The 57,671-nt window shown below is 40.9% G+C and carries 45 protein-coding genes (1 of these 45 running past the window's edge); 23 read left to right on the forward strand and 22 right to left on the reverse strand.

From position 1 onward, the window contains the following. Positions 1-143: 143 nt before the first annotated feature. Both G3O08_RS03595 and G3O08_RS03600 read left to right on the forward strand, forming a co-directional pair. Entirely contained in the window at positions 144-704 is a 561-nt protein-coding gene (locus G3O08_RS03595) for a hypothetical protein (protein WP_163283315.1), read from the forward strand. Between the two features lie 341 nt (positions 705-1,045). Next, positions 1,046-1,813 carry a hypothetical protein gene (locus tag G3O08_RS03600; protein WP_163283316.1) on the forward strand — a complete coding sequence of 256 codons (768 nt, stop codon included), beginning with the start codon at positions 1,046-1,048 and terminating at the stop codon, positions 1,811-1,813. A gap of 425 nt (positions 1,814-2,238) precedes the next feature. Here G3O08_RS03600 and G3O08_RS03605 read toward each other — a convergent pair whose 3' ends face one another. The 4 genes from G3O08_RS03605 to G3O08_RS03620 all read right to left on the reverse strand — a co-directional run bounded on the left by G3O08_RS03605 (position 2,239) and on the right by G3O08_RS03620 (position 6,936). Then, complete coding sequence (locus G3O08_RS03605; RefSeq protein WP_163283317.1) at positions 2,239-2,958, reverse strand: SAM-dependent methyltransferase; 720 nt, start codon at positions 2,956-2,958, stop codon at positions 2,239-2,241. Beyond that, positions 2,948-3,409 (reverse strand): low molecular weight protein-tyrosine-phosphatase, encoded by a 462-nt coding sequence (locus tag G3O08_RS03610; RefSeq protein WP_163283318.1) that lies wholly within the window; start codon positions 3,407-3,409, stop codon positions 2,948-2,950. The genes G3O08_RS03605 and G3O08_RS03610 overlap by 11 nt, the downstream gene beginning before the upstream one ends. Before the next feature lie 152 nt (positions 3,410-3,561). Then, positions 3,562-5,451 carry a mucoidy inhibitor MuiA family protein gene (locus G3O08_RS03615; RefSeq protein WP_163283319.1) on the reverse strand — a complete coding sequence of 630 codons (1,890 nt, stop codon included), beginning with the start codon at positions 5,449-5,451 and terminating at the stop codon, positions 3,562-3,564. A gap of 216 nt (positions 5,452-5,667) precedes the next feature. Then, positions 5,668-6,936, reverse strand: a complete 1,269-nt coding sequence (locus tag G3O08_RS03620; protein ID WP_163283320.1) for a paraquat-inducible protein A — start codon at positions 6,934-6,936, stop codon at positions 5,668-5,670. A 278-nt stretch (positions 6,937-7,214) separates the two neighbouring features. Here G3O08_RS03620 and G3O08_RS03625 point away from each other — a divergent pair, with 278 nt between their 5' ends. Both G3O08_RS03625 and acnA read left to right on the forward strand, forming a co-directional pair. Continuing rightward, the gene (locus G3O08_RS03625; RefSeq protein WP_204336766.1) at positions 7,215-7,805 is read left to right on the forward strand and encodes a hypothetical protein; all 591 of its coding nucleotides are present in this window, start codon (positions 7,215-7,217) and stop codon (positions 7,803-7,805) included. A gap of 304 nt (positions 7,806-8,109) precedes the next feature. Next, positions 8,110-10,893 carry an aconitate hydratase AcnA gene (gene acnA, locus G3O08_RS03630; RefSeq protein WP_163283322.1) on the forward strand — a complete coding sequence of 928 codons (2,784 nt, stop codon included), beginning with the start codon at positions 8,110-8,112 and terminating at the stop codon, positions 10,891-10,893. A gap of 93 nt (positions 10,894-10,986) precedes the next feature. On the opposite strand, the gene G3O08_RS03635 is transcribed toward acnA, so the two are convergent. Together G3O08_RS03635 and G3O08_RS03640 are read right to left on the reverse strand one after the other, a co-directional pair. Beyond that, a complete protein-coding gene (locus tag G3O08_RS03635; RefSeq protein ID WP_163283323.1) occupies positions 10,987-12,297 on the reverse strand; it encodes a hypothetical protein in 1,311 nt (436 codons plus the stop codon). 209 nt (positions 12,298-12,506) lie between these two features. Next, the gene (locus G3O08_RS03640) at positions 12,507-12,764 is read right to left on the reverse strand and encodes a hypothetical protein (protein WP_163283324.1); all 258 of its coding nucleotides are present in this window, start codon (positions 12,762-12,764) and stop codon (positions 12,507-12,509) included. A gap of 1,055 nt (positions 12,765-13,819) precedes the next feature. On the opposite strand from G3O08_RS03640, the gene G3O08_RS03645 reads away from it, so the two are divergent. Continuing rightward, a complete protein-coding gene (locus G3O08_RS03645; RefSeq protein WP_163283325.1) occupies positions 13,820-14,446 on the forward strand; it encodes a porin family protein in 627 nt (208 codons plus the stop codon). A gap of 601 nt (positions 14,447-15,047) precedes the next feature. Here G3O08_RS03645 and G3O08_RS21085 read toward each other — a convergent pair. Both G3O08_RS21085 and G3O08_RS03655 read right to left on the reverse strand, forming a co-directional pair. Continuing rightward, entirely contained in the window at positions 15,048-17,843 is a 2,796-nt protein-coding gene (locus tag G3O08_RS21085; RefSeq protein ID WP_239540920.1) for an OmpA family protein, read from the reverse strand. A gap of 40 nt (positions 17,844-17,883) precedes the next feature. Next, on the reverse strand, positions 17,884-19,050 hold the full coding sequence (locus G3O08_RS03655; protein WP_163283326.1) for a hypothetical protein: 1,167 nt from the start codon (positions 19,048-19,050) through the stop codon (positions 17,884-17,886). Positions 19,051-19,329: 279 nt separating this feature from the next. Here G3O08_RS03655 and G3O08_RS03660 point away from each other — a divergent pair, with 279 nt between their 5' ends. After that, entirely contained in the window at positions 19,330-20,997 is a 1,668-nt protein-coding gene (locus G3O08_RS03660) for a formate--tetrahydrofolate ligase (RefSeq protein ID WP_163283327.1), read from the forward strand. A gap of 536 nt (positions 20,998-21,533) precedes the next feature. On the opposite strand, the gene G3O08_RS03665 is transcribed toward G3O08_RS03660, so the two are convergent. The 8 genes from G3O08_RS03665 to G3O08_RS03700 all read right to left on the reverse strand — a co-directional run bounded on the left by G3O08_RS03665 (position 21,534) and on the right by G3O08_RS03700 (position 27,024). Further along, complete coding sequence (locus G3O08_RS03665; RefSeq protein WP_163283328.1) at positions 21,534-22,814, reverse strand: Glu/Leu/Phe/Val family dehydrogenase; 1,281 nt, start codon at positions 22,812-22,814, stop codon at positions 21,534-21,536. A gap of 491 nt (positions 22,815-23,305) precedes the next feature. Continuing rightward, complete coding sequence (ric, locus tag G3O08_RS03670; RefSeq protein ID WP_163283329.1) at positions 23,306-24,040, reverse strand: iron-sulfur cluster repair di-iron protein; 735 nt, start codon at positions 24,038-24,040, stop codon at positions 23,306-23,308. A 62-nt stretch (positions 24,041-24,102) separates the two neighbouring features. Next, positions 24,103-24,546 (reverse strand): hypothetical protein, encoded by a 444-nt coding sequence (locus G3O08_RS03675; RefSeq protein WP_163283330.1) that lies wholly within the window; start codon positions 24,544-24,546, stop codon positions 24,103-24,105. Then, positions 24,546-24,980, reverse strand: coding sequence for a group III truncated hemoglobin (locus tag G3O08_RS03680; RefSeq protein WP_239540923.1), 435 nt, complete (start codon positions 24,978-24,980; stop codon positions 24,546-24,548). Before G3O08_RS03680 ends, G3O08_RS03675 begins: the two co-directional genes overlap by 1 nt. Continuing rightward, positions 24,973-25,284, reverse strand: a complete 312-nt coding sequence (locus tag G3O08_RS03685; protein WP_163283331.1) for a hypothetical protein — start codon at positions 25,282-25,284, stop codon at positions 24,973-24,975. Before G3O08_RS03685 ends, G3O08_RS03680 begins: the two co-directional genes overlap by 8 nt. 86 nt (positions 25,285-25,370) lie before the next feature. Beyond that, positions 25,371-25,805, reverse strand: coding sequence for an RrF2 family transcriptional regulator (locus G3O08_RS03690; protein ID WP_163283434.1), 435 nt, complete (start codon positions 25,803-25,805; stop codon positions 25,371-25,373). A gap of 183 nt (positions 25,806-25,988) precedes the next feature. Then, on the reverse strand, positions 25,989-26,180 hold the full coding sequence (locus tag G3O08_RS03695; RefSeq protein ID WP_163283332.1) for a cold-shock protein: 192 nt from the start codon (positions 26,178-26,180) through the stop codon (positions 25,989-25,991). A 631-nt stretch (positions 26,181-26,811) separates the two neighbouring features. Then, complete coding sequence (locus tag G3O08_RS03700) at positions 26,812-27,024, reverse strand: hypothetical protein (RefSeq protein ID WP_163283333.1); 213 nt, start codon at positions 27,022-27,024, stop codon at positions 26,812-26,814. Positions 27,025-27,132: 108 nt separating this feature from the next. Here G3O08_RS03700 and G3O08_RS03705 point away from each other — a divergent pair, with 108 nt between their 5' ends. The 3 genes from G3O08_RS03705 (at position 27,133) to G3O08_RS03715 (ending at position 30,553) form a co-directional block, all read left to right on the forward strand. Next, positions 27,133-27,504 (forward strand): hypothetical protein, encoded by a 372-nt coding sequence (locus G3O08_RS03705; protein WP_163283334.1) that lies wholly within the window; start codon positions 27,133-27,135, stop codon positions 27,502-27,504. 162 nt (positions 27,505-27,666) lie between these two features. Continuing rightward, positions 27,667-28,494: a FixH family protein gene (locus G3O08_RS03710; RefSeq protein ID WP_163283335.1), complete on the forward strand. Its 828-nt coding sequence runs from the start codon at positions 27,667-27,669 to the stop codon at positions 28,492-28,494. Between the two features lie 4 nt (positions 28,495-28,498). After that, positions 28,499-30,553: a TonB-dependent receptor gene (locus G3O08_RS03715; RefSeq protein ID WP_163283336.1), complete on the forward strand. Its 2,055-nt coding sequence runs from the start codon at positions 28,499-28,501 to the stop codon at positions 30,551-30,553. A 160-nt stretch (positions 30,554-30,713) separates the two neighbouring features. Here the strand turns inward: G3O08_RS03715 and G3O08_RS03720 are convergent, their stop codons facing one another. Beyond that, the gene (locus G3O08_RS03720) at positions 30,714-31,244 is read right to left on the reverse strand and encodes a methylated-DNA--[protein]-cysteine S-methyltransferase (RefSeq protein ID WP_163283337.1); all 531 of its coding nucleotides are present in this window, start codon (positions 31,242-31,244) and stop codon (positions 30,714-30,716) included. Between the two features lie 185 nt (positions 31,245-31,429). Here G3O08_RS03720 and G3O08_RS03725 point away from each other — a divergent pair, with 185 nt between their 5' ends. Further along, entirely contained in the window at positions 31,430-34,681 is a 3,252-nt protein-coding gene (locus G3O08_RS03725; RefSeq protein WP_163283338.1) for a S41 family peptidase, read from the forward strand. Positions 34,682-35,278: 597 nt separating this feature from the next. Here G3O08_RS03725 and G3O08_RS21650 read toward each other — a convergent pair. After that, complete coding sequence (locus G3O08_RS21650; protein ID WP_317164024.1) at positions 35,279-35,725, reverse strand: YqaE/Pmp3 family membrane protein; 447 nt, start codon at positions 35,723-35,725, stop codon at positions 35,279-35,281. Positions 35,726-36,043: 318 nt separating this feature from the next. Between G3O08_RS21650 and G3O08_RS03735 the strand changes: the two genes are divergently transcribed. The 8 genes from G3O08_RS03735 (at position 36,044) to G3O08_RS03770 (ending at position 46,795) form a co-directional block, all read left to right on the forward strand. Continuing rightward, positions 36,044-36,271, forward strand: a complete 228-nt coding sequence (locus tag G3O08_RS03735) for a DUF3820 family protein (protein ID WP_163283339.1) — start codon at positions 36,044-36,046, stop codon at positions 36,269-36,271. A gap of 64 nt (positions 36,272-36,335) precedes the next feature. Further along, positions 36,336-37,256, forward strand: coding sequence for an oxidoreductase (locus G3O08_RS03740; RefSeq protein ID WP_163283340.1), 921 nt, complete (start codon positions 36,336-36,338; stop codon positions 37,254-37,256). A gap of 90 nt (positions 37,257-37,346) precedes the next feature. After that, entirely contained in the window at positions 37,347-37,646 is a 300-nt protein-coding gene (locus G3O08_RS03745; protein WP_163283341.1) for a hypothetical protein, read from the forward strand. Positions 37,647-37,714: 68 nt separating this feature from the next. Then, positions 37,715-42,067, forward strand: coding sequence for a CusA/CzcA family heavy metal efflux RND transporter (locus tag G3O08_RS03750; RefSeq protein ID WP_163283342.1), 4,353 nt, complete (start codon positions 37,715-37,717; stop codon positions 42,065-42,067). Between the two features lie 17 nt (positions 42,068-42,084). Next, positions 42,085-43,293 (forward strand): efflux RND transporter periplasmic adaptor subunit, encoded by a 1,209-nt coding sequence (locus tag G3O08_RS03755; protein ID WP_163283343.1) that lies wholly within the window; start codon positions 42,085-42,087, stop codon positions 43,291-43,293. A gap of 29 nt (positions 43,294-43,322) precedes the next feature. Then, positions 43,323-43,685: a DUF3703 domain-containing protein gene (locus tag G3O08_RS03760; RefSeq protein ID WP_163283344.1), complete on the forward strand. Its 363-nt coding sequence runs from the start codon at positions 43,323-43,325 to the stop codon at positions 43,683-43,685. Beyond that, positions 43,682-46,174 carry a heavy metal translocating P-type ATPase gene (locus G3O08_RS03765; protein WP_163283345.1) on the forward strand — a complete coding sequence of 831 codons (2,493 nt, stop codon included), beginning with the start codon at positions 43,682-43,684 and terminating at the stop codon, positions 46,172-46,174. Before G3O08_RS03760 ends, G3O08_RS03765 begins: the two co-directional genes overlap by 4 nt. Positions 46,175-46,282: 108 nt before the next feature. Then, entirely contained in the window at positions 46,283-46,795 is a 513-nt protein-coding gene (locus G3O08_RS03770; RefSeq protein WP_163283346.1) for a DUF3347 domain-containing protein, read from the forward strand. Between the two features lie 896 nt (positions 46,796-47,691). Here G3O08_RS03770 and G3O08_RS03775 read toward each other — a convergent pair. Then, entirely contained in the window at positions 47,692-48,150 is a 459-nt protein-coding gene (locus G3O08_RS03775; RefSeq protein WP_163283347.1) for a hypothetical protein, read from the reverse strand. 64 nt (positions 48,151-48,214) lie between these two features. Further along, on the reverse strand, positions 48,215-50,515 hold the full coding sequence (locus tag G3O08_RS03780) for a hypothetical protein (RefSeq protein WP_163283348.1): 2,301 nt from the start codon (positions 50,513-50,515) through the stop codon (positions 48,215-48,217). A gap of 165 nt (positions 50,516-50,680) precedes the next feature. Between G3O08_RS03780 and G3O08_RS03785 the strand changes: the two genes are divergently transcribed. The 4 genes from G3O08_RS03785 to G3O08_RS03800 all read left to right on the forward strand — a co-directional run bounded on the left by G3O08_RS03785 (position 50,681) and on the right by G3O08_RS03800 (position 54,802). Further along, positions 50,681-51,271, forward strand: coding sequence for a YdeI/OmpD-associated family protein (locus G3O08_RS03785; protein ID WP_163283349.1), 591 nt, complete (start codon positions 50,681-50,683; stop codon positions 51,269-51,271). 122 nt (positions 51,272-51,393) lie between these two features. Beyond that, positions 51,394-52,170 carry an alpha/beta hydrolase gene (locus G3O08_RS03790; RefSeq protein ID WP_163283350.1) on the forward strand — a complete coding sequence of 259 codons (777 nt, stop codon included), beginning with the start codon at positions 51,394-51,396 and terminating at the stop codon, positions 52,168-52,170. 15 nt (positions 52,171-52,185) lie between these two features. Further along, on the forward strand, positions 52,186-53,580 hold the full coding sequence (locus G3O08_RS03795) for a leucyl aminopeptidase family protein (RefSeq protein WP_163283351.1): 1,395 nt from the start codon (positions 52,186-52,188) through the stop codon (positions 53,578-53,580). Between the two features lie 10 nt (positions 53,581-53,590). Continuing rightward, positions 53,591-54,802: an ATP-grasp domain-containing protein gene (locus G3O08_RS03800; protein WP_163283352.1), complete on the forward strand. Its 1,212-nt coding sequence runs from the start codon at positions 53,591-53,593 to the stop codon at positions 54,800-54,802. A 506-nt stretch (positions 54,803-55,308) separates the two neighbouring features. Here the strand turns inward: G3O08_RS03800 and G3O08_RS03805 are convergent. Next, on the reverse strand, positions 55,309-55,767 hold the full coding sequence (locus tag G3O08_RS03805) for a CBS domain-containing protein (RefSeq protein WP_163283353.1): 459 nt from the start codon (positions 55,765-55,767) through the stop codon (positions 55,309-55,311). Positions 55,768-56,227: 460 nt separating this feature from the next. On the opposite strand from G3O08_RS03805, the gene G3O08_RS03810 reads away from it, so the two are divergent. Next, positions 56,228-56,659 carry a DUF2147 domain-containing protein gene (locus tag G3O08_RS03810; protein ID WP_163283354.1) on the forward strand — a complete coding sequence of 144 codons (432 nt, stop codon included), beginning with the start codon at positions 56,228-56,230 and terminating at the stop codon, positions 56,657-56,659. A gap of 167 nt (positions 56,660-56,826) precedes the next feature. On the opposite strand, the gene G3O08_RS03815 is transcribed toward G3O08_RS03810, so the two are convergent. Next, positions 56,827-57,671, reverse strand: partial view of a T9SS-dependent M36 family metallopeptidase gene (locus G3O08_RS03815; RefSeq protein WP_163283355.1) — the final stretch only. The gene runs 2,851 nt beyond the window's last position; 845 of the gene's 3,696 nt are visible here — the last part of the coding sequence; its start codon lies off the right edge, out of view; the stop codon is at positions 56,827-56,829.

Consider the following 57,671-nt stretch of genomic DNA (forward strand, 5'->3'; position numbering starts at 1 on the left):
AATGTAACGATCCACCGCAAAATCAAAAGTATCAGGGGGTCCTTTTTTGAAAAACGCGAATATTGGACCGGGAAGTCAGTAGAAGCCGCTATTTTTATGCAAATTGAAATCGTTTAGGACAGTATTGGTTTTATTCTTATAAAATGAAAGCAAAGGTTGTATTACTTTTTTTGGCATATTTTCTATTGGGAATCATCCCAGTATGTGTAACAGGTTGCGGCTGGCTAAGAAAAGAAGTCTATATATGTGATATCGATTTTTTCCCTATTACTACCGTAAACATAGATAGCATCCCTAAGTTTACAAATGAAATTGGTTTCCAGATCTGGACAGCAGAAAGGAAGCCGACGTGTTATAATATACAGGTGCAGATTTTTAATACCGCCTTAGCCACCAGTATAAGTTATGAATATCAAAATAAACTAATTATTTCTTCCTATGAGCTTTATCTTGATCACGCTATCGTGCTAGAAGGAGATACAATCGCGCCAAACACAGATTTGTTGATGAATGAAACGATAAATTCTAAAACAGTTTTTGATTATGTAGATGACTATGATCTTGTAACAAGCACGATTAAATTCAATTCTGAACTGGTTGATAGTCTACAGTTTGAATTAGGCGTTTATCAAGTAATTTTCAAATGTGCCACGGACGATGGGAAAGAATTTGAAAAAATCACGCAAGTTATTTTTAAGGAATAGAATGAATAGCTAGCTTTAAAAACACAAATAGAAATCTAGCTCAACCTATCACCTCAATCCTATGCTTGTATATAAATTATCAATCTCTGCTATTCGCCGTGGGCGCACATTTTGCCGTACGGTCTTCCTTCTGTCGTCAGGCTCCTTGCGGTCATATAAAAGACTCTTCTCAGCTTAGCTGCATCAGACCTTCGCCCGCAGGGAGTCCGTATGGATTCGCCCACAGCAGTTAAAATGCGAAACACCATTCCAAAGCCTTGATTTCCAAATCCCCAAATAATACCTCTGTTCACCATTCATTTCCAAATCGATAAAAAGAAGAAAAAACAAAAAACCTTCTCATGAAATCTCTATCTATTTTTATTACAGCTTCAATAATTATTTGCGGAATCTCCACAGCTTCGGCCCAAAACGAAAATAGCAGCGGCGAAAAAATAATAATGCACCCCATTCCCAAAACAGAGCAGAACTCAATAGGAATGCAAATGCCATTGCCTCATGCCTGGACACTAAACAACAACGCTCCTGATGGGCAGCCTATTATTACAGCTCCCGGCGAAATAGAAGTTTATGCCTATCCGCAGCCGCAGGAATTTCTCTACGCAAACGATTCCGTTACGCTTAAATATTATCACGACGCTATGGGCACCCCAACCCGTGAGGCAAAAGGGATTGACAATATTATTGAAAACGATATAAAGCCCCTTGCTGAAAAAAACGGATATAAATTCCTGAAACAATATCCTTTAAAAGACATTGCCATGAATATTGCCACTTTTACGGCCACTCTTTACAATCCATTAAATATGAACAACCTGGTTCAGGCATCAGGAACCGAATGGACTGATAAAAATGGTAATATGCTTTTAATCGTGCTTCAATACACCGAAACAGGCTCTGCAACAGACATTTTAAGCTGGGGATACAGTGCGCATTCTTTGCAAGCTCCCCCTAATGAATTCGAAGCCGCACGAGATCACTTTATTTATGGATTGATAAATCTTCAATACAATCCTGATGACATTAGCGCATATAATAAAGCGCAGAGTGCGGAATGGAATAAAAGCCAGGGAAGCTATGACGAACCCTATAATCAGGATAAAAATTGAGATATAATTAATTACGAATTACGAAGGGTTAATTACGAAGGACGAATTACGAATTACGAATTACGAATTACAAATTATGTATGGCGAATTACGAAGGACGAATATTCTCGCCTATTGCATGCCTATTACCTTAAATGAATTTTGTGGGAAAGTAACTCCTACGCAATAGCTCGTGTCTCACGAGGGAGATATTTTCGGGCGTTTCGGCCGGTTTTAGAAATACAACTTTATTTATTAATACCCGATAGCATTGTAACCTGGTGAGACGCTAGCCTGCACGCAACTTTAACTGCGGCACATGGCTAATTTGTTCATGTAAATACCTATTGAGTATTGTCAATTGCAAATTGCCTATTGCTTATTGCCTATTGCAAATTGCTTATTGCAAATTGCCTATTGCCTATTGGAAAATTGCCTATTGCAAATTAACAACTAACCCCCATCAAAAACATACAAGGCCGTTTGTCAATCTTTGGCGGATGTTTTATCCACTCATCTACAGTATGGGTTGTTATGACTTCGGTTTGCAGAGTGATATCAGTTGCAACACAGATTTCGGTACCGGGCGAGCAGTGGTTCATCATATCCTCAAATAGCGACTCATTGCGAAACGGAGTTTCCATAAAAATCTGGGTAGCTCCGGTCTTGCGCACTTCATTCTCGAGAATTCTCAACTTGTGCAATCTGTCTTTTTTGTTCATAGGCAAATAGCCGTGAAAGGAAAATTCCTGACCATTAAATCCCGAGGCAATCAAGCCCAAAACAATAGATGAAGGCCCTGTTCCAGGCACTACTTTTATTTTGTTTTGATGACAAGCAGCTACAGCCAAACCACCCGGATCGGCAATAGCCGGTAGGCCTGCTTCAGAGATCAAACCCATGTCAACTCCCTGCAATAAGGGTGCGATCAATCGCGGCACATCAATGGCTTTTGATCGTTTATCGAGAATGTAAAACTGCAAATCGTCAAGCGGATGTTCTGTGCCGATGGCTTTGAGATAACGACGTGCAGATCGCTCATTTTCAGCAATAAAATGCTTTAAACGACGAGAGGTTGCCAAAACACCTGCGGGTATTACCCAATCTGGTTTGCTCTCGCCCAGCGTAGTGGGAATAAGATAAAGCGTTCCTTTCTTAGCGGCCATTTAATTTTGATATAAGTACATCTGCCGATTGCGACAGCATTTCATAAACCTTTTGAAAGCCGGATTCTCCCCCAAAATACGGATCGGGAACATCGATATTCTCTCCCGGATGAGAGAGATTCATAAAAAGGTCGACCTTTTTCTTATCGGAATCGTTTCGTGCCAAAGCGATTACATTTTCGTAATTCGATTCATCCATTACATAGATTTCATCATACGTGTCGAAATCGCTCACCGTAAATTGTCTTGCGCGAAGTTTTGAAATATCATGACCGTTTTTATCCATATTGGCAACAGCCCGTTTATCAGGCCCCTCACCAATATGAAAATCGCCGGTGCCGGCAGAGTCTATATCCACATCAACTCCGGCCTCTTCAAACTTATGACGCAAAACACCCTCGGCCATTGGGCTTCGGCAAATATTCCCTAAACAAACTACTAATATTTTCATGGGGCAAAGTTAATCAATTTACGGGGCTTGACAGTTTCTATTTAGCTTTAAGCTATAAGCTTTAAGCCGCAAGATATTGCCATCGGCTTGGATGGAACTAAAAGTCAACTCCATTTAGCGAAGTACAAAACCAAGAACTAAAAATCAAAGAATCACTTATAAACAGGTACATCAACCGGATATTTCAATTCATAATCAAACAAGATCTTTTCAGTATTAGCAGCAGGTATCGTTTTAATCCAGGTCAACTTTCCGGTTTTATCATCCAGACTTGCGCCACCGTAGTTTCCGCGGTTTACTTCAATAGTTTTTATTTCTGAAAGCGGAAACTGATCTATTATTTCAATTTTGATCGGCACCGGCTTATTGTTTCTAACCTTTAATTCCCAGGCCACAGTTTCTTTCACAGTATTTCCAAAAATTCGTTTGTCGTTTAGCTCTTTATTGCCTTCACGGCTAATGGTGATGTTTCTATCCCGACCAAGCGAAAGCTGCAAAGTGTCACCAGTAAAATCGGCATCTACAAAAGCATCGCCGGTATAAGCTCCCTGATAGTAAATACTCGAATTTCCTGAAAGTAGATTGAGATTAGACCAGTTTGGAATACGCGCAATTAAATACACATCGGTGTCGTACTTTGGAATAGTCTGATAGATATAATCAGCTGTAACTTCTTCCTGTTTAATGGCCATTAAATAATCCTGACCGTTTGAAGGAATGGTATACGAAGTTGGAATTTTGTATGAAATCTGATTGGGAGTGAGCTGCAAAGCCGGAGGTGGCGGAGCACTCATTTCATCTGAAGAAATACTTTGCTTACTCAATCCTTGAGATCCATATGCTCGATTGGCACTTGGTTTTCCCTCAATTTGAACTTCTTCAAGCTGTACCTGACTAGCATACATATTCAAATCATAAACTTTATTCTGATTGGCATTGACATAAATGCCTCCCTGATCTGCATTCTGATAACCCAAATATTGAGCTCGAATAGTATAATTTCCGGCTTTTACCGGCTTTAGTGCATAGCGGCCATCCATCGAGGTGGTGGTTTGATACATTGGTGAGCCATTTAGCAATAGCGATAAATTTACATACGGTAAGGGTTCACCTGTCCCTGCATCTGTGATTTGCCCACTAATAGAACCCTGACCACGAGGAGATTGCGGCGCTGGTCGATAAACAGGTCTGTTTAAATACCATGGATTTAATTCGGGTGCAGTACCACTCATTTCGGGAAAACCGGAAGACAGTGTTACGTCTACATTCTTCCAGTCTTCGCCAGATGATTGATACACATTTGCATTGTAAACCACCTGCAGCGGATCTGTAATTTCGCGTACTCGAAAATCGTAAAGCGGCTGCCATCCAGCAGATTCTACAAAATAACTAAACTCCACAATTCCCGAAAAGGCTGAAGGGCAATTTACCGCAACGAGTATTTCGCTTTCCAAAATATTCGCACCGGCAGATATTTTACTCAAGTTTTGATTGATAGCCTTCACGCTGTCGCGCACTTGAGCAAGTTGGTTTGAAAGATCGAGTTTGGCAGCACCAATTTCATTGAGTCTCGCTCTATAAAAGTTGGCTGCTTCGCGTATTTCGGTTACTGTTGCACCGGAAGTTTTAGTCTGGAAATTCATATTTTCCATCAGCAACCTCTCCTCCACTCCATAAACATTGTCGCGGTTAAGCAGTGTTTTAATTCGGTTTTCAAGCGCTTTTATTTGAGATTCCGATTGCGCAAGAACTAATTTATTCTTCTCATTATCGGGCTTTTGCAAGCGGTGATTTACAGATAAAATGGTCAGTCCGCTTCCACCTTTTACTTCTATCCTTTCGGGATTCAGCTGGCCTGTAATACCTGTAAGCACCAGAGTTTGCTTTCCTGCAGCAAGTTTAACCTTTGCCTTTCGGGAAATCTGGGCACCCTGAAAATAGATCGTTACAGATTCAATCTGCGAAGTGGCTTTGGTGGTATCGCTTTGCGCGAATAAAAATGTAGTAAAAAGTGCTGCGAATGCCGTAATTAATAACTTCATCGGATCGATATTTTTTAGAGTGTTTAAAGGTAATACACGTAAGTTTGGTTTGCGTTCATTTCAATGATGAAAAAAAAGTTGATTTTCCACAAAGCAGAAGATTCGGTCGCGATTTATTTGTCTAATAGCGATAGAACTAATTCAAAAATCGCTGCGGAGCGGCAGCTTTTTAGATTATTGCTTCTAGTGAAATTTCACCATGTCAGCCCTATCATTCTATGGCTCTGAGGAATACGGCGCCCCCTTCAAATCACCAATCCGCTGCGAAATAGCCAAGCTAAGCAATACAAAAGCAGCAAACATAAAAAACCCGGTTTGCAGACTCGATTGATTCGTAGTAAGAATATCTGCATTCTTAGCAAGCCCCTCAAGCTGGCCAAGCTGCTCTGATACGATTCCCGAAAAACCGATATACGACATAAAAATGGCCACAACCATTACATCAGCCATTGACCATTTTCCGGTCTTGAAAATCATGAAATTCAAGAACTTATTATTCTTGCTGCCCTTCCGGGAAAGATAAACCAAAGAAGAAATAAGCTTACTGAAAGGAAATAAAACGCTGAATGCCAAAACCAGAAAACCCACTGCGAGCAAATCGGGCTTTCCTTGCTCTGCCATAAGCTCAACCACTTCGAGAATGCTTTTACTTTTATAGAAAATAACCTGATCGCTAAAGCGTACCTGCTCGCCTAGAAGTTGAAACCGCATTTCTGCAATACGCGCATCAATCTCTATCATAGGAAGTAAAATGCCTAAAACGAGAGGCAAAAATGCTGTGGCTATAACAACCATAAGCTCCCATCGGAAAATGTTTTTGAATGCAAGTATTACTACCATGAGCAATAAAAGCACGGCGTAGAGGGCATAGCTATAAGGCTGTTTTTCTGCTTGAAGCAAACTTGCTCTGGTTCGAAGTACTGCCACAGTTTCTTCACGCGAACCTATTCCATGCCGAGCCAAAATCTCGTTGTGAAGCGTATAATCAGTTTCCGCAAAGGTATTGTCGGCATAGTTGTCAATCTTTTCCAGAATATACTCGCGCAAATCTTCCCGGTTTTTGGGATCGTCAATAAACCGCATTATCTGACTGGTAAACTCCGGTATATTCCGTTTCATATTCCCAAAGATATCCAGGAAACTCGCTCCGGCATTTTTAAAGAAACCTTTAAAGCTCCCTTCGTTTTCGCGTTTAAAGTTCGATTCCAAATCGGTAATAACTGTTGTAAGCAAATCATTAATCCGTTTGCGCATTGTAGATCTATTTGCATCGGTAAGCTCTAGTTCCTCAACTTTTGCAGTAACCACTCGCGCTACAACTTTCTTCCATTCATCAATATTAAAAAGGCCGTATTTAACCTTGCTAAGTTCTATCACATCTTCCTGAATGGCACGACGAGTTGCCTCAACATGAAAGAGTTTTATACTCACCGCCAACGAAAAAAGCAGTAAGCCGAAAAAAACTAAAAATCGAGTATTTTTCATAAACGAAGTACCCTGATAAGTAAACCGGGTACGAATATGGTCAGATTTCTATTAAAACATCAAGTTTTACCATTCTATTCGCAGAGAAGCAAATAAAAAATTTCGCCCATCACAGAATACAACCTTTCATAAAGCAGAATAAGCGATTTATTTTTTTTAACAAAACCTCAGTAACAAACCAGGCTACTTTTGAGTCATACGAACAACAAACAAGCAACAAACAAATTTAATAACAAACAACAAACTAACCATTTAACAAACTAAACATTATGACTACAATGATCAAATTTTTCGCATTGGGGCTCTTCGTTAGCAGTACCGTACTCGCAGGCGCCCAGCATTCTAACACCAACCCTTACTCAGAGCTTGAATCTCTGGTAGAGATGGAAAGACCAACTTCAGAAAAGCTTATAAAAGAAGTTGATAAAATTATAAAACTTACAGAAGAATTGGCTACAGCCAATAAAAAACGAGAGCAGTCGCTGAAGCGTAAAATTGCCGAAGGCCAGAAACGAATAATAGAACTAAAGGATGAGCTAAGTTCTGAATCCGCAATCGCTGCCAATACAGCTTCATTTACTAAATACAATTTTGATGTTGCAGATAAATCTCTGAATGTGAGCAAATTTTCAGCAGGCAGAAATGGAAACACGGATAATTTCGACATTGCTTTCGAAACAAAAACTACAGGAAAAGCAAGAATCGATATTGTTTCTCCCGGAGGTGAATTGCTGAAATCTGTATTCATTTCAAATTTTGACGGAAAGGCACGTAGGCAAATAGACCTAAGTTCAGAAAAAGGCCAGGTTTACTTTATCCATATTGATATTGACGGAAAAGCTGTAACCAATAAAGTGCGCTTCAGTTAAAAAACAATTCTCAAATAAGCTTAAAAACCGGCTGCTTTATCAAGCAGTCGGTTTTTTTTATTGATTATACCTTTTTCGACCAAACCCCTTGCTCCATTCGCACATAGTGTAATTCTCAAATTCTCAAAATACGGCTCCTCGCTTTTATAGATTTGTGTTGATTTGCTGAAAGGCTCAACCTTTATCAATAATATCAATAAGAATAAAAACAAAATCACAGTTCCATTGGTTAACTTTATGCATTCTCGCGCTCGCCTTGTACATTCCTTAAAATTATCTCTTTATAATTCTAAAAACATAAACCATGAGTAACCACCCATACCAAGTAGAAAAAGAATTAGACACATCGAATGGAAAACTAAAATATTTTAGCCTTTCAGAGCTTGAAAAACAAGGCCATAAAATTTCAAAACTCCCTTTTTCCATAAGAATTTTATTAGAAAATGTACTGCGCAATTACGATGATTATGCCATTACAAAAGAAAACATTGACACCCTTCTTAACTGGAAACCCGAGGCGAGTGATAAGGATATTCCATTCAAGCCAGCCCGCGTACTTATGCAAGATTTTACGGGTGTTCCGGCAGTTGTAGATATTGCTTCACTTCGCGCCGAAGCCGAAAGAAAAGGCAAAGACCCAATGAAAATCAATCCTTTAATTCCGGTTGATCTGGTGATTGATCATTCTGTGCAAGTAGATTATTTTGGAACAGATTATGCCTACGAAAAGAATGTAGAAAAGGAGTATGAGCGTAATAGTGAAAGGTACCAATTATTAAAATGGGCTCAAAAAGCCTTCAACAATTTTTCTGTTGTTCCTCCGGGAATGGGTATTTGCCACCAGGTAAATCTTGAATATCTTGCACAAGGCATCACCAAACGCGATGGTTATGCATTTCCAGATACCCTTGTAGGAACAGATTCGCATACGCCTATGGTAAATGGAATTGGTGTAGTAGGTTGGGGAGTTGGCGGAATTGAGGCAGAAGCAGCTATTCTCGGCCAAGCCATTTACTTTATTATGCCAGAAGTTATTGGCCTTCGCTTAACTGGTCAATTGCAACCGGGAACCACTGCAACAGATATGGTTCTAACTATTACGAAATTGCTTCGCGATCATGGTGTGGTTGGTAAATTTGTTGAAGTATTCGGCCCTGGTCTCGATCATCTTTCCATTCCCGATAGAGCTACAATAAGTAATATGTCGCCTGAATTTGGTTGCACCGTTACTTATTTTCCTATTGATGATCAAACATTGAGGTACATGGCAAATACGAACCGTTCGCCAGAGCAAATAGAGCTGGTAGAAGATTATTGCAAAGCCAATATGCTTTGGCGCGAAAACGAAGATGAAATTACGTATTCAGAAAATCTTGAGTTAGATTTAGATACTGTTGTACCCACTGTGGCAGGGCCAAAACGTCCACAAGACAAAATTGTGCTGACCGAGTTTAATGACACCTTTCAAAAATTACTGCAAGAAGTTCACGGACGCTCTTACATTAAGCCATCAGAACGTGAAGTAGCGCGCTGGCTGGCTGAAGGTGGTAGCCCGAAAAACGAGGTTCAGGAATCTGGACAGGCAGGTGAACCTTCTGAAGTAAAAACAGAAATGAAAAATGGGCTCAAAACGGTGAGTATTACCAAGAGAAATGAGCAATACACCATTAGCGACGGATCGGTGGTAATTGCAGCTATAACTAGTTGCACCAACACTTCAAATCCAAGTGTAATGATAGGTGCCGGCTTGGTAGCCAAAAAAGCTGTAGAGCGAGGCATCGATGTAAAGCCTTGGGTTAAAACGAGTTTGGCTCCCGGCTCTAAAGTGGTTACAGATTATTTGGCTTCCGCCAATTTATTGAAAGATCTGGAAGCGCTGCGTTTTCACCTCGTAGGATATGGCTGTACCAGCTGTATTGGAAATAGCGGCCCCCTCCCGCCAGATATTGCCAAAGCGGTAGATGACAACGACTTGGTAGTTGCTTCTGTCCTTTCGGGAAATAGAAACTTTGAAGCACGCGTGCATCCGCAGGTTAAAATGAATTTCCTAATGTCGCCAATGCTAGTTGTGGCATTCGCCTTAGCGGGACGTGTAGATATTGATTTAACCAATGAACCGCTTGGCTACGATAGCAACTCCGAGCCTGTTTTTCTTAAAGATATTTGGCCGTCGAGCGAAGAGATTCGTGAAGTAATGAACGATGTGCTTACCGCAAAAGACTATGAAAGAAACTACGGAGAAATCTTTGATGGTGATGATCAATGGAAGGCTTTGAAAGCTCCGGAAACTAAAAGTTATCAATGGGATTCTGATTCGACCTATATTAAGGAAGCACCGTTTTTTCAAAATCTATCTGAAGACCCTCAAGATGCACAAGACATCAAAGGTGCTTATCCATTGCTTGTTTTGGGAGATTCAATTACTACCGATCATATTTCGCCGGCTGGATCGTTTAGCAAAACATCAGCTGCCGGTAATTACCTCATCAATCGCGGTGTAGAGCGTCTTAATTTCAACTCATACGGTTCACGCCGCGGAAATGATGAAGTTATGACGCGCGGTACGTTTGCCAATGTGCGCATTAAAAACCAACTTGCCGAGAAAGAAGGCGGCTATACTGTACATATTCCCTCGGGCGAAGAAATGACCGTGTATGATGCTGCTCAAAAATACCGCGAAAGCAACATTCCACTTGTTGTTTTGGTTGGTAAAGAATACGGTAGCGGTTCATCACGCGATTGGGCCGCAAAAGGAACTTATTTACTTGGAATAAAAGCTGTTATCGCAGTCAGTTACGAACGTATTCACCGCAGCAATCTGGTGCAAATGGGTGTTTTACCCTTGCAATATTTGAATGGTGATACAGCTAAAAGTCTTGGTCTAACCGGAAAAGAGAAAATTGACATTTCCGGCATTGCCGACAATTTAAAACCAGGAAAAAAACTTCAGGTTATAGCCCATAAACAAAATGGCGAAACGGTACAGTTTGAAGTAGAAGCTCGCCTGGATTCCGAAATTGAAATAGCTTATTACAAAAACGGAGGTATTTTGCAATACGTATTGCGCAATTTCCTGAAAAAGGATTAACGAAAGCAATTTAATCCTTGTATAAAATCAAATGCCGCACAGTCTCTATGTCTGCGCGGCATTTTTTTCCCATTTACGAAATAAGGAAGTTGATTATGGTAGTGAAACTCCCTGAAGACCAAAGTTGACCCCCAGAAGAGAAAAATCAACAAGGTTTACATTGGAGTCGCAATTTAGATTAGCCAAATTATTGTAGTTTGGAGAGCTAGTAGTTGTTCCGAAACAGCTGGCAAACGTGGAAATGTCGGAAATATTAATTGAGTTACTTCCATTCAAATCATCGATTGCCAGATCAGTGATTTCAATAAAATTGATTCCCTCGGTCAGCGTTTGACTTTCTAAAAGAATGCGCAAAGCACCATCTATTTCGATGTACATATCTACAGTTCCTTCGGGCAAGCCATTAATTAGAAAAGTGCTTGGATTGTAGATGGGCACGGATGTGCTCATAATGAAAATATTCGTTCCGGGAACATAGCATCTTGCTAAAAACGTTCTATTGCCGCAGGTAGCTGCCTCAGGTATTGTAACAATGATATTGGCGTTAAGCAAATGCCCTTCACATTCACAATCTTCTCTTATGTAATCACCAGCGGTTGTGTAGGTTCCATCAAAGCATTCATCACCAAAATTCTTTTCCAATTCGGGACAATCATAAACGGGTAATTCTGTAAGGTTTAATTCAAATGTATAAGTAAAAGATTCTTGGATTTGGCTGGAAACGACAAAATAATAATTCACACCCTCCAAAACAGGAACATAATTTATTTCGAGCCCTGAAGGACTGCTTAATAAATCCCAACCGTAGGTTTCCTCAAATGGGCATTCCGTAAAAACAAAAAGAGCCATTGCAGTTCCATCTCCAACGAGTGAAGCGCTTACAAATTGATCTTCTTCTGGAGTATATTGGTAAACCACATCAAAACCATTTATATAATTAGCTACTAAGACTCCGTCTGCGACTGGGTCCAGTGCTGTTGGAGGCAAATCAATTGCACTATAATCATTGCCGTATTGCGATGCCTCACTTTGATGTGAAAAAGGAAGATCTTGAACCTCAATCGGAGATTCGCAATCAATTCCCAGTGCTTTTAGGGTAAATGTAAAGCCATACGCTAGCTCTTGGTAAGGACTTGAAAGCACAAAATAATAAGTTTCTCCAGCCGTAACCGGAATATTATCAATGACTTGATCCTCTTGAGCTGTTGAATAATCCCAACCAATAGTCGACTCAAACGGACAGCCCGTAAAAACCCACATACTAGTCCCTATTACAGTTGTCGAAAGCCGCGCTTCTAAAAAACCGTCGGATAAAGGAGTATAAGCAAAAACCAATTCGGCTCCATTCAGATAATTCGTGCTATAAGGTTCATCATATATGGCATCATTTGAAGCAGGAGGCACATCGCTGGCGTTATAATCGTTCCAATAAAGATGGGATAGAACCAGAACCCGTAAATGGAAGTGCAGTTACAGGAATATCATACGGAGCTTCACAAACATGCGCAATAGATTCCTCAAGAATAAAATTATACTCATAGCTACCCGAAGATTGAGCGCTTGAAAGGACAAAGTAATACGTTTGACCTTCCAGTACGGGAATATTTAAGGCTTTAAGATCTTCTGGGAAAACGCCGAAATCCCAACCTACAAGTAGATGAAAAAGGACAACCGGTCAAAACGAACATACTTGTTTGATAGCCATCAGCATTTGCAGTAGCAAAAACGTAACCATCAGCTTCCGGGGTATACGCATAAACTACTTCATTACCTGATATATAACCAGCGAAAAACGGGTCATTAAATACGGCATCAGCTGCTGCAGGAGGCAAATCTGACGGGCTATAATTGTTCCCATAGTCTTCTAGCACACCAACATTTGAAAATGGTAGGTTCTGTATATTAATAGGATTTCCGCACACAGAACCAACTTGAGCGTGTGACAAATTGATAACAAGTAAACCGAATATGAGCATCGTAAAACGAAGCCACAAGGATTTGTGTTCGCGGATAATTCGGAGGTAACGGAAATGGAAGTTCATAACATCAGATATTTCAGCCAAATCAATAACGATGAGCCCAAGTTAGAAAATTGATTGATTAATTAGAGTCTGTCAATAGAGTCAGGTGGCTGGATCATAAAGTTCGATAGCAAGGCGCACGTAGGATTGAAAATCAAGGAGTTGACATTTGTCAATGACTGTTTTCAAGACAAGTGCAACGTAGATAGTGGACTGTATGGACAGACACTAATTAATGGTGCAATTAAGAGTGGTTATATAAACCGATTGTCACCCGAAAGGATGATTTTGATGATAAAACCTTAAGAATTTTTACTTCGCATTCCAAAACGATCTAAAATATTTCGTGAAAAAACTGGGTAATTAAATCTGAATATAGAATTATCTGCAGCAATGAATTAGCTCCATGCGGCATTCTTATTTTTGGATGTTGGGTTATTCGTAAACAGCTACTTAATGAGCTTGCAAGTATTGAATTAGCAAAAGGGTTAAAAAAAGGAGAATAAACCGAAATAATGGAACTCTAAATTCCAGAACAATTTTGAAGAAAGTCCCTAAGTCATTCATAAGGCAAGGTGTTGTATCAGGCCTTTACGATGCCTGACTGGTTGTTTTTTTTTTGGTTAGGTCGATTAATAAATCACAGGTTAAAGATAATCGAAATGTTTTACGCTGCCAATCACCCATACTAGTGATTTTTGGAATATTTCAACTGGGGAAAATATCACAATTCCACGGGGAATTGATTACTCAAAGAATCAGAGTTTTAATTACTCCTTCATGGATACGAACCAAATACTTACATCCTAATTAGCTAACAATGAGTACGATCTATGTACTCGCCAATAATGGATGCTCTCTGGCAGGATATTCTCTAAGGATATACCAAACAAAACTAAAGAACTATGAAAAAAATAATCTTAACTACTGTTTTAATAAGCCTATTAGCGGTTGCCGCCAAGGCACAATATGTGGGAGTAAAAGGTGGTTTGAATTTATCAAACCTCAATATTGACGGTGTCGATGATGAAAATATGCGTTTTGGTTACCATTTTGGAGCGTTTATTAATCTTCCTATCAGCGATGGATTCGCCATACAGCCAGAGGTTCTGTACTCAACAAAGGGAAATAAAGCGCATTACAATCAGGATTTTGGCATTTTTGGTGAATTTAATACTGATGCAAAATTCAAGTTAGATTATATCGATATCCCACTTCTTGCGGTTTTCCGGGTAGGTGATGCGTTTGAAATACATGCCGGACCTTATATCGGATTCCTTACGAGTGCGAAAGTGGAATTCGACGGTGACGTCGATGATGAATTCGATTTTGATTCTGATAACTTCAAAAATCTCGATTTCGGTTTGGTAGGAGGTGTAGCTTTGAACTTTTCTGCTTTGCAAGTGGGAGCGAGATATAATTATGGTCTTCAAAAAATACAAGACAGCAGCACAGCCGATTTAATCCTGGGTGATGCAAAAAACTCGTACTTTCAGGTTTTTGCAGCCTTGAGGTTGGGTAATTACGACTGATAAAAAATTTCCCTTTAAACTTAAAGCCACACTTTTATGTGTGGCTTTTTTATATCCAATAGTTTTTGTCACTAAGAAAAATTATGCGCTGACCGAAGGGTTTTGAAAACTCTAAGATTCAATTTCACACATCTTTCAACCATAGAAGAGAGCAGCTAAAAAGAGAGGTATATATTTGTGCAAGAAGAACCTCTAGCAGTCCTTGAGAGCCAAGTTAGTCTGGCATTTCCCGGATTTTGGGCTCTTTTAATCGGAGTGCCTGTGGCTTTAAAGCTGTTAGACCAACTTTTTTAATAGAAGTGAATGATTTTGAACACAGAAGCATGTAATGCAAAGACTCAGAATTGTCAATACCTATCACCCTTCGTAAGTTTATGTAGCGTAATATGTGATGCGCATCTTTAAAAATTAAGACGAGTGAAAATGTAAACTAAATAGTCTCCAGAGGCTCAGAGGTGTTGAAAACCTTTGAGGCCAGACCCAATACAATGATATGAAATACAACAATCAGCTCACTAAAAAATCGCAGAGATTGATAATGACAAATCCACTAGATCCAAGAACTCACGACCACAGGGAGCGCCGTATGGGAAATCAAAAACTAATCACTTATCGAAACATCTACTCGGCGTGCATTCGAGCTGAATTTATCTGCAGATTCCAGCACACCACTTCCACTAACTTCGATTCTATCTGCTGCCACACCTTCGGCAATTAAATAATCCATAACCGATTTCGCTCTTTCCTTAGATAATTTTAAATTATAATCTGCATTTCCGCTGTTATCGGTATAACCGGTGAGAAAAACTTTCAGAGTTTTATCATTTTTCAAATCGGCAACGACGGGATCGAGCTTTTTTAGTTCACCGGCATCCAGCAGCGTTTTATTTAAACCAAAGTTGCAAACCACAGGATAATTTCCGATCAACACTATTGGGTTTGCTTCCACATCCTGTTGAGCCGAAGATTTGTCTTCTATAATGGTTGAATTGGCTCTAATTTCGTCTTCATCTGATCTTACAGAAGGCTCCAAAATACCATCTGCGAATTCCGCTCTACTCAAGCTATCTGCACTTAATGAATCCGAAAGGCCAAGCAAATCTTTTTGCATTCTCAAAGAATCAGAATTTAGCACTGTGCCATCTCCAGAAGCCGCCCCTACCGAGTCGGTTCCGGTTGAGTCGGCATTAAAATACATTCCAATAGGTGGATCAGGAGTATAATTAGTATCAGTCTGGGCGGGAATAGTATCAGTAATACCATATTGCTTTTTCAATTCCGTCAGTTCCTGTTCCAAGCTGTCAAGCTTCAGTTGGGCTGCATTGCTTTCGTAGTAAACAGTGTCAGGTTTCTGATTGTTGCCACTCGCAGCTGTAGCCCCCAGCGCCGTTCCGGCAGCACCAGCAGCAATCATTTTTCCTGCATCACTGTTTCTATTCTCCTTGCGCAATCTTTCAATTTCTCGTTGATTATCCCTTATTTGCTCGTTTTGCCTTTCTAATAAATCGCTTTGTCTATCCAGACTTTTCTGGTACTCTGCACTGTTATCAGTGTTCTGGGTTTCAGATACCTTATTGGCCTTTTGATCATCAGCTTTTTCTACTTCAACAGGCTTTTCTTTTTTCAATTTCTCAACAGGCTTATCATTTACAACGTACAAGGTGTCCACACGCGATGGAGCTGTTTTTGGTTGAAGTGCTTTCGCGGATGTATCTGCTTTTTGAACGGACTTCTCCATGTACACCGTATCTACACGTGTTGGAACCGCCTTAGGTTTTAATGCTTTGGCAGCTGTATCGGCCTTTTGAACGGGCTTCTCCATGTACACCGTATCTACACGTGAAGGTACCGCCTTAGGTTGCAGTACTTTCGCTGCTGTATCAGCCTTTTGCTCAGACTTCCCCATATATACAGTATCAACAGGCGTAGGCACCGACTTAGGTTTTAATGCTTTGGCAGCTGTATCTGCTTTTTGAACGGACTTCTCCATGTACACCGTATCTACACGTGAAGGTACCGCCTTAGGTTGCAGTACTTTCGCTGCTGTATCGGCCTTTTGAACGGGCTTCTCCATATATACAGTATCAACAGGCGTAGGCACCGACTTAGGTTTTAATGCTTTGGCAGCTGTATCGGCCTTTTGAACGGGCTTCTCCATGTACACCGTATCTACACGTGCAGAAACCGCCCTACTTTGAAGCACTTTCGCTGCTGTATCAGCCTTTTGCTCATTCAAAATCGGTTTTTCATTATTTACAGTATCTACACGCATCGAATCAGTTTTTGTTTCTACCGCTTTTGCAGATGAGTCAGCTAATTGCTTATTTCCGTTTGTCTTTTCAGTATGAGCGGTATCAACAGCAGATTCTACCGTTTTTTGTCCACTTAATGTATCTGCCGATATTATCGAAATGGTATCGCCATCTGTCATATAAATAGTATCGCGAAGCGATTTCTCTACCCTACCAATATCCAAAGTATCAGCCTTCGCCAGCGAAGTATCCGCAATAGCTTTGGGTGCTTGCCTATCCAATAAGGTTGTATCTGCCCTTGTTGTGGTGGTATCTACCAGCTCTCGTCTTTTATACAGACTATCAAAATGCATAAAAATAAGTAAAGAGTCGGCCCGAGAAAGTTCCGTACGGACTGGATTCGAATCATCCGGTGGTTCCGGAAAGCGCTCTTCTTTTAGCTGACTATTGTATATGGAATCATTCGCTATCCAAATATTATCATCTTTTCTTTCAATTTTATTCATTTTGCTTCCAAAAGGAATACCGTCGTAAGGCACGAAAACGGGAGCCACATAATTGCTCTTTCTGCTTCCAAAATGATACGAAAGGCCAACTTTCCATATATTATATCGTTTGTTTTTAGCTATATCACCTTCAGTCACGCTCGATTTTGTTCCCAATATCTCTACTGCAATATCGGCACTAACTCTGTCTCCAAAACGAAGTTTAAATCCATTTTCAAAACCAAAAGCTACATCAGCCGATTTTCCGTTTATACTCTCAATAGTTGAGTACCGATCCATATAGCCTGCTTCTAACCTGTGAAATATAGATATTGCCGATCGCTGACTAAAAAGATATCCATTATCCCAATGGTATGCCAAACTTAAAAAGCCACCAGTAACATTGTTCTGTGAAGCTCTATCTATCTCTAATTGAGCCAAATGAAGCCCAAAGGTAAATGAGTTCCCCAATCGTTTTTCTACTCTAAGGCCATAGGCGAAAGAGTTTACGCCTTCGGGTACTTCCACATCATTATTCAGCGTAAGTAAACCGGCATACGGACTAATTTGCCAATTATAAACATCGCGCTGCGCCAAACTTATCAGCGGACACAGCATGGAAAGAACCAGTACAAAATAGAATATTTTTATTGTTTTCAAATCAAAAGTATTAAGGTGAATGAGAATGAGAAAAGTGGATTTACCTTTCCAAGCCCAGCCACATATTGATTTCTATACTTACACCAACAAAAGGTCTCACAAATAGGGTTCCGCCACCATTTACATCTTCCAGAAGGGTTGCACCCACATTAAATCTCAAGAAATACGCCGTTTTGTATCCGTAAGCCAGATAAAAAGGTCGCTCTACTAAAGGTCCTGTATATTCTTTTCCACTGTCAAATTGAAAATTATTGAAAAATACACCAGCAGAAATTGAGCTGTTACTCCAAAACTTACCTGCAAAATTTGGGTTTGCTAATGGAAATGAAATGCCCACAAAAGGCGACGAATCGTAGTCAATTTTTTCATCAAATCCGCCGGCATTGTGCACCGCACCATATCCAGCATTGATTGGAATAACCGTCCGCGTTTTTTCTGTTTTATAATTATTGACAACCCTTGAAATCTGCACTACCGACAAATTATAAGAAAGATATTGGTCAATTTCACGCTTTACAACCTTTTGTAAGTTCTCAAGCTGCTCATTAAAATATTTAATCTTTAAATTGTTTTTGGATTCATCGTCGTCCTTTTTCAGAATATTAAACTTGCTCGATTTAAGTTTCAAATCATCCATATTTTCCAATTGATCTTCAACAAGCTGCGAGAAACCGGGAAACTCTATGTTGAGATTATTGCGAAATAAAATCAAGCCATCGTCCATCAATTTGTCTAAATCCTTAACCATTGATTTTGGATTTTTCTTTAAATCAACGTTATTGTTAGAAGCTACAATATTCAGTTCTAAATAAGAACGTACAGCATTGTAAACATCTTGCTTTAAATTGTCTTTTTCTACCGGCGTTACATTTCTAAAGTATTTTAATTCAATGGTGTAAGCCGAATTAGATCGAAGATTGTAATTTACCGGGACGAAGAAATTAACCTGATCGCCTTCAAGTGATTTAGTCCATACGGCAGTGTGCAAAGGATCTTTAGATCTATCCTCGGATCCGTAAACTTCAACGGCCACCATAGAGATATCTGGAGGCAAAATGCCACTGAGCATCCACGGAGTTTCGGCAGGAAGATTCTGATTTTCACCAAACCAGTTTTTTTCATAGTCGTATTGTACGCTCTTGAATTGCGCATTTGCGAAAGTGGATGTGAAAATGACTATGAATGCGAGTAGAAGTTTATTTAGCATATATGTAAGATTAATTTACTGGTTAAACTGCAGAGAAATATTTTTCGAAGCAGAGAAGGTTAAAAAGATTATTAAATAAAATTAAATTTAGGTTTGTTGTTGTATTTATAATAAAACACGCTGTAAAACAATTTGTTCAAATCAAAAATGAGAACTAACGAAATCACTTTTCATCCCTACTGACGAGAAATAAGATTCCAGAATGAGAAAAGGTTAAAAACTAATTCAGGTTAATCTTCTTCATCGGTTATATTTGCAATTCTTCAGATACCTACATTTATGAGCGATATATCAATAGCCCGATCGATAAAATTAAAACACATCAACACCATTGCAGAAATATTAGGAATTGATGCAGATGATTTAGAGCTTTTTGGAAAACACAAAGCCAAGCTTCCGCTGCACCTGATTGATGAAGACAAAATACGCAAGAGCAAGCTCATTCTTGTCACCGCGATGTCTCCCACTCCGGCTGGCGAAGGAAAAACCACGGTTTCGATTGGATTGGCGCAGGGAATGAATAAAATAGGCAAGAAGACTACCGTAGTTCTTCGCGAACCCTCACTCGGCCCTGTATTTGGTATGAAAGGTGGTGCAGCAGGTGGCGGTTACAGCCAGGTGCTACCAATGGAAGATATCAATATGCACTTTACAGGCGATTTTGCAGCTATTGAAAAAGCAAATAATCTTCTCGCTGCTCTTATCGACAACAATATCCAAAGCAAGTCGCGCACACTTGGCATAGATCCGCGCACAGTGATCTGGAAACGGGTTATGGATATGAACGACCGCTCACTTCGCAACATCGTAACCGGTCTGGGAGGTATGGGTCAGGGAATTCCAAGCGAAGCAGGCTTCAACATTACAGCCGCTTCCGAAATTATGGCAATCCTCTGTCTGGCAACAGATTTGATGGATTTAAAAAAACGAATCGGCAATATCTTTATCGGATTTACAGATACCAAAAGACCCGTGTATGCCCGCGAGCTCAACGCCCAAGGTGCTATGGCAGCACTTTTAAAAGATGCCATCAAACCAAATTTGGTGCAAACCATTGAAGGTACGCCGGCCATTATTCATGGCGGCCCTTTCGCGAATATTGCACAGGGTACAAACAGCGTAATCGCTACAAAAATGGGTCTTTCGCTTTCAGAATTTGTAGTAACCGAAGCCGGTTTTGGAGCCGACCTTGGCGCAGAGAAATTTCTGGATATAAAATGTCAGAGTGCCGGGCTTTCGCCAAATGCGGTGGTAGTTGTGGCAACGGTTCGTGCATTGAAATTTCACGGAGGTGCTTCCCTCAAAACCATTAACGATACGAATCCAGCAGCTGTAAAAGCAGGGCTAATCAACTTAGATAAGCATATAGAAAACATCAAGAAGTTTGGGCTTCCGCCAATTGTGGCAATCAATAAATTCCCAACCGATACCGAAGAAGAAATAGCAATTGTAAAAAACCGTTGCGCAGAGCTTGGTGTATCTGTGGCTGTAGCCGATATATGGGCAAAAGGCGGCGAAGGCGGAAAAGAACTCGCCGAAATAGTAGCCCGAGAAGCCGAGAATCAAACTGAAAAATTCAAACCAATTTACGATTGGAATTTACCCATAAAAGAGAAAGTTGAAAAGGTAGCTCGTGAGATTTATGGCGCCGATCATGTAGAATACACTTCTGATGCCGAAAAATCGCTTACCCAGGTAGAAAAACTCGGTTTAGAGCATCTTCCTATTTGTATTGCAAAAACCCAATACTCGTTTTCAGACGATCCCGCAAAACTGGGAAGGCCAACAGGCTTTCACATCACAGTAAGAGAAATTGAAATTGCCGCCGGCGCTGGTTTTATTGTTCTTACTACCGGTTCCATTATGCGTATGCCCGGCTTGCCCTCGCTCCCATCTTCCGAAGCGATTGATATTGATGCTGACGGGAATATTTCGGGGTTGTTTTAGCAAAACGTGATAATTTTAGGATCCGTCTTAAGGTCAACAATTGAAGAGCGCTTTGTAGGTAATTTTATTAGCCTAAAAAAAGAATCCACCGGCATTAAGCGCCGAGAGATTCTACTCTCACCATGAACCATTATAAATTGGTATCGTTATACCACAGAATTGGAGTGGTTCTCGCTCAGAAGTAAGGTATAATGCCCATCCACCCTCCCAAAGAAAGGGTGGATGAGCAATTAATAATGATAAAATTTTAACTTATAATCCTGAAATTTTTAAAATTTCAGATTTAAAAGACGAGCTATAACAATTTAGGTTCTGTCAATACAAACCAGAGCCTGAACTATAATAAACTTTCGACGTTTATAGCCCGCACGAGATCAACTAATACTATTTAGAGTTTGTCAATAACTCGTATATCTTGGTCAGAAAGTTCGATAGCAAGGCACATGTAGACTTGAAAACCAAGGAATTGACCTTTGTCAATGACTGTTTTCGAGACAAGTGCAACGCCGATAGCGGACTTTATGGGCAGACACTACTTATGGAAAAATTCCCCGCTGTAGATAAGCCTGTTCAATTCGTCGAATTGCTACAACGTAAGCTGCATTCCTCCAATCTGTTTTAAGCTCGTCTGCAACAGCAACAATTTTCTTAAAACTCTGCTGCATTTTAGATTCAAGCTTTACCAGCACCTCATCGAGAAGCCAAAGCTCACCATTTCTGTTTTGCAACCACTCGTAGTAACTCCCAATTACCCCGCCTGAATTGGCGTATATATCAGGAATAATATCAACACCCATCTCAAGTAGAATTTCATCTGCTTCAACATCAAGCGGGCCGTTTGCGCCTTCAGCTATCATCATAGCCTTAATACTGCTCGCATTTGCACCAGTGATTTGATTGCCCATTGCTGCCGGAATAACAATGTCGCAATCAATACCAAAGAAATCTGCATTTTCGAAGCTTTCTGCTTTTGTATAGCCTTTTATAAAGTTATCGTGGCTTAGCGCGTAATTCGACAGGTCTTCAGGATCAATTCCATTTGGATTGTAAACAGAACCACTTGCATCTTGAACTCCAATAAGGATTGCTCCTCTCTCAACCATAAAATGAGACGCCCAGTATCCAACATTTCCAAAACCCTGAACGATATATTTTTTACCTTTTAGATCTACATCTCTGTGTTTGGCCCATTGATCAATACTTATAACAACTCCAAAACCTGTAGAGCGGTCTCTTCCTTCCAAACCACCAGCACCTACCGGCTTACCAGTTACAACGTGAGCGTTTTTACTGCGCTCGTTAGTTGCTTTAGTTGACATATAGGTATCTGCAATCCACGCCATCATTTGAGGGGTAGTATTTACATCAGGAGCGGGAATGTCGTATTCCGGCCCAATATTATCGCCCAAAGCATAAGTAAATCTACGTGTTATTCGCTCAAGCTCACTGTCAGAGTAGTCCTTCGGATCGATTTGAATACCACCTTTACCACCACCATAAGGAAGACCCGCTAGAGATGTTTTCCAAGTCATCCAGGTAGCAAGAGCGCGAGCTGCATCAATATCTACTGTAGGATGATAGCGCAAACCACCTTTGTATGGCCCTAATGAATTGTTGTGTTGTACGCGGTAGCCCGTTAAAACTTCTACGCTTCCATCGTCCATTTTTACCGGAAAGTGAACTACGATCTCAGTATTTGTATTTGCCAAAATTTTTCGAACACTGGGATTTAAATTCATCAAATCAGCAGCGTGTTCAAACTGCCGCTTTACGTTATCGTACATGCCCGTTTTGAGCTTTTTTGTAGTAGCAACCATTCGTTTTTTTTATTTATATATTTTCAAAGTGAAAGCCGATCAAAATGCTGAATTTTCAGATTAATAAGCAGCCTGCAAATTAATATCAAAATTACGAATAAATTTGCTCCTGTGCTTGATTATTTCCCTTAATCATGGGATGCTCAATTTGCCCGGAAATGCTTGCTAATGCCGACGAAAAGCGCAATTCAGAATTATAGTCGTTCACAACTTCATGCTCTTCACAAAAGTAAACCGTTTTTTCTGTTCTAAGAATTCAAGTTGGTGCATTCAAGCAGTTTTCACATATACCCGGAAGCCTCAATGGCAGATATCTCGGCGATGGCATCATCGGCGTACTTTCAGGCAATAAACGAATCCTTCATTTAGCTGTAAAATGAGGGTTAAAAACATTGCAGATCAATAAGCCGGTAGACTAAAAAACTACAAAGGAGCAGAGCTGCCAGAAGACCTCTCCACCCCTTTTTTTGTTTGTAGCTCTATTAATTTGTTTAGGCCATCTCCTTATTCAACTGCTTCTCTAAAGCAATAGCTTTCGGAAACAAGATGTTGTTTTCAAGATGGATATGAAGATGCAAATCTTCTTCAAAATCTCTTAGCATGGCGAAGGTAACATTATACGTAGTACATCCGTCCGCAGGCGCCGTATAGTTGTCTGTAAGTTCAGCAATCTCTGCAAATCGCTCTCCTTCAACGGTGTGCTCATCCATCATCATACTCACAGGGTTTTCTACGGTGCCAAAGTGTGGAGCAGCAATATCTTGACCACTGCGCTGTGCTTTCACCATTTTGTGAATAAACGGGAAGAGAATCAGCTCTTCTTTCTTCATGTGTGCAGCAAGATCTCCCGCCGATTCATTGAAAATTTTGGTAATCTCAAATAATTCGGGATGTCTCTCTCCGTGAACTTTGCACAGTTTATCCAGAAATGCTTTTATGGTAGGCGTTTTTTCTTCCACATATCGGTGGTGGCGCTTTTCCACATAGTCGGCTAGTAAATCTATTGGCCATGCTTTGTAATCTGTGGTCTCGCTACCGGTGTTTTGTTTTACTGCTTCAAGTTCCCTGAAAACCGTTTCTGCATCAATATTTTTCTTTTCGCTCACTTCTTTGATGCTTCTATTGCCTTTACAACAAAAGTCAATATTGTATTTCTTGAACACCTGCGCAGCGCGGTAGTCTTCGGCTACAAATTCTCCGATTGTTTTTTCTTGTATTGCGTTCATGTTTTGCTTGTTTTTAAAAGTCCTGTTTCTTAATTCAGACCTTGTGATTTTTATTTTATGAATTAGAGTGTTACTTTTTTAAATAAACCAATTCCAAAAGCGAGCAAACAGCCCACTTTAATGAACTCCATTCCCACGTAGTAGAAGTGAAGGTTAGATGCTGGTGGAATTTCTCCGCTTAAATAAGTTTCTGCCCGCGTATCGAGCACGGGTAGCAGCCAAAAGGATTGTATGGCTAAAAGCACCAGCGGTATAAAATATAATATGGAGCCTGGTGTGAGGTTATTCCCTTTTACAAATAAGAGATTTACTATGATGGCTATTGCAAAAACCCATTCTATTTTGTTGAGCGCGCCAAATACCAGCCGTCCAATCCCTAATCCAAGTGGAAGAGTAACGCCCGGAGCTCTAAATTTTAACCAGGCTTCGAGAAAGCTAATTGCACACACAAAGCCTATCCACAGAAAAGTGGAAATAACTGCTACCGGAAATTTTGTCAAAATCATCAGAGTAGGGTTTTACTTGGGTTATCACGATAATGCTCAAGCTTAAAGCGAAACATTTCGGCCATTTTTTTAGACCTCCATTTGGCTTCTTCAGCTTTTTCCCCTTCAAAGTTGGCATCAATCGTCTCGTAAAAAAGATGCAGCCATTGGTTAAAGTGTTCAACTTCTAACGGTAGCGAGGCATGAGGCTTAAACGGACTTCCGTAATAAGTATGTTCCCCCAGCAAAATGGTTTGCCAAAACCTAACCATTTTCTCCAAATGCTCCGGCCATCGATTTTGGATAACGCTATTAAAAATATCGCCAAGCTTCTCGTCGGCTTGAATTTTGGCATAAAACGCATCGACAAGCTTTTTCACATCCTCAAGTTGAAGAATATCTTTTGGTGAAACTATCACGGTGCCAGCGGTTTTAACCTGCATATCTTTATACATAGATGAGAATGAGCGTGGCATTTACAATCAGACTCAAATAAAATATGAGCAAACACCATTTGGCACTGGCCTGTGCTATAAACATAGAGTTAGACCACATTGTAACTACTGCAGCCGTAATAAGTGCCCAGTCGCCCGCATGATTTTGTAGCGCTAGCATGGCTGCTATAGATCCCAAGCAACTCTGCGCTGTAAGAAAGATAACCATTCTTCCAAATCGAGATTCTTCAAAAACGATTTCCTGATTGTGGAACCAGCGAGTCAAAATATTATCACCGGTTACTGATCCTGATTTTGCTGTCATTGTATTCATATTAATGTTGATATATAGACCTTTTTATCTTTTATAGTACTTGAGCTATGTTTCGCGCGGTCATTTGTGTTTTAATATTATCTCTTTAAAAAAGTGAGGCCAACTTCAAGCCCGGTTGCAAGTTCGTAGATGCTCGTTTCACTAAGCATATTTTTCAGATCATCTCTTATCTCCTTAAACTTATCGTGGACGGGGCACGGCATTTCAGCATTGCATTCGTTAAGACCTAAGCCACACCCAACAAAAATAGCGTCGCCATCGATGGCAGTTACGATATCAATAAGTTTAATTTCGACTAATCTTTGGCGTGGTATTTTAAAACCGCCTGTAGGTCCTTTTAGAGAATCTATCAATCCATTGCGAGCCAATTGTTGAAGAATTTTGGCTGTAAAGGCCTCCGGAGAAGCAATTCCTTTCGCTATATCTTTAAGACTAACACGCTCGTCATCAAGAGATTTCATAGAGATATACAAGGTCGCCTTAATTCCGTACTCGCATGCTTTTGAAAACATCATAATCTAAATTCCAATACAAATATAAAACAATAGTTCATTTCCGACAAATTTATCCGACTTAATTCATTCTACAATATTACTTGTTTTTGTGATCACTACATATACCTCAAACAAAAATTGGCAAAAAAAAAGACCACGCTTTTCGGCGTGGTCTTTAGACTAAAAAGTTCTATGCTAATATTATACTACTCGTACGTCTACTGCGTTCAATCCTTTTTTTCCTTCTTTAAGTTCAAATTCTACAACATCACCTTCACGAACTTCGTCGATCAGACCTGAGATGTGTACAAAATGTTCTTTGTTTGTTCCTTCTTCTGTAATAAATCCGAATCCTTTAGATTCGTTGAAGAATTTTACTGTGCCTTTGTTCATTGTAATAGATTATAAATAATGATTTTAAAGTGCAAATGTAATCAATAATTCCACCTAACAAGCTTTTTTTTGAATTCTTTGCTTTTTATGCAAATTTAATTTGTTTGTTCAAATCTTTGAAATCACATATGTTGCGGCAAAAATACTTATTTTAATGCGCTTAAGCGCGGCTTTCCTCTAAAAACCAAAATTAAGACCAAAACTGATCAGATCTTTTGATTTAGGAAAATCTGAATGGGGTCATATTGAAGCTTCTCATGTAGTATTGCAATTTATAGCTTTGCCTTCTCAACCCCCCCACGCTTCTTAACACCAGGTTCTGCCGAAATATTCTCTCTGATCTTTATCTTCAAAGTTTAAGCTTCCGCTAATGTTGTTATAGGTAAGATTTACAAAGCCTGCAGCACCCGTAAATGAAAAAATCCGGTGTGATAAGTCAATGAAAGTTTTAACCCGTCTTGCCAAATATTAGCAGAGATATCACCGGTAGTGTTGCAATTTTGAAATATTTCGCGGAAAATGATCTTCCATTTTTCAATAACCCACAATAGCATACACGTCAAATAGCAAGTTTACAAATCTCTCTCGTTTCAACTATCACCGTTGCCATTGTCCTCATTTTGTAGCAGAATCACCTCTCACCTCCCAAGGTCGCCCCCGATTGCCATACACAATGAGGCGCATGAAACTGAGCTTCACCACCATTTTCTGTTGGGTTTTTTTTCGTTTGTCCTTTTTTGTCAATCACCGTAATATGTTGTTCACTAGCAATATAAACCGTTTTACTACATGAGCACAAGGCCAAAGCGAGCGACCATAGTATTACCGATACAATCTTTTTCATAAGCACTTTTTTAAATAAATTGTCACAAAAAGCTGTCCACATCATAATTCTCCATTTTTCCAAATCTTTATAATACCTTTGTACCGAAAAGCTGAATTAAGCGCGGAAGTGATAAGATTAGTTGGCATATTTAGTTTAATATTGGTGCTTATTACCCAATCGATAAGCACGAGCCTGACGCTTTTAAACTTCGAAATTAACCGTGAAACAATCACTGCATTATTCTGCATTAATAAAGAAAAACCAGAGCTGCATTGCAACGGAAAATGCTATCTCGAAAAGCAAATTAAAGCCGACGAAGAATCGCATTCTGAAAAACCACAATCACGGGTTGAGTTTCTTAATCTGGTTTTTACCATTACACCTTCCGAAACAGAATTCTTAGCACAAATTGCTACCCCAGTTACACATAATTTCGGTTACATTATTCCGCACTATTCTAGTGCCTTCTATTCCATTTTTCACCCTCCACAGGGTTAATTGAGTTTTACTTATTGCGTTTTTTACATTGCAAAGCGCAATCCTTTTCTATTGTATTTCAGCCTTATGGTGTTAATCTGGCCGGAGGTCGCGCATCACGATAATTGGTTACAACACAATATATTATCACTTTAATAGTACACTCAATAAATATATCAAAAAATGAAATTTTCATCATCTGCCCTATTTATGGGCTTGGCTTTAATGGCCACAACATTTGTAAGCTGCACCTCTGACGACGATTCAGATGAGCCAATAAACGAACCGGTTGCAAACGATTTGATATTAATCAATTCTGCATATACTGATGTAGGCTCTATGCTCGTAAACATTTATGCAGCCGATAGCTTAATGGCACAGTACACCAAAATTTATGTAGAAGTAAAAGACTCTGCAAGCAACAATATCATAACAAATGCAGCAGTAGATATTCTTCCAATGATGAATATGGGCACAATGGTACACTCTGCTCCCCGCGAAAACCCAACATCCAATACCGCTACGGAAGGGATGTATCAAGGCGCGGTTGTTTTTATAATGCCGGGAGAAATGGGCTGGACGCTAAATGTTACTATTTACGATCCGGCAAATGACGTAGAAGGAACGGCCGCCGTGCCGGTATCGGTTGCCCAACCTGCCGTGACACGTACCAGAGTCATTACACCTCTTGACAGCACCAATAACCTGATTATTTCATACTTGCATCCCCAAAACCCAAAAGTTGGCGTAAATGATATGGAAATTACCATTCACGAGCGCATTACAGGAATGAACTTCACACCGGTAAATGACTACTCAGTAAGTATCGATCCTGAAATGCCTTCAATGGGACATGGATCACCCAATAACGTAAATCCTGTAAGTATTGGAAACGGCCATTATAAAGGAAAAGTAAACTTTACAATGACCGGAATGTGGAGAATTAATCTTGACATTTACGATGGAACCACTTCAAAAGACACCACCGGTTTTTTCGACATCACCTTATGAAGCAATGAAAATAGCTTTAACAACAATTCTTCTTGCCTGCGTTTGTGCCCTGGCACAGGCGCAGGATGAAGATACATTGAAATTTTTTACAAAAGGCGATATCACAAATCAGGTATTCTCTGTTCAAGAAATTGAAGTGCGCCATGCCTGCGAATGTGTAGGTGAATGCACTTGCGAAAATCCAACTGCAAAATCTTACGCCGATGATCGCTTCAATACCACAGATAAAATTCTGGCGCGCAGCGGTAGAATTGATATGATAAAACGCGGGAACTTTGCTTTTGAACCTATCCTTAATGGAATGGGGTCAGACAGAATGAACCTGACTATAGATGGAATGAAAATATTTGGTGCTTGCACAGATAAAATGGATCCAGTAACGAGCTATGTAGAACCTAACAATCTCAAAAACTTCACCATTCACAATGGGGCCTCCGGTGGCAAATACGGTTCTTCGATTGCCGGATCAATCAATATGGAAACTGCAGGTGCTACAATCAGCAGCACGAAGGAATGGACAGGCGAAGTAGGCGCAGGATTCAATTCTGTTGCCAATGGTATTGATGGCTTGCTTTCGATCAATAAAAGTGGTGAGAAGTGGGCTATTAATGCAAATGGGGTTTATCGAAAAAACGATAGCTACAAAGCAGGTGGCGGAGAAGAAGTGCCGTTTTCGTATTACGAAAAATGGAATGGTGCCTTTTCGGGAAAATATATGCCAACAGATCGCGATCTAATCAGCTTCGATGTAATTATAGACGAAGGGTATAACATTGGTTATCCGGCACTTCCTATGGATGTGGGCTATGCCAAAGCGCGCATTTACGGTCTTACCTATCAGCGCTATCCCCAAAGCGAGTTTATTGATAAACTTACCTTTAAGGCTTACGCCAATACTGTAAACCACGCCATGGATGACACCAAACGACCGGAGGTTTTTATGCACATGGATATGCCGGGATGGACAAAAACTCTGGGTGGTTTTGCAGATGCCGAAATGTCATTAAAAAAGCATAAAATATCAGCTCGGGTAGATGGTTATTTTAATAATTCACGTGCCGAAATGACCATGTATCCGGCAGAAGAAGCCGCTATGTTTATGCTCACCTGGCCCGATGTTGATAAACTCAATTTCGGTGGGTATATTCAAGATCAAATCCAATTAACAGACCTTGATTTAATTCGTGTAAACGCACGTTTAGACATTCTGGCAAATACCGTTCGCAGCCAATTTGGAATTGATCAGGCAAGTGTTTTTAATCAAGATCTTTCGGGAGTTGATCACCGCATAATGCCATCGGTAAGTGCTACCTATCAGCGCACGCTGTCTAGATTTGTTAAAGCCTGGATAACAGCCGGCTACACCGAAAGGGCACCTTCAGTTACCGAGCAATACGCCTTTTACATCTTCAATGCTTACGATGGATTTGACTACATTGGAAATGTGGCTTTAAAGAATGAAAAAGCCCTTCAGGGAGATTTGGGAATGAACCTTGAACCGAACCAGAAATTGTCTCTCGGCGCCTCCGCATTTTACTACCAGATGTACGACTATATTCTTGGAAAAATCGATCCTGATGTTTTGCCGATGACCCATGGTTCAAACGGAGTTAAAATATCAGAGAATATTGATCATGCCCTTATTACAGGTCTTAGCCTTTTGTTGACTTATCAGCCAATTGAGAAATTAGATTTTTCTTCTCAATTCTCGTATTCTTATGGCGAAACCGGCGATGGTACTCCCCTGCCGCTTATGTCGCCGCTAAAGAATATGACTTCGGCAAATTACACTATTTCAGAATTTGCGTATGCCAGTTTTCAGGTAGAAGCTGCCGCCGAACAGAACAGATTAAACCCCGATTTTGGAGAAACCGCAAGCCCTGCTTATGCCCTTTTGCACTTAAGAGGTGGCTACACGTTTAAGATAAAAGAGAATAGCCTTTCGGCGAATGGTGGGATTGAGAATTTGCTCGACACAAAATACAACGATCACCTTGATTGGGGAGGAATACCGCGGCCTGGCAGGAATTTTTATTTGAATTTGAGCTACTCTTTTTAGCTTTAAGCTATAAGCTGCGAGCCGCAAGAGAGCGGTATACTTGAATGAAACCGCAGGAATAGTTTTAAGCTTAAGGCTGAAATTAAGTCGCAAGCTGTAAGCCACAAGCTTCAAAATTTGGTTGTGATCTTGCAGCTTGAAGCTAACCCCTTACAGCTAATTAAAAAAGTTCCATCTGCTCCGTCAAAAAAGCTCCTTCAAGCATAAGCAATTTCTTTTTTGCCGGAAGGCCACCAGCATAGCCGGTTAAACTTCCATCGGCGCCTATAACTCTGTGGCAGGGTACAATAATCGAAATAGCATTGGCTCCATTGGCGGAAGCTACTGCACGAATAGCACCAGGATTATTAAGCTTTTCAGAAAGTGCTGAATACGAAAGCGTCTTTCCAAAAGGAATTTGAATAAGGGCATTCCAAACTTGTTTTTGAAAATCAGTACCAACAAGATGCACAGGCAAATCAAATTCATTTCGCTCACCTGCAAAATAGGCGTCGAGCTGTGCAATTGTTTCGGTAATAACGACTGAACATCCATCTGCAAATTCCGATTTCAATTCTGATTTCATCCGATTGTCAATTGCCGAACGCATTTTTCGGTAGCGCCAGTCGCATAAGCAAAGGGTATTGTCATAGCTACCAACAATCAACTCACCAAATGGACTTTTGTATTTGGAAATAAAAATCTTGTTCATGGTGATTTGATTTGAGATATATGTGTGTCAAAATGAAACAGGAAAAGTTTCCGGCTGCAATTTACAATTCAAAATCGGGAAGGCTTGTGGTTGGGTATCGCATTTCCATAAAAATTCCCAAAAATCGGTGATGACGTAATTTTTTGAGTTCTTTTGGTTGACCAAAGTAAAAATAACCAGTTTTCATGAAAAATCTTATTCTCTCACTCCTATTTCTATCATTTTCATTTTTAGCATTTTCTCAAGACGTACCTCTCTGGATGCGGCATCCCGCTATATCTCCCGACGGAAAAACAATTGCCTTTTCTTATCAAGGTGATATTTATACAGTACCCATGTCGGGTGGCGAGGCGCGACCGATTACACTTCATGATGCTTATGAAAGTCACCCGGTGTGGAATCCAAACAGCGACACACTGGCTTTTGCTTCCAATCGCTACGGCAACGACGATGTTTTTATAGTTTCGGCAAAAGGTGGCTCCCCTACCCGACTCACTTTTTACAGTGCGCCAGATACACCTTACGATTTTTCGCCCGATGGAAAGCAGGTACTTTTTGGCTCTACACGTCAGGATGATGTGAAATCTGTACTTTTCCCGTCACGGGTACTTTCAGAGCTTTACGAAGTGTCGGTAATTGGCGGAAGCACGCATCAAGTTTTGACCACTCCTGCCGAACTTGCTCAATACAATTCTGAGGGCTCGCTGATTTATTTCCACGATCGGAAAGGCTACGAAGATGAATACCGCAAGCACCACACTTCATCTGTTACCCGCGACGTATGGTCGTATAATGTAAAGGATAGCACTTACAATCAACTTACTACCTGGAACGGTGAAGACAGAAATCCGGTTTTGCTGAGCGATGAAGAAATTTATTTTCTGTCTGAACGCAGCGACTCTTTTAATGTGTGGAGCGGGGCAGTGAAAAACGGCAAGATGGACAATCTGCGGCAGATGACCAGTTTCGAAAACCATCCCATACGCGATCTTTCAATTGCCAAAAATGGAATGATTTGCTTCTGGTATAACGGTGAGATCTACACTCAACTTCCGCCACAAGCGCCTGAAAAAGTGGGTGTACAACTATATACCGACAGAAGATATAATGAAGCTGTTGTGAAACTTATTAATGGCGACGTAGATGATTTTACAGTTTCGCCAAATGGCAAAGAGATAGCTTTTATCGTACGTGGCGAAGTGTTTGTAACTTCTATCGATTACAAATCTACACGACGCATAACAGATACACCGGAACAGGAGCGCAATCTGAATTTTAACAGCGATGGAACCAAATTGCTATACTCAGGAGAGCGCAATGAAAGCTGGAATATTTATGAGGCTTCACTCGGCCGAAAAGAGGATAAGTACTTTTACAATGCCACGCTGATAAATGAAAAACCGGTTGTAGAAACAGATGCCGAGACTTTTCAGGGAAGCTATTCGCCCGACGATAAAGAAGTTGCATTTCTGGAAAGCAGAACCACTTTGCGTGTAAAAAATCTCGCTTCGGGCGAAATAAGAACAGTCTTACCGGGAGCATACAACTACAGCTATTCTGATGGAGATCAATACTATACCTGGTCGCCGGATAGCAAATGGTTTTTGGTTCAATTTTTTGACAACAATAGATGGAACGGCCAGATAGGCCTGGTAAACGCCAGCGGCAAAGAAGCACCCAAAGATTTGAGCAAAAGTGGATACGATAATTCACGTCCGAAATTTGGAATGAAAGGCGAAGTGGTTTATTGGTCATCTGATAAGGAGGGCTATAGAAACCACGCCAGCTGGGGATCGCAAAGCGACGTATTTGCTCTTTTCTTAACGCGCGATGCCTATTATCGGTTTACAATGGACGAAGCCGACTACGCATTCTGGAAAGAAAATCAGGAAGATAAGGAAAAGGAAAAGGAGAAAAAAGAAGAAGCCGATAGAGACAAAAAGAAAGACGAAGATAAAAAAGAACCTGTAAAACCATTGGAAATTGAATGGGAAGGCTTGCAGGACAGAAAAAAACAATTGACCATTTTCTCGTCCTTTCTATCTGACTTTGTGCTTGACGAGGAAGGAGAAAACCTCTATTACCTCACAAGCACCGGCGACAAAAGCGACTTGTGGAAAACAAACTTTAAGGAAAAAGAAACCAAAATATTTGTAACACTAAATGCAGACGGTTCAAATATTGTACTGGGTGAAGAAGAAAAATTTATCTATTTAAGCAAAGATGGCGGCCTGTTGAAAATAAAACTCGAAGACGCTTCACAGGAGGCAATCGCATTTTCTGCAGAAATGAACCTCAATGCCGATGCCGAAAGAGCTTATATGTTTGACCACGCCTGGCGCCAATTTAAAGACAAGTTTTATCTGGCTGATTTGCATAATGTAGATTGGCAGATGTACAAAGAAAACTACGAGCGTTTTCTGCCCTATATTAACAATCAGTTTGACTTTGCAGATATGCTTAGCGAAATGCTGGGCGAAATAAACGCTTCGCATACAGGTGCGCGTACACGGCATAGCGAACCAACTGATGATAAGACGGCTTCACTTGGTGTGTTTTATGATCAGAATTATAAAGGCAAAGGAATGCGAATAGCAGAAGTAATGGACAAAAGTCCATTGCTGACCGAAAAAGCGGAAGTGAAAAGTGGGACGATAATCGATAAAATTAATGGGCAGGAAATTAATTCGAATGAAATTTTCTATCAGTTAATGAACAGAAAAGAAGGCGACAAAATATTGATTAGATATTTGGACCCAAAAACCGGCAAGCACTGGGATGACGTGGTAGAGCCAATAAGTTTGGGTGATGAAAACCAACTTACCTATGAGCGCTGGGTAAAAACACGCGAAGCTGAAACGACCAGACTTTCTGATGGTAAAATTGGATATGTCCACGTTCGCGGAATGAATTCAGAGAGCTTTAGAGAAGTGTATAGTAAAGCGCTTGGCGAGTACAATACCCGCGATGCGCTGATAGTTGATACCCGCTTTAACGGTGGTGGCTGGCTCCACGACGATCTGGCGACTTTCCTCTCCGGTGAGCCGTACATGCAGTTTGTACCACGCGGACAGGACAATATGGGAGGAGAACCACTCGCCAAATGGCAAAAGCCATCGGCAGTATTGATGAGCGAGAGCAATTATTCTGATGCCCACATGTTTCCCTATACCTATAAGTACTTCAATATTGGGAAGTTAATAGGTATGCCGGTGCCTGGAACGGGTACTGCGGTTTGGTGGGAAACAATGCTTGACGGAACCGTTTTCGGAATACCGCAGATTGGTATGCGCGATGTGAGAACGGGTGAACTACTGGAAAACCAGGAGCTTCAGCCCGATATAGAAGTGCGTAACGATCCGGGACAAGCGAGTAAAGGTGTTGATCAGCAACTTGAGGCTGGTGTGGAAGAATTGCTGAAAGAGACTAAAAAATAGAGTCGCTTCATGCAGCGCATCTTTTGAGATTCTCACATGATTGGCTTCGCGTAATTATTACTTAACGTGGGATTGTTAGATTTTCTCCGAATGAAAACGGTTGTTAAGTTCCTTCAAATCACTGCTTAACAAGCCTTTCACGCGCCCCCAGCCTACTTCGACAAGCTCAGCACATCGCCTAAAGGGTAGCATCCATCGCACAGATTGGCGTTTCAGGAAAAGCTTTATTTCGGATAGCCTACAGAGTGTTGTGAGAAGGCCTTTTTATGAATAGAACTTGTCCGTTATAAGATGTGTGCGATGGTGCCCTTTAGGGATAGGGTGCGGGAAGGCGTTGATGTTCAGAAATCTGTAAGATCTAAATATGGAAAGTCAATTTACTCCGGCGATGTTTATAGAAATTTAGTTTACCGATAAGTGCCGAAAGGCTTTATTATTGGCCCGCTTGCAAGCCTTAAGTACTTGGAAGGATTTCAAAACCAGCATCTGACTGTTTGAATTTTCAAACATAAAAAAAGCTTTGTTCTACTTGAGAAATCAGAAATTGATCGCTCGCAGAACAAAGCTTTTTCGTTTGATCAGGTGCTTAGTTTAGAATTATCCTTTTTTGAGAACCATTATAAGCGCATATATCACTCCAGGTAAAAAGAATAAAAGAGTTAACACAAGGCTTATTAAAAATTCTGTTCCTATTCCGTACAATAACCCAACCGCCAGTGGAGGCAAAATAATTGCCAAGATGATATAAAGAACCATATTTGCTTCACCTGCTTGTGGCACAGCACTTACAGCTTTGCTTCTTAGCTTTTTATTAGAGAGATTGCTTTTTGTCTTTTTATCGGCTTTCCTTTCTGAATCAATAGTATTAATAGCTTTTTCGGTGCGGTTACCTAAAGTTTCTGATTTTTCAGGCGCAGAAAATACGGAAGGGCTTTTTACATCCGCTTCGGTGATTTCGTTAGAAGTTGAAGCTTGCGCCAACACCGGAGACTGTTCCCGAACAATTTCATTTGGTTGAACATTTTCCATTTTCGCTGTAGCCACTTTAGCTTTCTCATCCGCTTTCTGGGTTCCTTTTATATCAACCTGGTAACCCTTCAAATAGCGTCGCTTCTTTATGATTGAAGAACTTGTAAGGTCAGAACTAGTGCTACAGCTGCTTATTAAACAGATGATCAATGCGAATGCGGAGAATGAGAGTAAAGAAGTTTTCATATAGTATAATTTTAGTTATTTGAATTAATTATTACAACCAGTATGAAACGCGTTTTGTTCAAAAATCTCGATTTTGACACAGCTTTTTGACACTAGCTTTTAGACCCCATAATGAAAAATATCCAACAAGTTAACTAGCTTTGCAAAGTGAATGAATTTAAGCCCAAATTACTCAAGGAGATAGTGACTATGAAAATGCCTTTCGGTCGATTCGAAGGTTACATACTTGCAGATTTGCCGGTATCGTATCTGGAATGGTTTAAACGAAAAGAATTTCCAAAAGGAAAACTGGGCGTACTTATGGAAACCGTCTACGAAATAAAATTAAATGGTCTGGAAGAGTTAATCTGGAAATTGAAAAAGCTGCATAGCTGAGATTTCACTTCAAGTGTAAACCAATAGTCGTTTATGCTGTTTTACTTATTCTAAAAGAAAATGAATGAGTGAAAATAAAAATTGGACTTCTGCCGATGCTCCTTCTTTAGAGGGGACACGCGCAATTGTAACCGGAGCCAATACTGGTTTAGGTTTTGAAACCACCAAAGAACTGGCAGCAAAAGGCGCAGAAGTTATTATGGCTTGTCGCAATTCTCAAAAGGCGAATACGGCCAAGGCGAAAATCCTGGAAGAATTTCCAAATGCCAGATTGCGCGTAATGAAAATCGACCTCGCCAGCCTGGAATCTGTTCGGAAATTTGCATCTCAATTTAATTTGGAATTTTCTTCATTAGACCTGCTGATAAATAATGCCGGTGTAATGATGCCGCCTTATACTGTTACCAAAGATGGTTTCGAACTCCAGTTTGAAGCCAATTATTTAGGGCATTTTTTACTGACCGGTTTGTTAATGCGCAAACTTGAAGCAGCGCCTTCGGCAAGAGTTATCTCACTGAGCAGCATTGCCCACGACTGGGGCGATATTTATTTTGACGATTTAAACTTTAAGTCGAAATACGATAAACGCAAAGCCTACGGCCAGAGCAAGCTCGCCTGCCTTATGTTTGCGTATGAGCTTGACAGGCGCTTACGCGAAAAAAAGAGCCCGATAAAATCTCTAGCTGCCCACCCGGGAATTTCTGACACCGAACTTGCGCGGTATTTGCCTTGGATTATACAATTTCTTTCTCCGATTATTGTACCGTTTTTAGCTCAAAGTGCTAAAAATGGAGCGCAACCCACCTTGCGTGCGGCTCTCGATCTTTCCTTATCTGGAGGCACTTACGTAGGCCCCGACGGAAACGATGAGTATAAGGGGAAACCGGTTGTTGTTGACTCACACAAAAAATCAAAAGATGAAGCCACCGCAGACCGCCTTTGGGCTCTCTCTGAACAACTTGTTGGAGTTTCCTATTTAGATTAAGCTTAGCCTAAATTTTTGATGTAACCATCGTTTTCATTTTAAATCAGGTTTTTTAACATAGGGATTCCTATATTTGCAATTGTGAAAATTTTGGCTGTCATATTTATGGTTTATCTTTCAGGCTTAAGCTTTATGCCCTGCATCGTTGACAGCTTTCATACCGAAGTGCAGGTAGAATGCGCCGATACGGATCACGACAACGAGCCGCAGCATCAGCATACCGACAGTAATTCTCACTGTATGTGCCACTGCCACCACATAAATGCGTATTCTGAAATTTCGACTTTTGAAGTTGAAACCCTTATAGAGCCCGCTGCACACATTAGTTTTTATCAAAATCAGTCGAGCTCGTCTCACCTGCAAGGTTTATTCAAGCCGCCAAGAGCATAATTCAACTTTTTATGGAGTGGTCTGTCTGATTCACTCCGCTTCTTCTTGTTGAATTAAATTCTTATTTCATGATAAATAATATTATTGCTTTTTCTGTAAAGAATAAGCTCATAATTGGCCTGATGACGCTCGTCTGGATAGCCGCAGGTATTTGGAGCATCACCAAAGTGCCACTTGACGCCGTACCCGACATTACCAACAATCAAGTTCAGGTCATTACCCAAGCTCCAAATCTGGGAACCATTGATATTGAGCAATTTGTAACCTATCCTGTAGAGGTTGCCATGGCAAATCTTCCTGGTGTAATAGAAATTCGCTCTGTCTCGCGATTTGGCCTTTCAGTGGTTACCGTTGTCTTTGAAGATGATATGGAAACATATCTCCCGAGGCAACTCGTTTCCGAAAAGCTTGTAGAGGTTCAAGGCGACATTCCCGCCGGCTTTGGCACACCCGAAATGGGGCCAATATCTACCGGCTTAGGTGAGATATATCAATACACCCTACAGGTAGATTCGGCTTTTCGAGATGCATATTCATTAAGCGATTTACGCACCTTTCAAGATTGGATTATTCGCAGGCAAATGGCCATGGTGCCCGGCGTTGTAGAAGTCAATGCTTTTGGTGGAAACATAAAACAATATGAAGTTGCAATAAATCCCGATGAGTTAAACGCAATCGACCTTAGCGTTTCTGATGTTTTTGAAGCGCTCGAAGCCAATAACCAAAACACGGGTGGCGCTTATATTGAGAAAGATCACTATGCTAATTTCATTCGTGGCGAAGGCTTAGCAAGAAGCCTTGAAGACATTGAAAAAATAGTTATTACTACCAGAAACGGACTTCCTATTACCATCGGCAATGTTGCCCAAGTGCAATTTGGCACAGCTATCCGCTACGGCGCGCTTACCAAAGACGGTCAGGGAGAAGCTGTGGGTGGCATGATGCTGATGCTGAAGGGAGCAAATAGCAACGATGTAATTAAAGCCGTGCAGGATAGAATTGTAGAAATTCAGAAGTCACTTCCTGAAGGGGTTTCAATTGAACCATTCTTAGACCGTAGCACACTGATTGCAAGAACTACAGGTACAGTTAGCGAAAACCTGATACTCGGTGCACTGATTGTTATTTTCGTTCTGGTTTTCCTTTTGGGAAATTGGCGTGGCGGCTTAATTGTAGCTTCTACCATTCCGCTGTCTTTGCTTTTTGCATTTATCCTCATGAATGTGTTTGATGTTTGGGCAAACCTGATGAGCCTGGGAGCAATTGACTTTGGAATAATTGTAGATGGCGCGGTGATAATTGTAGAAGGAACGGTATTTCTGATTCACGACAAGTTTTATAAAAAACGGAAGTTAAATGCAGAAGAGCGCGATGAAGTTGCTATTAAATCTTCGTCAAAAATGATGAATGCTGCCTTTTTTGGTCAGCTTATTATTCTCATCGTTTTCATTCCAATTCTCGCGCTTGAAGGTGTAGAAGGCAAGATGTTTCGACCTATGGCACTCACATTTATGTTTGCGATGGTTGGTGTTATAATCCTCTGTCTTACTTACGTACCTATGATGTCGGCCTGGTTTCTTCGCCGAAGCAAAAGTGAAAAGAAATCTTATGGAGACAAGTTTGTAAAAAAAGTTGGAAATTTCTATAGTCCGTTATTGGTTAAAGCTTTAAATCACAGTAAATTAATAGTTATTTCTGCGGTTGTACTTTTAGGAGTTTCTGTGTTTATTTTTTCGCGCCTTGGCGGCGAATTTATACCTCAGCTTGATGAAGGCGATCTGGCATTTCACGCCATTGTAAACCCGGGTAGCGCTTTAAGCGAAACAATAGATGCCACTACGAAAATTGAAAAACTACTGATGGAAAATTTTCCGGAAGTAAAACACGTGGTGAGCAGAATAGGCGTGGCCGATGTACCCACAGACCCTATGCCGATGGACGTGGCAGATTGCATTGTGATTTTAAAACCCAGAAGCAAATGGGTTTCTGCAGAGACGAAAGAAGAGCTGGTTGAAAAAATGAAAACCGTAGTAAGCCAAGTACCGGGTGTGAACTTTGAGTTTACACAACCCATTGAAATGCGGTTTAACGAACTCTTAACCGGTGTGCGCGAAGATGTGGCGATAAAACTCTTTGGCGAAGATCTGGATGTTCTGTCAGCGAAAGCTGAAGAAATAGGCCGATTAATAGCAGATATTCCAGGTATTGGCGACATGAAAGTAGAAGCCACCGACGGGCTTCCGCAAATGACGGTGCGTTATGACAGGTATAAACTCGCGCAGTATGGATTGAATATTTCTGATTTAAATCAACTGATAGAAACCGCTTTTGCCGGTGGTGTTGCCGGACAGATTTTTGAAGGCGAAAAGCGGTTTGACCTGGTGGTAAGATTTGATGAACGCCACCGCAGTGGGATAGAAGATTTGCAAAATACTTACGTCAGTATTCCGAATGGTTCAAAAATTCCGCTTCGCGAAGTGGCTCATATTACCTACGAGCCCGGCCCCATGCAGATAAGCCGCGACAACACAAATCGGAGAACTTACGTGGGAGTGAACGTGCGCGGGCGTGACGTGCAATCTGTTGTTACCGATATTCAGGCGCGTCTCGATGCCGATTTGGAACTCGCACCGGGTTACTATATCCGCTACGGCGGTGCTTTCGAAAACTTAGAAAGAGCAGCCAATCGCTTAAAAATTGTGGTGCCGCTGGCTCTGGCCTTGATTTTCATTCTCATTTTCTTTGCGCTTCGATCTATCAAGCAAACCACTATGATTTACATCGCTATTCCACTTGCCGCCATAGGTGGGATTTTTGCGCTGTGGATTCGCGATATGCCATTTAGTATTTCAGCCGGTATTGGCTTTATTGTCCTTTTTGGAGTAGCAGTGCTCAATGGGCTGGTGCTGATAAGCGGCTGGAATGAGCTAAAAGATGAAGGTATGACCGATGTAAATGAGCGCATTGTGAAAGGTTCTTTGCGAAGAATAAGACCCATTATGCTTACCGCGCTTACAGATATTCTGGGCTTTTTGCCAATGGCTATTTCGTCATCGGCAGGTGCAGAAGTACAGCGGCCGCTTGCAACCGTGGTAATCGGTGGAATGATCAGTGCAACTCTCCTCACCCTTTTTGTGCTTCCCATTCTGTATAAGTGGGTTGAAACAAGATCGGCTCAAGTGCGTGTGCCGAAACGGTTTGTAACAGCGGCTCTTGCAGGAGTTGTGGTTTTGGCTTCCGCCAATAGTGCGGTAGGACAAACTCCTGAAAGTGTTAAACATGTGGAAGAAGCCATTTCTATTGCCATAAAAAACAATGGAAAAATGCAGGCGGCAAGATACAATGTGGAAATATCGGAACTCGGAAAAAAATCGGCGCTGAATATTCCACAAGCAGATTTCGGCGTCCAATACGGCCAGTACAACAGTTATGAGAATGATTTTTCATTTTCAATCCAGCAAAAGCTTGCTTTCCCCACCGTGTATAGCAGCCAGCGCAAACTGGCTAAAATACAATTAGATGGCAGCGAGCTCGATCTGGCCATTGAGAAAAACGAGCTAACCCGAAATGTGCGCCAAGCATGGTACGACCTGGCATATCTCAACGCCAGACACGATTTATTGGAATATCAGAATGAACTATTTACCGAGTTTTCCCGTGCTGCACGAATTCGCTATGAAACCAACGCCACATCGCTATTAGAAAAAACCAGTGCCGACATGCGGGTAAATGACGTTGATAACCAGTTGAATATGATCGCAGCAGATGTTGATATCACGATTCAAAACTTGCGAATTCTGCTTAACGATACTTCCCGTCTGGTTTTTAATCCGGATACGATTATGGAATACGGCGGAATGGAAATGGCAGTTGATTCAAACCCCATTCTGGCAAGAATAGAACTGGAATGGCAAGTTGCAGAAGCTGAAAAATCTGTTGAATCGGCTAAGATGCTTCCACATTTGTCGGTTGGTTATTTTAATCAATCGTTAATGGGCATACCCACTGAATCCGGAAATATCGCAACTTCTTCTGATCGTTATGATGGCATAAACGCAGGAATTGGTATTCCACTATTTTTTAGCGCCCAGAAAGCAGAGATTAAGAAAGCCACTTTGAGAGGTAAGATAGCCGAATCGGATGCATTTTATGTACGCCAAGCTTTGGAAGGTGCCTATAGAAAGCAGCTATTTGAAATCGAAAAATTTCGCGGAAGCTTAAACTACTATAAGAACTCGGCCGTTCCACAAGCCGATTTAATTATTGAAAATGCAACCAAAAGCTTTAAAGGTGGTGCGATAGATTATATAGAGTACTTCCAGAATTTAAATCAGGCATTAGAGATTAAACAAAATTATTTAGAAACATTGAATTCTTATAATCAGGCACTTATAAAGCTCGATTATTTAATAGGACGTTAAGAAAATATTTAGAAAAGATGAAAAAGACATTCATATATTCAGTTTTCGCACTGCTATTTGCACTTATTGCAATAAGCTGCGATGACCACGCTGATCACGATAATCTCAATGATCATGACCATGCTGAAGATCAAAACGCCGAAGCAGGTGAAGAAGCCCATTCCAACGAAGTGCATCTCACTCAAGCCCAATTTGACATCATGAAAATGCGGGTAGATTCTTTGCCTTTGCGGAAAATGAGCGATTATGTAGAAACCAATGGTGAGCTGGAAGTGCCTCCACAAAATGAAGCATCGGTAACAACCATAATTGGTGCCAATATCAATTCGATAAAAGTAATTGAAGGCGACAAAGTAAAAAAAGGGCAAACCCTTGCTACTATTAGCCATCCTAATTTAATTGTGCTTCAAACCGATTACATCTCTAAATTTCACGAACTGGATTATCTGCAGCAGGATTATGAAAGACAATCGCGCTTATTTGAAGAAAATGTAGGTTCCGGAAAGGAATTTCAAAAAATAAAAGCACAATATCTTTCTACAAAAGGAATGGTGAGCGGACTGGAAGCACAACTTAAACAAATGGGTATGAATCCGTCAAGACTACAAAAAGGCGATATTTACGAAGAAGTTTCTGTAATAAGCCCTATTGATGGAAATGTACGATTGGTAAATGTAAAAACCGGACAATATGTTCAGCCTGAAACAGAGCTTTTTGAACTCGTAAACATCGATCATATTCACGCCGATTTTATGGTCTTTGAAAAAGACATTAATAAAATAAAAGAAGGTCAGGAAATACGATTTAAAATAGAATCTGCGCCTGACAAAGAGCTTCGTGCAGAAATTTATTCGATTGGAAAAGCATTTGAAGAGAATCCAAAAGCTGTTCATATTCATGCGGAGATTGACGGTCAGAAGGGCAATTTGCTTCTGGGAATGTATGTGCGCGGACGAATTTATACCGATGAAACTAAAACCACAGCACTGCCGGATGATGCAGTTGTTCGCGAAGGTGAGACGTTTTTTGTATTTACTGCAAGTCGGCATAACGATGATGGCGAATGGCATTTTGCACCGATAGAAGTCGTCGTGGGTAAAAGCGACGATGGCTGGAAAGAGATTAAATTTATGAATCCATTGCCGCAGGGTACTAATTTTGCTTGGAACAATGCCTATTATCTTTATTCTGAAATGAAAAAGGGTGAAGCTGAACACGTTCACTAATTTTATGTTATACAATTAAACATCTACAGGTGAAGCTAAATACCAGATTACCAAAAGTACTCAGAGCGCCTTATCAGACCGAGCTGAATAGCTCTAAAGTATTATTTGCTCAGAAAAATTTGGCAATAGCCTGGCACCATCTAGAGCGGGCGCATATTATCGGACAGGCCTATCCCTTCGCCCATACGCACGTGCATTGGCTTATGCTCAAATTTGGTTTTGCTATTAAGAGCAGAAAAGAAATTCTCGGTCAAATTCCGAGACTACTCGTGGGCGGAGTGAAATCGTTTGTAGGAGTTATTCCTGTTGGAAATACTGGCGGAGCGAATGTTCCTCCACTGCGCCCGATGGAAATTCCTGCCGATTTGCAGAATATTCTGAACCACAGATGAAAAAGCATAAGATTGAAATACCTGTTTTGCTTCCCACTGTGCCTGATGAGAAAGATCAGTGCGTAAGCGAATTGATAAAAAAGCTTGAATACCAAGACGGCGTTGATAAAGTACATGTATCTAAAAAATCAGAAAATGACTTGCCGCAGCTCTGTTTTCATTACAATTCAGATAAAATTTCAATCACAAAAATAGAATCGCTGGCTCGCAGAATTGGTGCTGAACTAACCGAAAAATATGGGCACAGCCTTCTTGAAGCGCAAGGAATAAGGCATGCCAGACATGCGAGAATAATCGAGAAGAGTTTGTTGAGTCTCGATGGTGTTCTTGAAGCTTCGGTTTCGGGGTCAGGCTTTTTACGTATAGAGTTCGAAAATTCAAAAATTGACCATCGCACAATCGATGAAGTTCTTGAAAAAAATGATTTAGAAATAATTAATCGCGAAGCAAATACTTCGGAATCTATTGGAGAAACAGAAAAAAACTTAGGGATGCACAAAGGTGATTCCGTAGCGCCAGACCATCAGGAAAAAGACCATGACCACAGTCATGGCGGTCTTTTTGGCAAGAATTCAGAGCTTATTTTTTCTCTTATTTGCGGAAGCTTATTGGGAATTGGATTTGCGCTTTCGTTTGTTGATGAAGTTCCTGCTTACCTTAGCCTGATTATGTACGTAGTTGCTTATGCCTTTGGAGGTTATTACACTGCCAGGGAAGCAATTGCGACTGTATCAAAAGGTGGTTTTGAGATTGATTTTTTAATGCTGGTAGCAGCTATTGGCGCTGCAATTCTCGGCGTTTGGGCAGAGGGCGCTTTGCTCCTCTTTTTATTCAGCTTAGGCCACGCACTTGAACATTACGCCATGGGAAAGGCGCGAAAATCTATTGCGGCTCTGGCCGATTTGACGCCAAAAATAGCCTTGCTTAAAAAGAATGGCGAGGTTGGTGAAGTCGGAATTGAGAATCTCTTGGTTGGCGATGTTATTCTGGTGCGGCCCAATAGTAAAATCTCTGCCGACGGATTTATAGTGATGGGTCAAAGCTCGGTTAATCAAGCACCCATTACCGGCGAGAGCATTCCGGTAGATAAAAAACCCGTTGAAAATCCGGATATGATTTTTGAAACAGATCTGGACATCCCGGAAGAAAGTCGCGTGTTTTCAGGCACCATAAACGGGAATAGTACCATTGAAGTAAAAGTGAGCAAAGAAACCAAAGACTCTACCCTCTCGCGCTTAATAAATTTGGTAAACGAAGCCCAGACTCAAAAATCTCCTACACAACGCTTTACAGATAAATTCGAAAAATACTTCGTTCCGATTGTACTAAGTCTTGTTGTGTTGCTCATTTTTGCTTTTCTGGTTATTGACGAAAGTTTTAGCGAAAGCTTCTATCGGGCTATGGCCGTGTTGGTGGCTGCGAGTCCCTGTGCTTTGGCCATTTCTACCCCCAGCGCGGTGCTTAGTGGCGTGGCGAGAGCTGCGCGTGGAGGCGTGCTGATAAAAGGCGGTCGCCCGCTCGAAAATCTGGGTACGCTCACCGCAATAGCTTTTGACAAAACGGGTACACTAACGGAAGGAAAACCCAAGCTTACGCGAATAGTTCCTCTCGGTGGGATTTCTGAAACAGAACTTCTAAAAATTGCGGTGGCTGTGGAAGAACTTAGCGATCATCCATTGGCAAAAGCCTTAGTTAGAGATGGAAAAGAGCGACTCGGTGATGTGGAAATACCCGGTGCAGATCATCTGGAAGCTGTATTGGGCAAAGGAATTAAAGCTGATTTGGAAGGCGAAAAAATCTTTATCGGAAATCTGGAATTATTTGATACTCTCGACGATCAAAAGCCTGGTAAGGCAACGTTAAGCGCCGTTCAGGAACTTGAGGCCGAAGGAAATACAACCATGCTAATTCGCAAAGGGAAAACATATATTGGCATCATTGGCATGATGGACAAACCGCGGCCAGAGGCGAAGGAGACCTTGAAGAAACTCAAAGAATTAGGTATCAGGCGAATGATCATGCTCACCGGCGACAACCAGCAAGTGGCAGACAATGTTGCAAAAGAGATAGGATTGACAGATGCCTGGGGTGGTCTCCTGCCCGAAGATAAAGTAAAAGCTGTTAAGGATTTGATGCTCAAAGAATCTAAAATGGCTATGGTGGGTGATGGTGTAAACGACGCGCCTGCAATGGCCAATAGCACTGTGGGAATAGCCATGGGCGCGGCGGGTAGCGATGTAGTTCTTGAAACTGCCGATATTGCGCTGATGGCCGATAAGCTTGAAACGCTTCCATTTGCAATTGGCTTAAGCCGAATGGCGAGCCGAATTATTAAACAAAACTTATGGATAAGCCTTGGGATGGTTGCCTTATTAATTCCGCTTACAATTCTCGGTGTAGCATCTATTGGCCCGGCGGTGCTCATGCACGAAGGCTCTACCTTGGTAGTGGTTTTCAATGCGTTGCGGCTTTTGGCCTACAAGTCCTGATTAATATCAGATTTTACAAGCTCTGTTCTCCATTGCCGTCACAAGGCGAATGATTACCTTTAGCGTTATGAGCAATGACTTTAGTTTCACCATTCAAAATTATTCAAAATGAAAAACTCAAAAATATTTAATATGGCAATTGCAATTCTGTTATGCACATTTTTTCTCACTTCGTGCAGCGCTAACTCCAAAGAGCAAACCGAAAGTGAAGAAGCATCACCAGTTTTAGGCGAGCAGGCCAATCCAATAATTGCGGCATATCTCCAGTTAAAAGATGATCTGGTAGATACCGATGCAAAAAAGGCTCAAAATTCGGCTACTGAATTTATTGCCACTCTAAAAGATGCGGACGGTGAAAGTATTGAAATAATTATCGGAGCGGCGGAGAAAATTGCTGCATCAAGCGACGTGAATGTTCAAAGAGAATATTTTGAAACTTTATCTGACGAATTATACGTTTTCGCTCAAACTGAAGATATGGGTGTAAAGCTATATCGCCAATATTGCCCTATGGCCTTTCAAAACAAAGGTGCTTATTGGTTGAGCAGCGAGAAAAAAATAATGAACCCTTATTTTGGAGACAAAATGTTGCATTGCGGAGTTGTGAAGGAGGAGCTTTAATAGAATTTCTTCTTTTTAAGAAGCTCGACGAAGTATATCGATAAAACACGCAGGTTTTTCTTCGATAAAAGAGAATCATAAAATATACTTCAACTTATTATCTGTCAATACCCTCGCGCGCGCCCAGCCCCTAATCTAATCTCTTTACACACCTATTGAGATCTAACTTACATGGTATAATTTAGGAGCAAAGAAATATGATATTGTTCGAATCGCTATCTCAATAAATCCATTTCTAAGGCAACACAAAAATCTCTACATCAATGCCTTTCGCACCCCCAGCCCCTAAACGAATCTCTATACACATCGTACTCGAAAATTGTCTTTTGGTGTTCAGACCTTATAAATCGCTGTTCATCAAAGCCTTCCCGCATCCGACGAGGCTTTTCGCCGACGACCGAAGGGAGTGCGTATTCTAAGATTAAAAGGGTGAGACAAATCTAAAGGTATGTAGAGGAATGCACGGGCGCGGGAAGCTGTTGGTATTTAGTCAATTGTATGATATAAATGTGAAAAGGGAATTTCACCTGACGATATGTAATGAGATGAGACCTAGAGGGGAGTTTCCGCCGCACACATTTCGACTTCGCTCAACACACCGCATTATCGTTCCAGAAAAAGCTTAATTTCAGAAATGTTAAAGAATAGCATATTAATGAATAATATTGCTCCCATGAATAACTTGTGCGGCAGTACCCTTTCGATTTTATGAGTCCGTATGGAAGGGCAAGGGCGCGCGTGGGAGTTTATTACGCCCTATGGTTGTGAGACCGATGCGCTAAGTTGTCAACCATTTCTATCGGTGCTAAAGTAAGTAGCCAAAAAAAAATACCCTGCCACTCCAAAAAATTGGATTTACCAATTTTGAAGTAGCAGGGTTTTTAAATATCTAAAGATTACGGCCAGTTTACTGTATCTTCATCTATGAAGAAAGGGCCAAACTGAACTTCTGTAACATGACCTTCGCGCAGCCAGATCAGCATTTCAATTTCATCAGATTCAACTGTCTCCAGTCGCGAACCATCATCGAAATCTTCGGTGAAAGTTAAATTCTTGTGGCCTTTTTTGCGCAAAAGCTCAATAAGCCGGTCCCGACTCATATCAATTATCTTTTCGCCGTAAAGCACTGTTTCATCGTTTGCAGAAACAATTGTGGTAAGCCGCATTTTTTCTATTGCGTCAAATACCAAAGACATACCGAGAGTGTCATAATGCCAATACTCCAGATGATCTTGGTCTTCAGCGGGTTCTATCTCATCGGGCTCACCAAGAAGCTTTTCAACCTGATCCTTTTTTAATCCAAAATGCAATTTACCAATCCCCTGTCCGGGAGTGATTACCGTAAACTTTTCCATTGTGCGTTTAATGTGTCTTCTAAATTATTTTAAGTAGCAATAATACATTAATTTCTATATAAAATCACCTTCTTTTTCTACCGGTTTCTTTATTTTCTTTGGCAGGCGTCGTTTTACGTGTCTTGGGCGCACTGTAAGAACGGCTACGGTCATAGTTTTGTTGACCGCGTTCACGATTTTGGTATGAATTATTCAAATTAGGTGGCGAAGGCTGCCTTTCGGTTGGTCGCGGTTTTGGTTGAGTTTGCGGAATAGCCTTCTTTCTGGTCTGAGGACGCGTTTGTGGTTTTGTTGGAGGTTTCCTTTGCTCACGTGTTTGCGGACGCCTATCGGGCTTAGTTTGCGGTCTTGTCTCTTTTATTGTGTTATTCCCCGGTTGTCGGGTTCCCTGATTTATGTCATCACGCTTTGTTTTTGCGGCTTCCTTACTTTTAGGAGCGTCGCGTGTACCGACATTTGTACGCTCTTTCCAATCGCCTTGCTTACTGCGCTCATACACATTCCCTTTTTTGTCGGCATATATATTATTCGGACGGTTTGAAGGTCGAGAAACGTCTTTGTTTCGAGCTACCTGATCTCTGGTACTTGTATTTCGCACACCACTCTGCTGATTGCGGTAGGCATTTTGCGAACCGGCGCGATATCCATTCCCAACTCCGTTGTTAATGCTACTGTGATATCCGTGATGATACCCGTTGTAATAACCATTGCGGTAACCGGCTCTGTATCCGCATGGACCCCAATAAGGACGGTAATAAGGGTGATAACCCCATCCTATCCATCCATACGAATAACCCATGCCAAAGCCCCAACCGGTGTATGGATTGTAGTGCACATTATAGCCGTATGTTACAGGACGCGGATAGTAAACTGAACCATACCAGTATGGATAGTTATAGCCCGTACCATAAACTACTACTCCACCGTAAACATAAGAATAAGTGTAGCCGGGAAGATATCCCACATACACTACTTCGGGAGTAGAATTATAGACATACACATATTTAGTATTGTAAACCGGAGCTGACGGAGGAATCTGATCAACCTCATCGGGTCGGTGATCGCTAACTTCCCACGGGCCGGCAGGGTAATTTGATATAAACCAGATACCGTTGTCAACACAGTAAAATTTCTGATTTATTTTCATTACCTGTTTATCAGAATTTACCGAATACGAAACGTCGGTATTTGATATCTGTTTAAATTTCGGATCACCGTCGAAATTCACTTCCAGCTTAGCCTCGCTTCGCACCACTTCAGCGGTTTGCGGAATAGTTTGCTCAAGCAAAGCATCTTTGGCTTCATCGGTATTTGGCACGCTTACGCGCACGCTTGCCATTTGGCTTTCAGCTGGAATATTTTGAAAGTCAGCCGGGAGATTTCTGGGATCTTCAAACACCCAACTCCCATCTGCAAGTGTTTTTGATTTATACCACCTGCCGGCCAGCAAAACATAATGCATTTGGGTATTGATATCCATGATAATATCATTTTCGGTATTCGCAACATAGAGAAGCTTGGTGCCTTGTATTGGCTTGTAATCAGGCTCTCCAGAGGTTGCGATTAATTCTGATGGCTTATAAACCACAAGCAGTTTAGGGGTTATATCAGCCTCATTTTTTGCTGTTTCTGTATTCTCATTTTCGGGAGCATTAGCTTTTGCAAATTCCTTTATGTTGGAAGCTACATTGCCGGTCACCACCCAATTATCGGGAGGCGTTTTGGTGGTATACCATTTTCCGCCACCGTTTATGTAGTAACTTTTAGTCTGTAAATCTTCCGCAATAAAAAAGGGTGAGTTTTCTACATATTGTAAGTTTTGATCTTTAAGTTCCTTCCATATAGGATCACCATCAACAGTGATAAGAATGGTAGGCTCGGTTCGGAAATAAATAATTGGCGGTGTATTGTCAATATTATCTGCCAGATTTTGAGTTCTCTCAGCATCATCAAGCGAAGCAATTAATCTATCTAGCGAGATTACGATATCCATTTTCTCTAAGGTCGATGCAATCTTGGCGCTCTTATTAGCTATTTCTGTGCTATCGGTAAGCCCCGGAAATTGCAAATCCATAATGTCTATTTGGTCTAGCACAGCCGTTCTGGCTTCCTTGTCGGTTTGCAAAAAAGACCGAAACCAAAATGCACCAAACAGCATTTCCCCTTTTTCGGGTTTTAGGCTTATGGCGCATCTTCCTTCAAGTATATTGCCGGTATAAGAATCTATTTGGGGTTGGTAATACGTAAGGATTCCCTCATTAGTAGACACTTCACGAGGCCATTCTATATCGGTTATCTTGTCGGTTTGAGCCTTCATAATTATTGTTGAAACAAAAAGGCAGAGAACTGTGAATAAGAATTTCATACTTATATGTTTTTCAAGGGATAGCTTCATGGCTTATTGATAGCAATTAGCGTGCAAATTATGCAGATGGGAATTTTCTTTGTAGTATTTTTATTCTCGTTTCCAATAAAGTGGTAATTCTGAATAGTATTTTCACAAAGTTCATACAGACAAAAACATAATGAAATGGAAAAAGAAAAAACTGTAGAAGCTTACCTTACGAAAAATGAGAACTGGAGAAATGAGCTCGAAAAGCTGCGTGCAATATTACTTCGAACAGAGCTTACTGAGGCGATAAAATGGGGAATTCCAACCTACATGGCTCATGGAAAAAAAATACTTGCAATGGGTGCATTCAAGCATCATGTTGCGCTATGGTTTCACAACGGCGTATTTCTAAAAGACGAAAAAAATGTGCTCATAAATGCAAATGAAGAAAAGACGCGCGGGTTGCGGCAATGGCGTTTTGCTTCCGCAGATGAGATTGATGCCGACCTGGTATATCGCTATGTTCTTGAAGCCATTCAGAATCAAAAAGAGGGCAAAGAAATAAAACCGGAGTCAAAAAAGATAAGTATGCCGGTTGAGCTAAAGGAGGCTTTGGATACCGATAAAGAATTAAAATCGGAATTTTTTGCGCTTAGTCCGGGCAAACAAAAGGAGTACGCAGAATTTATAGGAAGCGCCAAGCAAGAGTCAACACGCAATACGAGGCTAGAAAAGTGTAAACCCATTATTCTCACCAGCAAAGGATTACACGAAAAGTACCGCAAATAAGCATCCAAATCTTGAAGGTTGCTATTGTTGATAAATGGGCTATTTGGTCTCAAAAGTCAGTTAAATAAACCATTGCACCTAGCCATCTATTCCATTACCTTAGCGGTTTCAAAAATAAATTTGTGGAAGTGATCTCCGGCTTTGCCCCTATTATAACAATTATTGAAGAAGCTTATCAGATTCCTCAATTGGGTCGTAACAGACGTATTTCTGCTCTTTTGCCGTACAATTATCATGAATCAAACAAGTCTTATCCCGTTCTCTATCTCAATGATGGTCAGAACTTATTTAATGAAAATGCACCTTTTGGAAACTGGGCGATAGACAAGGAATTAGCCACTTTGGCCGAGGCGGGCCATTCTGAAATCATTGTAATTACAATAGATCATGGTGGCGAAGATCGCATTACAGAATACCTGCCTTACTTTAATCCAAAATTCGGAAAAGGTGAAGGGGTATTATATCTGAAATTTTTGCATGAAACGCTCATTCCATATGTCAATAAGACCTTTAGAACAATTCCCGATCGCGAAAACACCGGTATTGGCGGAAGCTCAATGGGCGGTCTTATCAGTCTTTTTGCAGGCCTGAACCAACAGCAGGTTTTCAGCAAATTGCTTATCTTTTCTCCGAGTTTGTGGATTGCACCAAAAATGTTTCAGCAAGCCGAAAATTTCAGCCCTAACCTGCCTATGCACATGTATATATACTCAGGCGGAAAAGAAAGTGCAAACCATTTGCCCAATGTACTGCGGTTTAAAAACCGGCTGCTTAGAGGCAATCCGGAATATCATAATATAGACCTCCGCGTAGAGTTAAATCCTTATGGAACACATAGTGAGTTTTACTGGCGGCATGAGTTTCCTAAAGCCGTTTATTGGCTCTACTTCAATAAATAAACCCCCTCTTCCCCAATGATGAAAATCGAGATTTACTCTAACAAGATAGAATCAACATTTTGTATTAAACCATTTTTCAAAAATTCGACTGAAAAAGCCAGTGAAATCGCTCAAAAGCTAGATGCCGGTGAGTGGATTATTACTGACAATGATATTCACTTTTGTATATCGCCAGAGTGGAATCTGAACGAAATAGCACACCACTTCAGACTTTTATCTGTAAAGACAAAAAAGTTTTGGGGGAAAACTCCCTGCCTTGACATCCCTCTGCAAGGCAGCAAGTTGCGGGCAGCGTTGCGCGGAATTTTAATGAGCTCCTACAATCCAAATGCTCAAAACAATAAACCGGCGGAGAAATTAAAGCTTTATGTAAAATCCATTCCTGAGATTGATAATACTGTAAAACAGGCTCAAGCCGAAGCGGAAACACAAATGTGGGCTATGAAAATGGTTGATTTGCCTCCGAATAAAAAAACCCCGGAAGATCTGGGAGATTTTGCCCGCGAATCTGCCAAAAAATATGGCTACGACTGCGAGGTGTGGAATGACGACCATATTATAAAAGCCAGGCTTCACGCGCTGCACGCCGTAGGAAAAGGCAGCCAGAACCCGCCCGTTTTTATCATTAGCAAATACGTTGGGCGAGCAGACTCAAAAGAGTTTGATCTCGCCTTTGTGGGCAAAGGCATCACTTTCGATACCGGAGGTATTTCTATAAAAGGCTCAGCCAATATGCATTATATGAAAAGCGATATGGCCGGAGCAGCTGCTATGCTGGGCGCTATTGAACTCGCTGCCAGGCTTAAGCTTCCGCTAAATATTGCGACGGTAGTTCCATCTGCCGAAAATTCAGTTGATGCGAAAAGTGTTTTGCCCGGTGATGTTATCGAATCATATTCTGGAAAAACAATCGAAATAATTGACACCGATGCAGAAGGACGACTCGTACTTTCTGACGGGCTGGCGTGGACTGTAAAAAACTTAAAACCTGCTGTAATTATTGATATGGCCACCCTTACCGGCAGCTCAGTTCGCGCGCTTGGAATGGAAGCTGCTGCGCTTTACAGCGACAATGAAAAACTTGTTGCAGCTCTTTACGAAAGTGGCTTAACTTCGGGCGAAAAGTTGTGGCGGATGCCCCTCTGGGCTGATTATGATTCTTATCTGCACAGCGATGTGGCAGATGTGAGTAATCTTTCACTAAAACCCGTTGCCGGATCAATCGCTGCCGCAAAATTTCTTCAGGTTTTCACCAATAAGCACACCGCCTGGGCGCATATAGATATGCCCGGAATGTCGTTTAAAGACAGCCCTTTTTTCAAAACAAAATCGGCTACAGGATACGGCGTTCAACTTTTAAGTGAATTTATGCATAGATTAGCTGAAAATACGGATCTTAGCAAAGAATAAAACGGGCTATATGAAAAACGAACTTACCTTTTTGTGCATTTCATCCTATTATAAAGGTGGTGCGTTTCTAAAAGCCTGCAAGGAAGCAGGCAATAATGTTTATCTGGTTACATCGTACAAACTTCGCAACGAAGATTGGCCATGGGAGTACATTGACGATGTGTTCTATATGGAAGAAGCCAAGGCCGGACAATGGAATATGGATGTCCTGATAGATTCGGTGGCGTATCAAATGCGCTCTATCCGTTTCGACCGGTTTGTAGCTTTAGATGATTTTGATGTTGAGAAAGTTGCTGCCCTTCGGGAGCAATTTCGCATTCCCGGAATGGGCAACACCACGAGTCGCTACTTTAGAGATAAGCTGGCTATGCGCGTAAAAGCGCGCCTGGAAGGAATTTCGGTTCCAGCCTTTACCCCTCTCTTTCACGACGCTGACATTGAGCGCTATACCCGCGACAATTCTCCACCCTGGATGATTAAACCACGCTCTGAAGCATCGGCAGTGGGAATTAAAAAAATTGAAAGCGCTACCCTTCTTTGGGAAGTTCTGGACGAAATGGGCGACGACCGACATAAATATCTTCTCGAAAAGTACACACCCGGCCAGGTATTTCATGCCGATGCCCTTACGGCAGATGGTAAAGTGGTTTTTTCGCGCATAAGCGGATACATTGATACTCCTTACGATGTAGCGCATGGCGGAGGTATTTTTAGATCGCATACCCTCAAATTTACTGATGAATCGGCGAAAGCCCTAACCGCTCTCAATAAAAAAGTGCTAAAAGCATTCGGAATGCAATACAGCGCTTCGCATACCGAGTTTATAAAGTGCAATGAAACGGGAGATTACCTCTTTCTGGAAACATCATCGCGTGTAGGTGGCGCAAATCTCGCCGAAATGGTAGAAGCTGCAAGCGGCGTAAACCTCTGGGCTGAATGGGCGAAGCTGGAATCGGCAGTGGCTCGAAGAGAAGAGTACAAATCTCCGGTCGACACCAAAGAACACGCGGGAATTGTTGTGTCGCTTAGCCGCTTTGAATCGCCTGACACCACCTCTTTTACCGAAAAAGAATTGGTATGGAGACAGAAAAAAAAATGGCATATTGGCTTGATTATAAAAGCTAAAAAGTCAGATCGGGTGCTGGAATTATTGGAAGACTATACCAAGCGTATTCAGGAAAATTTTCACGCCAGTGCGCCTGTGCCGGATACATCGCCGTAAATTCTGCCAAATCATTTCTGAGGTTGATTAATGTTGTAACTTTCGGATCAAGCGAAATACCAGGGCTTACTTAAACACTTGTATATCTGACAAGTGAAATATTTTAGAAGCAATATTTCATACAATAGTGATCAAAATAAAAATCGTATATTTAAAGAAATTTCGAATAAGCGAAAGCTATATTTGAATCAGTTTTAAAAAACGTTTTTTAAAACAAATTGAAACAAAAACAGCTAAAAAATTAATCAAATGGCAAAAGAAAACAACGCGCAGAAACCCAATCAAAAGAAGGTAGCCGCAAAATCTCTAATGGAAAAAAGAGCTGATAAAAAAGCAAAAGAAAAGTCGAAAAGCAAATACGACTAGATTGTAATCAGTTGTTTGCAGTTAATTAACTTGTGAAATAACAGATTGAATAAAATAAAAAAATCACCATTCACTTTTTTGAGTGGTGATTTTTTTATTGGATAAATTTCAAATCGGCTTTTCTGGTTCGATTAGGTGAATTACCAGGTTTCATGTTCCAAATTATTGATAGCTCTAAGCACGTCCCGCTGGCTAATTTGACCAATCAGCTGCCCGTTTTTGATGACCGGAAACCGTCTTACTTTTAATTCTAAAAATCGCTGAGCGGCTTCAAGAATATTTACATCGGGCGCAATTGTAATAACATCACGCACCATGTGATGGGCAACAATTCCCGGATTGTTGGGCACGTTGCTGTATTTTCCTTTTGCAATTTCCTTCAGGCAATCGCCTTCAGAGATAATTCCAACAAGATTTCCGGCAGCATCGAGCACGGGACCGCCCGAAATATTCTTTTTGAGCAATACCTCAACAACATGCCCTATACATTGATCGGGGGTGAAAGTTGTCAGCTTTTCGGTCATATAATCACAAACCTGCACCTGCTGAATTTCTTTTTTGGGAGGGGCTTTTCTAACCCCTGTGAAGCTTTTTACCATAACAGATTAAATGAACTAGGTTAATACTAAAATCGAAAATTGAATGTCTCAAAATACTGAATATTTTTGATTTATCTGATAAAAGATTTAAATCAACCGTTTCGCATCGCGCTATTTTTTTTTTGGTAGAGTTATTTTCGTTGATAAATCATTCTTAAATTAGTGCTTTCAACAAGTGTAGATGAATCCTTTTTATGCAAATCAATTTTAAATACGTACTGCTCCGCTGGGTATCTACCCTCCGGCCATTAATTTCAAGTAAATATTGATAACCGCTGCTTTAAAATGTTCAATCTATGGTTTATAGATGTTTTCCGCAGGGTAGATACCGCTGCGGAGCGAACACGACTAAACATGTTGTATATCAACACTTGATACAACTCTGTACTGTTATATTAAAGGGTATCCAATAAATCATTCTTAAATTAGTGCTTTCAACAAGTGTAGATGAATCCTTTTTATGCAAATCAATTTTAAATACGTCCTCTTCTGTTCTACCAGTATTTTGCTTTCACTTACTGCGCTATCGCAGGATGCCAATGATATACTCGGCACCTGGATGACACAAGAAGGAAAGGGCGAAATAGAAATTTATCGAAAACAGGGTACTGATTTTTTCTACGGAAAAATTGTATGGTTGAAAGATCCTAAAGATGAAAATGGAAAACCAATAAAAGATGCAAAGGGTACGCCGGTGCTTAACCTGGTAAACTTAAAAGATTTTGTTTTTGATGATGGTGAATGGGTTGACGGAACTATTTACGACCCCGAAAGTGGTGATACCTATTATTGTACCATTGAAATGGAAAATTACGACAAGCTAAAAGTTCGCGGAAGCATTGACCCTATGGGCTGGATAGGGAAAACGAAATATTGGGATAGGGTCAAATAAAAAACGCTCTGCAAATTTGATCTGCAGAGCGCTCATTATGTATTTCTCAAGTACCTATTAAAGCTGCTATATGCCTCATTTTAAGCGCTCCATACCGGCTCCATTTGATCGGAAGATGCAAGAAAGATGCAAGAAAGAAGAAAGAGGATTTTTCATCAATAATTATATCAATGTACAATCATAAGTTTCTGGCGATGAAGTGGCACTCCCGCCGCATCTGATATCCACAAAGCATACATACCTGTGGGCAGCTGCGCCGTATTGAATTGCCATTCAAAACCAGACTCCAAATCTTTTTCCAAAATTACTCTTCCCTGAATATCTCGAATGGTGGCACGGGCAGGGTTTTCAGCTCCATCGTTTTTAATATTTACCAGATCTGAAGCTGGATTTGGATGAATAGAAATACTACCCGAATTGTAATCTTCCACACCTGAAATTATCAACTCAATGGTTTCTACCGATTCGCAACCACCATTTGTGATAAGCGTAACGGTATAGACGCCCGGCTCGTTGTATATATGCACAGGGTTTTGTTCATCTGAAGTGTTTCCATCACCAAAATCCCAAGCCCATGAAGTCGCACTTCCATTTGCTGTAAAGCTTACTGTAAGTTCTATTGCCTCGGTTTCTATCAAGGCACCACCTGTAACTTCGGCCAGTACATCTGTGGCTTCGCTAAGGCACTGTAGCGGCTCCACTTCAAAATGGTAGAAATAGTAATAGAAATCGGGCCCTGCCGATGATCCGGTAATGGATATCAAACCTGGAGTTGTATAAGGGTAATTTACACCCGAATCGTTTCGGTACAAATTGGCTTGATTTAATCCGATACTATAACTTCCCGGAATTTCCAATTCAAGATCTAGTGCAATTGTACCGGGACCTGTAAAGTCAACATCGACCAATATCTGATCAATCAGCTCACCGGTATCTGCCGTTCCTTCCCAAACCGAGATTACACGGGTACCGGTTCCTCCGCTATTTACATATACCGTATTAATAGTAAGCG

Origin of the sequence: Cryomorpha ignava (assembly GCF_010686655.1) — a bacterium.
GTDB lineage: Bacteria > Bacteroidota > Bacteroidia > Flavobacteriales_D > Cryomorphaceae > Cryomorpha > Cryomorpha ignava.

Bases quoted from the DNA above. Each gene is read 5' to 3' on its own strand.
- G3O08_RS03810 (WP_163283354.1), top strand. From the start codon at position 56,228: ATGCAAATCAATTTTAAATACGTCCTCTTCTGTTCTACCAGTATTTTG.
- G3O08_RS03695 (WP_163283332.1), bottom strand. From the start codon at position 26,180: ATGAACAAAGGCACAGTAAAATTCTTCAACGAATCTAAAGGATTCGGA.
- G3O08_RS03665 (WP_163283328.1), bottom strand. From the start codon at position 22,814: ATGGTTGCTACTACAAAAAAGCTCAAAACGGGCATGTACGATAACGTA.
- G3O08_RS03700 (WP_163283333.1), bottom strand. From the start codon at position 27,024: ATGAAAAAGATTGTATCGGTAATACTATGGTCGCTCGCTTTGGCCTTG.
- G3O08_RS03800 (WP_163283352.1), top strand. From the start codon at position 53,591: ATGAAAAACGAACTTACCTTTTTGTGCATTTCATCCTATTATAAAGGT.
- G3O08_RS03755 (WP_163283343.1), top strand. From the start codon at position 42,085: ATGAAAAAGACATTCATATATTCAGTTTTCGCACTGCTATTTGCACTT.
- G3O08_RS03725 (WP_163283338.1), top strand. From the start codon at position 31,430: ATGAAAAATCTTATTCTCTCACTCCTATTTCTATCATTTTCATTTTTA.
- G3O08_RS03680 (WP_239540923.1), bottom strand. From the start codon at position 24,980: ATGTATAAAGATATGCAGGTTAAAACCGCTGGCACCGTGATAGTTTCA.
- G3O08_RS03795 (WP_163283351.1), top strand. From the start codon at position 52,186: ATGATGAAAATCGAGATTTACTCTAACAAGATAGAATCAACATTTTGT.
- G3O08_RS03740 (WP_163283340.1), top strand. From the start codon at position 36,336: ATGAGTGAAAATAAAAATTGGACTTCTGCCGATGCTCCTTCTTTAGAG.
- G3O08_RS03780 (WP_163283348.1), bottom strand. From the start codon at position 50,515: ATGAAATTCTTATTCACAGTTCTCTGCCTTTTTGTTTCAACAATAATT.
- G3O08_RS03605 (WP_163283317.1), bottom strand. From the start codon at position 2,958: ATGGCCGCTAAGAAAGGAACGCTTTATCTTATTCCCACTACGCTGGGC.
- G3O08_RS03675 (WP_163283330.1), bottom strand. From the start codon at position 24,546: ATGATTTTGACAAAATTTCCGGTAGCAGTTATTTCCACTTTTCTGTGG.
- ric (WP_163283329.1), bottom strand. From the start codon at position 24,040: ATGAACGCAATACAAGAAAAAACAATCGGAGAATTTGTAGCCGAAGAC.
- G3O08_RS03610 (WP_163283318.1), bottom strand. From the start codon at position 3,409: ATGAAAATATTAGTAGTTTGTTTAGGGAATATTTGCCGAAGCCCAATG.
- G3O08_RS03785 (WP_163283349.1), top strand. From the start codon at position 50,681: ATGGAAAAAGAAAAAACTGTAGAAGCTTACCTTACGAAAAATGAGAAC.
- G3O08_RS03645 (WP_163283325.1), top strand. From the start codon at position 13,820: ATGAAAAAAATAATCTTAACTACTGTTTTAATAAGCCTATTAGCGGTT.
- G3O08_RS03660 (WP_163283327.1), top strand. From the start codon at position 19,330: ATGAGCGATATATCAATAGCCCGATCGATAAAATTAAAACACATCAAC.
- G3O08_RS03710 (WP_163283335.1), top strand. From the start codon at position 27,667: ATGAAATTTTCATCATCTGCCCTATTTATGGGCTTGGCTTTAATGGCC.
- G3O08_RS03625 (WP_204336766.1), top strand. From the start codon at position 7,215: ATGATCAAATTTTTCGCATTGGGGCTCTTCGTTAGCAGTACCGTACTC.
- G3O08_RS03765 (WP_163283345.1), top strand. From the start codon at position 43,682: ATGAAAAAGCATAAGATTGAAATACCTGTTTTGCTTCCCACTGTGCCT.
- G3O08_RS03615 (WP_163283319.1), bottom strand. From the start codon at position 5,451: ATGAAGTTATTAATTACGGCATTCGCAGCACTTTTTACTACATTTTTA.
- G3O08_RS03685 (WP_163283331.1), bottom strand. From the start codon at position 25,284: ATGACAGCAAAATCAGGATCAGTAACCGGTGATAATATTTTGACTCGC.
- G3O08_RS03720 (WP_163283337.1), bottom strand. From the start codon at position 31,244: ATGAACAAGATTTTTATTTCCAAATACAAAAGTCCATTTGGTGAGTTG.
- G3O08_RS03690 (WP_163283434.1), bottom strand. From the start codon at position 25,805: ATGTTTTCAAAAGCATGCGAGTACGGAATTAAGGCGACCTTGTATATC.
- G3O08_RS03620 (WP_163283320.1), bottom strand. From the start codon at position 6,936: ATGAAAAATACTCGATTTTTAGTTTTTTTCGGCTTACTGCTTTTTTCG.
- G3O08_RS03770 (WP_163283346.1), top strand. From the start codon at position 46,283: ATGAAAAACTCAAAAATATTTAATATGGCAATTGCAATTCTGTTATGC.
- G3O08_RS03805 (WP_163283353.1), bottom strand. From the start codon at position 55,767: ATGGTAAAAAGCTTCACAGGGGTTAGAAAAGCCCCTCCCAAAAAAGAA.
- G3O08_RS03595 (WP_163283315.1), top strand. From the start codon at position 144: ATGAAAGCAAAGGTTGTATTACTTTTTTTGGCATATTTTCTATTGGGA.
- G3O08_RS03775 (WP_163283347.1), bottom strand. From the start codon at position 48,150: ATGGAAAAGTTTACGGTAATCACTCCCGGACAGGGGATTGGTAAATTG.
- G3O08_RS03715 (WP_163283336.1), top strand. From the start codon at position 28,499: ATGAAAATAGCTTTAACAACAATTCTTCTTGCCTGCGTTTGTGCCCTG.
- G3O08_RS03655 (WP_163283326.1), bottom strand. From the start codon at position 19,050: ATGCTAAATAAACTTCTACTCGCATTCATAGTCATTTTCACATCCACT.
- G3O08_RS03750 (WP_163283342.1), top strand. From the start codon at position 37,715: ATGATAAATAATATTATTGCTTTTTCTGTAAAGAATAAGCTCATAATT.
- acnA (WP_163283322.1), top strand. From the start codon at position 8,110: ATGAGTAACCACCCATACCAAGTAGAAAAAGAATTAGACACATCGAAT.
- G3O08_RS03600 (WP_163283316.1), top strand. From the start codon at position 1,046: ATGAAATCTCTATCTATTTTTATTACAGCTTCAATAATTATTTGCGGA.